The sequence below is a fragment of the Streptomyces sp. NPDC055955 genome, from assembly GCF_042270245.1.
GTDB lineage: Bacteria > Actinomycetota > Actinomycetes > Streptomycetales > Streptomycetaceae > Streptomyces.
The window spans coordinates 1-57,671 of sequence record NZ_JBHJYS010000022.1; the positions used below are offsets into that span (position 1 = coordinate 1).

General features: G+C 70.3%; 48 protein-coding genes (1 of these 48 running past the window's edge). 29 read left to right on the forward strand and 19 right to left on the reverse strand.

What is annotated here, in order from left to right; all coding sequences use genetic code 11:
• The first annotated feature begins 390 nt into the window (after positions 1–390).
• Both ACFC96_RS34235 and ACFC96_RS34240 read left to right on the forward strand, forming a co-directional pair.
• Complete coding sequence (locus ACFC96_RS34235; protein WP_340457905.1) at positions 391–681, forward strand: zf-HC2 domain-containing protein; 291 nt, start codon at positions 391–393, stop codon at positions 679–681.
• 243 nt (positions 682–924) lie between these two features.
• Complete coding sequence (locus ACFC96_RS34240) at positions 925–1,374, forward strand: spore-associated protein (RefSeq protein ID WP_376263699.1); 450 nt, start codon at positions 925–927, stop codon at positions 1,372–1,374.
• A 155-nt stretch (positions 1,375–1,529) separates the two neighbouring features.
• On the opposite strand, the gene ACFC96_RS34245 is transcribed toward ACFC96_RS34240, so the two are convergent.
• The 7 genes from ACFC96_RS34245 to ACFC96_RS34275 form a co-directional block, all read right to left on the reverse strand.
• On the reverse strand, positions 1,530–2,420 hold the full coding sequence (locus tag ACFC96_RS34245; RefSeq protein ID WP_376615834.1) for an MBL fold metallo-hydrolase: 891 nt from the start codon (positions 2,418–2,420) through the stop codon (positions 1,530–1,532).
• Positions 2,421–2,687: 267 nt separating this feature from the next.
• The gene (locus tag ACFC96_RS34250; RefSeq protein WP_376615835.1) at positions 2,688–4,319 is read right to left on the reverse strand and encodes a fucose isomerase; all 1,632 of its coding nucleotides are present in this window, start codon (positions 4,317–4,319) and stop codon (positions 2,688–2,690) included.
• Positions 4,320–4,395: 76 nt separating this feature from the next.
• Positions 4,396–5,874, reverse strand: coding sequence for an FGGY-family carbohydrate kinase (locus ACFC96_RS34255; protein WP_376615836.1), 1,479 nt, complete (start codon positions 5,872–5,874; stop codon positions 4,396–4,398).
• Positions 5,875–5,921: 47 nt separating this feature from the next.
• On the reverse strand, positions 5,922–6,815 hold the full coding sequence (locus ACFC96_RS34260) for a carbohydrate ABC transporter permease (RefSeq protein WP_376615838.1): 894 nt from the start codon (positions 6,813–6,815) through the stop codon (positions 5,922–5,924).
• On the reverse strand, positions 6,805–7,773 hold the full coding sequence (locus tag ACFC96_RS34265) for a sugar ABC transporter permease (protein WP_340458528.1): 969 nt from the start codon (positions 7,771–7,773) through the stop codon (positions 6,805–6,807). Before ACFC96_RS34265 ends, ACFC96_RS34260 begins: the two co-directional genes overlap by 11 nt.
• The gene (locus ACFC96_RS34270; protein ID WP_376615839.1) at positions 7,770–9,131 is read right to left on the reverse strand and encodes an ABC transporter substrate-binding protein; all 1,362 of its coding nucleotides are present in this window, start codon (positions 9,129–9,131) and stop codon (positions 7,770–7,772) included. Before ACFC96_RS34270 ends, ACFC96_RS34265 begins: the two co-directional genes overlap by 4 nt.
• A 77-nt stretch (positions 9,132–9,208) precedes the next feature.
• Complete coding sequence (locus ACFC96_RS34275; protein ID WP_376615841.1) at positions 9,209–10,312, reverse strand: glycoside hydrolase family 172 protein; 1,104 nt, start codon at positions 10,310–10,312, stop codon at positions 9,209–9,211.
• Between the two features lie 287 nt (positions 10,313–10,599).
• Here ACFC96_RS34275 and ACFC96_RS34280 point away from each other — a divergent pair, with 287 nt between their 5' ends.
• The gene (locus ACFC96_RS34280) at positions 10,600–11,616 is read left to right on the forward strand and encodes a LacI family DNA-binding transcriptional regulator (protein WP_376615843.1); all 1,017 of its coding nucleotides are present in this window, start codon (positions 10,600–10,602) and stop codon (positions 11,614–11,616) included.
• A gap of 78 nt (positions 11,617–11,694) precedes the next feature.
• On the opposite strand, the gene ACFC96_RS34285 is transcribed toward ACFC96_RS34280, so the two are convergent.
• Genes ACFC96_RS34285 through ACFC96_RS34295 form a run of 3 tightly spaced genes read right to left on the reverse strand, consistent with a single transcriptional unit; the run spans position 11,695 to position 14,303 of the window.
• The gene (locus tag ACFC96_RS34285; protein ID WP_376615845.1) at positions 11,695–12,084 is read right to left on the reverse strand and encodes a YybH family protein; all 390 of its coding nucleotides are present in this window, start codon (positions 12,082–12,084) and stop codon (positions 11,695–11,697) included.
• 33 nt (positions 12,085–12,117) lie between these two features.
• On the reverse strand, positions 12,118–12,762 hold the full coding sequence (locus ACFC96_RS34290) for a cyclase family protein (protein WP_376615847.1): 645 nt from the start codon (positions 12,760–12,762) through the stop codon (positions 12,118–12,120).
• 5 nt (positions 12,763–12,767) lie between these two features.
• Positions 12,768–14,303: a purine-cytosine permease family protein gene (locus ACFC96_RS34295; protein ID WP_376615849.1), complete on the reverse strand. Its 1,536-nt coding sequence runs from the start codon at positions 14,301–14,303 to the stop codon at positions 12,768–12,770.
• A 157-nt stretch (positions 14,304–14,460) separates the two neighbouring features.
• Here ACFC96_RS34295 and ACFC96_RS34300 point away from each other — a divergent pair, with 157 nt between their 5' ends.
• The 7 genes from ACFC96_RS34300 (at position 14,461) to ACFC96_RS34330 (ending at position 23,496) form a co-directional block, all read left to right on the forward strand.
• Entirely contained in the window at positions 14,461–15,945 is a 1,485-nt protein-coding gene (locus ACFC96_RS34300) for a PucR family transcriptional regulator (RefSeq protein WP_376615850.1), read from the forward strand.
• Positions 15,946–16,126: 181 nt separating this feature from the next.
• Positions 16,127–17,293, forward strand: coding sequence for a substrate-binding domain-containing protein (locus ACFC96_RS34305; RefSeq protein ID WP_376615852.1), 1,167 nt, complete (start codon positions 16,127–16,129; stop codon positions 17,291–17,293).
• A 103-nt stretch (positions 17,294–17,396) separates the two neighbouring features.
• Entirely contained in the window at positions 17,397–18,737 is a 1,341-nt protein-coding gene (locus tag ACFC96_RS34310) for an ABC transporter substrate-binding protein (protein ID WP_376263672.1), read from the forward strand.
• A gap of 31 nt (positions 18,738–18,768) precedes the next feature.
• Positions 18,769–19,752 (forward strand): carbohydrate ABC transporter permease, encoded by a 984-nt coding sequence (locus tag ACFC96_RS34315; protein ID WP_376615854.1) that lies wholly within the window; start codon positions 18,769–18,771, stop codon positions 19,750–19,752.
• Positions 19,749–20,621, forward strand: a complete 873-nt coding sequence (locus ACFC96_RS34320; RefSeq protein WP_340457006.1) for a carbohydrate ABC transporter permease — start codon at positions 19,749–19,751, stop codon at positions 20,619–20,621. The genes ACFC96_RS34315 and ACFC96_RS34320 overlap by 4 nt, the downstream gene beginning before the upstream one ends.
• A gap of 23 nt (positions 20,622–20,644) precedes the next feature.
• Complete coding sequence (locus tag ACFC96_RS34325; RefSeq protein ID WP_376616021.1) at positions 20,645–21,625, forward strand: hydroxyacid dehydrogenase; 981 nt, start codon at positions 20,645–20,647, stop codon at positions 21,623–21,625.
• Positions 21,622–23,496 carry a DUF2264 domain-containing protein gene (locus ACFC96_RS34330; protein ID WP_376615856.1) on the forward strand — a complete coding sequence of 625 codons (1,875 nt, stop codon included), beginning with the start codon at positions 21,622–21,624 and terminating at the stop codon, positions 23,494–23,496. The genes ACFC96_RS34325 and ACFC96_RS34330 overlap by 4 nt, the downstream gene beginning before the upstream one ends.
• 91 nt (positions 23,497–23,587) lie before the next feature.
• On the opposite strand, the gene ACFC96_RS34335 is transcribed toward ACFC96_RS34330, so the two are convergent.
• Positions 23,588–24,634, reverse strand: a complete 1,047-nt coding sequence (locus ACFC96_RS34335) for a LacI family DNA-binding transcriptional regulator (protein WP_376615858.1) — start codon at positions 24,632–24,634, stop codon at positions 23,588–23,590.
• A gap of 180 nt (positions 24,635–24,814) precedes the next feature.
• On the opposite strand from ACFC96_RS34335, the gene ACFC96_RS34340 reads away from it, so the two are divergent.
• The 8 genes from ACFC96_RS34340 (at position 24,815) to ACFC96_RS34375 (ending at position 33,280) form a co-directional block, all read left to right on the forward strand.
• Positions 24,815–25,963, forward strand: coding sequence for a Gfo/Idh/MocA family protein (locus tag ACFC96_RS34340; protein WP_376615860.1), 1,149 nt, complete (start codon positions 24,815–24,817; stop codon positions 25,961–25,963).
• Positions 25,960–26,883, forward strand: coding sequence for a PmoA family protein (locus tag ACFC96_RS34345; protein ID WP_376615862.1), 924 nt, complete (start codon positions 25,960–25,962; stop codon positions 26,881–26,883). The genes ACFC96_RS34340 and ACFC96_RS34345 overlap by 4 nt, the downstream gene beginning before the upstream one ends.
• Positions 26,880–27,605 (forward strand): cupin domain-containing protein, encoded by a 726-nt coding sequence (locus ACFC96_RS34350; RefSeq protein ID WP_376263655.1) that lies wholly within the window; start codon positions 26,880–26,882, stop codon positions 27,603–27,605. Before ACFC96_RS34345 ends, ACFC96_RS34350 begins: the two co-directional genes overlap by 4 nt.
• A 64-nt stretch (positions 27,606–27,669) precedes the next feature.
• On the forward strand, positions 27,670–29,004 hold the full coding sequence (locus ACFC96_RS34355) for an ABC transporter substrate-binding protein (RefSeq protein ID WP_376615864.1): 1,335 nt from the start codon (positions 27,670–27,672) through the stop codon (positions 29,002–29,004).
• On the forward strand, positions 29,001–29,969 hold the full coding sequence (locus ACFC96_RS34360; protein ID WP_340456997.1) for a sugar ABC transporter permease: 969 nt from the start codon (positions 29,001–29,003) through the stop codon (positions 29,967–29,969). Before ACFC96_RS34355 ends, ACFC96_RS34360 begins: the two co-directional genes overlap by 4 nt.
• Positions 29,966–30,802: a carbohydrate ABC transporter permease gene (locus ACFC96_RS34365; protein ID WP_376615866.1), complete on the forward strand. Its 837-nt coding sequence runs from the start codon at positions 29,966–29,968 to the stop codon at positions 30,800–30,802. Before ACFC96_RS34360 ends, ACFC96_RS34365 begins: the two co-directional genes overlap by 4 nt.
• A gap of 6 nt (positions 30,803–30,808) precedes the next feature.
• Entirely contained in the window at positions 30,809–31,411 is a 603-nt protein-coding gene (locus ACFC96_RS34370; RefSeq protein ID WP_376615868.1) for a hypothetical protein, read from the forward strand.
• A 54-nt stretch (positions 31,412–31,465) separates the two neighbouring features.
• Entirely contained in the window at positions 31,466–33,280 is a 1,815-nt protein-coding gene (locus ACFC96_RS34375) for a sugar-binding domain-containing protein (RefSeq protein WP_376615870.1), read from the forward strand.
• Positions 33,281–33,372: 92 nt separating this feature from the next.
• On the opposite strand, the gene ACFC96_RS34380 is transcribed toward ACFC96_RS34375, so the two are convergent.
• Positions 33,373–33,957, reverse strand: a complete 585-nt coding sequence (locus ACFC96_RS34380; protein ID WP_340456991.1) for an XRE family transcriptional regulator — start codon at positions 33,955–33,957, stop codon at positions 33,373–33,375.
• 119 nt (positions 33,958–34,076) lie between these two features.
• On the opposite strand from ACFC96_RS34380, the gene ACFC96_RS34385 reads away from it, so the two are divergent.
• From ACFC96_RS34385 to ACFC96_RS34395, 3 genes are all read left to right on the forward strand, one after another.
• On the forward strand, positions 34,077–34,913 hold the full coding sequence (locus ACFC96_RS34385) for an EamA family transporter (protein WP_376615872.1): 837 nt from the start codon (positions 34,077–34,079) through the stop codon (positions 34,911–34,913).
• A gap of 28 nt (positions 34,914–34,941) precedes the next feature.
• Positions 34,942–35,589 carry an FMN-binding negative transcriptional regulator gene (locus ACFC96_RS34390; RefSeq protein WP_376615874.1) on the forward strand — a complete coding sequence of 216 codons (648 nt, stop codon included), beginning with the start codon at positions 34,942–34,944 and terminating at the stop codon, positions 35,587–35,589.
• A gap of 216 nt (positions 35,590–35,805) precedes the next feature.
• On the forward strand, positions 35,806–37,059 hold the full coding sequence (locus ACFC96_RS34395; protein ID WP_376261180.1) for an amidohydrolase: 1,254 nt from the start codon (positions 35,806–35,808) through the stop codon (positions 37,057–37,059).
• A gap of 21 nt (positions 37,060–37,080) precedes the next feature.
• Here ACFC96_RS34395 and ACFC96_RS34400 read toward each other — a convergent pair whose 3' ends face one another.
• The 3 genes from ACFC96_RS34400 to ACFC96_RS34410 all read right to left on the reverse strand — a co-directional run bounded on the left by ACFC96_RS34400 (position 37,081) and on the right by ACFC96_RS34410 (position 40,245).
• Positions 37,081–37,656 (reverse strand): TetR family transcriptional regulator, encoded by a 576-nt coding sequence (locus tag ACFC96_RS34400; protein ID WP_340456986.1) that lies wholly within the window; start codon positions 37,654–37,656, stop codon positions 37,081–37,083.
• A complete protein-coding gene (locus ACFC96_RS34405) occupies positions 37,653–39,083 on the reverse strand; it encodes an MFS transporter (RefSeq protein ID WP_376615876.1) in 1,431 nt (476 codons plus the stop codon). The genes ACFC96_RS34400 and ACFC96_RS34405 overlap by 4 nt, the downstream gene beginning before the upstream one ends.
• A 175-nt stretch (positions 39,084–39,258) precedes the next feature.
• The gene (locus ACFC96_RS34410; RefSeq protein WP_376615878.1) at positions 39,259–40,245 is read right to left on the reverse strand and encodes an alpha/beta hydrolase; all 987 of its coding nucleotides are present in this window, start codon (positions 40,243–40,245) and stop codon (positions 39,259–39,261) included.
• A 667-nt stretch (positions 40,246–40,912) separates the two neighbouring features.
• Between ACFC96_RS34410 and ACFC96_RS34415 the strand changes: the two genes are divergently transcribed.
• The 8 genes from ACFC96_RS34415 (at position 40,913) to ACFC96_RS34450 (ending at position 51,612) form a co-directional block, all read left to right on the forward strand.
• Positions 40,913–41,761 carry an ABC transporter substrate-binding protein gene (locus ACFC96_RS34415; RefSeq protein WP_376615880.1) on the forward strand — a complete coding sequence of 283 codons (849 nt, stop codon included), beginning with the start codon at positions 40,913–40,915 and terminating at the stop codon, positions 41,759–41,761.
• Positions 41,762–41,844: 83 nt separating this feature from the next.
• A complete protein-coding gene (locus tag ACFC96_RS34420; RefSeq protein WP_340457015.1) occupies positions 41,845–42,609 on the forward strand; it encodes an amino acid ABC transporter permease in 765 nt (254 codons plus the stop codon).
• A gap of 57 nt (positions 42,610–42,666) precedes the next feature.
• The gene (locus ACFC96_RS34425; protein WP_376261174.1) at positions 42,667–43,458 is read left to right on the forward strand and encodes an amino acid ABC transporter ATP-binding protein; all 792 of its coding nucleotides are present in this window, start codon (positions 42,667–42,669) and stop codon (positions 43,456–43,458) included.
• A 1,074-nt stretch (positions 43,459–44,532) separates the two neighbouring features.
• Positions 44,533–45,396, forward strand: a complete 864-nt coding sequence (locus ACFC96_RS34430; protein WP_376615882.1) for an LLM class flavin-dependent oxidoreductase — start codon at positions 44,533–44,535, stop codon at positions 45,394–45,396.
• 215 nt (positions 45,397–45,611) lie between these two features.
• Positions 45,612–48,764 (forward strand): discoidin domain-containing protein, encoded by a 3,153-nt coding sequence (locus ACFC96_RS34435; RefSeq protein ID WP_376615884.1) that lies wholly within the window; start codon positions 45,612–45,614, stop codon positions 48,762–48,764.
• A 611-nt stretch (positions 48,765–49,375) separates the two neighbouring features.
• Entirely contained in the window at positions 49,376–49,957 is a 582-nt protein-coding gene (locus ACFC96_RS34440; RefSeq protein WP_340456976.1) for a TMEM165/GDT1 family protein, read from the forward strand.
• Positions 49,958–50,090: 133 nt separating this feature from the next.
• Positions 50,091–50,549 carry a MerR family transcriptional regulator gene (locus tag ACFC96_RS34445; RefSeq protein ID WP_376615886.1) on the forward strand — a complete coding sequence of 153 codons (459 nt, stop codon included), beginning with the start codon at positions 50,091–50,093 and terminating at the stop codon, positions 50,547–50,549.
• A 25-nt stretch (positions 50,550–50,574) separates the two neighbouring features.
• Positions 50,575–51,612 carry an SDR family oxidoreductase gene (locus ACFC96_RS34450; protein WP_376615888.1) on the forward strand — a complete coding sequence of 346 codons (1,038 nt, stop codon included), beginning with the start codon at positions 50,575–50,577 and terminating at the stop codon, positions 51,610–51,612.
• Between the two features lie 86 nt (positions 51,613–51,698).
• On the opposite strand, the gene ACFC96_RS34455 is transcribed toward ACFC96_RS34450, so the two are convergent.
• The 4 genes in view from ACFC96_RS34455 to ACFC96_RS34470 are tightly spaced (at most 51 nt apart) and all read right to left on the reverse strand, a layout consistent with a single transcriptional unit that may run on beyond the window.
• Positions 51,699–52,904 (reverse strand): alkyl sulfatase dimerization domain-containing protein, encoded by a 1,206-nt coding sequence (locus tag ACFC96_RS34455; protein ID WP_376615890.1) that lies wholly within the window; start codon positions 52,902–52,904, stop codon positions 51,699–51,701.
• A 51-nt stretch (positions 52,905–52,955) separates the two neighbouring features.
• Positions 52,956–54,308 carry a DUF1254 domain-containing protein gene (locus ACFC96_RS34460; protein ID WP_376615892.1) on the reverse strand — a complete coding sequence of 451 codons (1,353 nt, stop codon included), beginning with the start codon at positions 54,306–54,308 and terminating at the stop codon, positions 52,956–52,958.
• Between the two features lie 47 nt (positions 54,309–54,355).
• The gene (locus ACFC96_RS34465) at positions 54,356–56,446 is read right to left on the reverse strand and encodes an acetate--CoA ligase family protein (protein WP_376615894.1); all 2,091 of its coding nucleotides are present in this window, start codon (positions 56,444–56,446) and stop codon (positions 54,356–54,358) included.
• A gap of 29 nt (positions 56,447–56,475) precedes the next feature.
• Positions 56,476–57,671, reverse strand: the 3' portion of a protein-coding gene (locus tag ACFC96_RS34470) for an MFS transporter (protein ID WP_376615896.1). 91 nt of this gene lie beyond the right edge of the window; only the last 1,196 of its 1,287 coding nucleotides appear in the window; the start codon falls outside the window, past its right edge; its stop codon occupies positions 56,476–56,478.

Below are 57,671 nucleotides of genomic sequence, written 5' to 3' on the forward strand. Positions count from 1 at the left end.
CCCGAGGGGCGGGCCCGGCGGCGTCTGGTGCGTGCGATCGCAAGGCGCCGGAGAGTCCTTGTAGCGGAGCTACCAGGGCTCTTCGGCAACGCCGCGAGCGTGCGTGCCAGACGCCGCCGGGCAGACGGGAATTTGACGACAGGCCCTAGGGGGCAGGCGGGACGCCGTCGGCCGTAGGCGTCGCGACCGGGTACCACGGATGCAGTAGACGCGATTCGCTCCAGGGGGACGACGCGCAACCACCCCCGCGTCGGCCACATTGAATGCATGAACGGAAGCAGGTCCTTGAGCCCCAGTGCCCGGTGGCACGACCGGCCCTGCGCGCCTGCCCGCCTCATAGTGCCGTAGCTGCGTTTCTGCGCTTGTGCGGTGGCAAGGAGAGGAGTCGACATGTTCAGCACCCTGGAATGCCACACCATCCGTGAACGACTGGCCGACTACACGCTCGACGCACTCGCCGAGGAAGAGGCGCGCGCCGTCAGCATCCACCTGGAGACCTGTTCCACCTGCCGGGACGAGCACTACTGCCTGGCGGCGGTGGCGGCTCACCTGATTCCCCTGCGGAAGGCGCTGGCCGACGAGCCCCGTCGCCGCGAGCTCGGTCGGCGCCGCCCGGCCCGGACGCGACACCTCACGCTCGCGCACTGGGCGAACTGCAAGGTGCTGGCGGCAACGGGCTGACGCAGCGGTCCACGGATGACGTCACCTCCCCTCCGGTAGACGCTCCCCTCGCACGCCGTCGCCGCGTCCCCCTCCAGGGGACGCGGCGACACCAACAGGTCGGCCGTACAAGGGCGTTGATCCCCCGACGCCAGGCCCACCATCCGGATCCGACTTCTCCCGAGGAGAGGCACAACCATCCGGATGTGCCGCGAGTCACATGATGTAAGAGCAACAAACTCGCAAAGATCACAAGGGGGAAATATGCGATTCAGCCGACCCGTCCTGACTGGTGCCGCCCTGGCAGCCCTCGCGATCGGGGGCACGACCGCGCTGGCGGGACCCGCCTCCGCCGCACCCAACACCACACCGCAGAAGGTGTGCGGGAGCAGCTACAAGACCGTCAACTCGGCGCCCGTGGGCTCCCTGGGCACGGTCTACCTCACGTACAACTCCTCGAACGGCAAGAACTGCGTCGCGACCATCCGCAACAACCCCGGCACCCGGCTCGACATGTCCGCCTGGATCTACGTCTCCGACACCGACCAGGGTGACCAGGACTACGGGCAGTACACCTCGTACGCGGGACCGACCTACGTCTACGGCAAGGCGCACTGCGTCGACTGGGGTGGCAACATCGCCAACGTGTACGTCCAGGTGACCGGGTCCAACTGTGCCGCGCTCCGGGAGCACCGGGTCACCACGACCCGCTGATCCGCCCGACACCGCACAGCTGACCGGCGACGTGCGGCTGACCGGCGAAGCAGAGGCCGGCCAACGGGAGGCACCACAGCCACCGTTGGCCGGTCTCTGCTCGAAGTACCGGTGAAATCAACGCCGTTGCGGCGACCCGCATCTGCTTCACGGGTCTACGTCGCGCGGAACCGGCCGCGATCCACCTCGGCGACCAGCCCTCCACCCATCAGCACGTCCAGGTGCTGCACCGCCGTCCTCCGCTCCACCGGCCTCACATGCGGCCCTTCGACGTGGGGCCGGTAGACGAGCCTGTGCTCGACGATCTCCTCGACAGTCCGCGGCTCGCCGAGAAACGCGAGCAGCGCCGCTTCGCGCCTGGCCACCACGCCGGCGAACTCGTCGAGCCGGCGCCGGAACTCCTCGGCGCCCTCGATCACACCCTTCTGGTGCGACGTGCCGTACCAGCGCGCGTCGATCTCCCGGCACCGGCGCATCGACGCCTCGAAGTCCACGAGACTGCTGCCGACGTCCCCGTAGTACGGACCGAACGACGTCAGGTCGATGTCCCCCACGAACAGGAAGCCGTCCGGTTCGATCAGAAAACCGCTGTGGCCCGCCGTGTGCCCGGGCAGGTGCACGACGGTCACGGTGCGGCCGCCGAGATCGAAGACGGCGCCGTCCTCGAAGCCCTTCGCGTCCGGTCGGCCCTGCACATGGAACTCGTCCCGCATCCTCTTGTCGACGGCGTCGACCTCGTCGGGCGGCAGGCCGATCCCGGCGACCAGAGCCTCACGGGATCGCAGCGCGCCGAGGTCACCTTCGTGGGTGTGGACCGGGACCTCATAGCTTCCGAGACCGGCGATGTGGTCCTCGTGCGCATGGCTCACGAGGACCAGGTCCGCGGGCGGCGCGCCCTCGACGAGCGACAACGACGGGTCGACGACCAGCGAATCGGCCGTGCCCCGCACCAGCAGGGTGTTGCCGTACGGATAGGCACCCCGTTGGGCGCCGACGAGCACGCTGACGTCGCCGTATTCTGCCGCTGTGTATCCCGTGGTACGCATTTTCCAGACTCTCTCACGAGTGGTCACGGTGTCCGCCGACGAACTCCACCTGGCGGCAGAACGGGACCTTATCGAGCGCCAGACTTTAACGCAACGATCGTTACGTTAAATTGGGTGCGGGTGTTCGTCACTCAACTGCCGTGGCACCGAGGGCTCGTGATCGCACGGTCCACCGTCTGCCCGGCCGAGCCGGCCGGGCCCTCGCGGAGACGCCGCTCATGGCGGGAGGCCGAACGAATCAGAGTCCGCGGACCGGAGAGTCGAAGATCAGAGGCTCACGTCGCCGCACAGATGAACCCGCAGTCCCAGCTCCGCGAACAGCGCCGCCTTCGCGCGCAGGGCCTTGTCGGCCGTGTCGGCGTCGGGCGCGTAGGCCACGTTGAGGTGATTCGCCTTGTGGCGGGCCATGAACTGGTCACGCGTCACCCCGTGCAGGACCGCGTGCATGATCGGCCACTCCGGGGTGGTGGCGTCCAGGCGCCGCCGGGTCTCCTCCTCGGGCAGCTCGACCACGCTCGCCCGCCCGAGGTCCACATGCAGGGCGCCGTCCATGACGAACACGCGCGACCAGACGATCTCGCCCGGCTTGGACACCCCGCTGAGGGTGCCGCCGCCGAGCGGGAAGAACATCCGCGGCTGGCGCATCGACCAGGACTTGTCGTAGCCGCCGTGGTGGGAGGCGGGCACCGAGCCGGATATCTCGAAGACCCAGACGAACCGGCCGTCGTAGTCCTGCCCCCAGCGGATGTCGTGCAGGGTCGTCGCCGGGTCGAGCCCCATGGCGGTCCAGATCCGGTTGGTGACGAGCGAGTCCACGGCCACGCCCTCGTCGACCTCGTTGAAGTGAGGCAGCGGGGCGCCCGGGTAGAGCTCGCGTGAGCCGTCGCGGGACAGCACGGCCGGGCGCTCCACGTTGTTGAGCAGGCCCTCCGCCAGGTCGCTGGCGGGGACGGTGTCCTTCAGGCCCTGCTGGTACTGGATCCCGACGGCGTCGAGCCCGAAGTCGTCGGCGATGCGCAGTGCGGCGATGTACATCCGGAACTGGCTGAGCAGTTGTGCGTCGGTCAGTTCGGTCGCCTCGTCGGTGCCGGTGTGGAAGGTCATGCCGGCCGCGTCGAGCCAGTCGCGCACGGCCTGCGCCTCGCCGTCGGTCACCTTGTTCATCTCGACGACGAGGGCGCTCTGCGACAGGCGCTCCTTGTAGATGCCGAGGGGGTTGAGGAGTTCGTCGTCGATGATGGCGTTGTACATCCCCATGCAGCCCTCGTCGAAGACACCGATGACGGCCTTCTCCGCACGGAGCTGCCGGGCCAGGGCGACACCCAGCTCGGTCTCCGCGTCGACGGGCAGCGCGGGCAGATCCCGTACATGCGTGGTGTCGTGCGTGAGGGTTCCGGTCTCCAGCCAGGTCCGCAGTCCGTCGCGGGCCCACTCGTCGGTGAAGTCCTCGCTCCACAGTGCCGCGTAGGGCACACCCGCCTTGGTGAGGCTGCCGGTGAGGTTCAGCAGGCCCACCAGGCCCGGGAATTCGCCACTCCAGTTGGCGACGACGAGTATCGGTCCCTGGTGGCTGCGCAGTCCCGCGAGCACGTGGTGGCTGTACTGCCAGACCCCTTCGACGACGATCAGCGGGGCGTCCTGCGGCAGTTGCTTGAAGATCTCGATGCCGGCGCGCTGACTGTCGATGAAGCCGTGCCCCTTCTGCTCGTCGACGGCATGAGTTCGGCGCACCGTCCAGCCGAGGTCCGTGAGCGCGGCGGCCAGGTCCGCCTCCAGTTTCTGCTGCGAGGGCCATCCGGTGATGTTGGCGGCCGGGCGCAGGTCGCCACTGGCGACGGTGTACACGGTGCCGGGCTCGGCGGCGGACGGCGTGAGGGGCTGCGGGACGGCGTAAGGCATGCGGAAGCTCCGTGGGTGTGCGGAAGAAAGGACGAGTGGGTGCACCCAGCCGCACAGCGGGGGTGCTCCCTGGTGTTCAGCGGGACTGGAACTCGGACAGTGCGTGGACGACGTGGGAAGACGCCGGATAGAGCTCGCGGTACAGGGCGTACAGCTCGTCGTAACGGGACGTCATCTCCGGACTCGGGGTGACCACTTCCCGGACCGGGTTCCAGATGTCGATGCGGGCGTCGCTCACGAGTCGGGCGGCGAGAAACGCCCCTCCGTACGAGGCCCCGATGGACGTCGTGCGCACCTCTTGGGCCCGCCCTGTAACGTCCGAGACGATCTGGGTCCACAGACGTCCCTGGGTGCCGCCGCCGACGGCGACGACGCGGCGGATGTCACCGCCGGCCGCTTCGATGGCCTCGATGTTGTGCCGTACTCCGTACGCCGTGCCTTCGAGGGCCGCTCGGTACAGGTCTCCGCGGGTGTGGGAGAGCGTGAGGCCGGCGATGACGCCGCGCGCCCGTGGGTCGGTGATGGGGGTGCGTTCCCCGGCGAAGTACGGCAGCATCAGCAGGCCGCCCGCGCCAGGGCCCGACTCCTCCGCCAGGCCCAGCAGTTGCCGGTAGTCGTCGCTCCCGAACAGGTCACGGAGCCAGCTGGTGACGGCGCCGGACGTCGCCATTCCACCGGCGAGGTTGCGGGTGTCGGGGAGAGCGCCGACGGTGCTCCACAGCGAGGGGTCGCGCAGCAGTCCCGGCACGGTGTGGACGAGGAACATCGTCGTGCCGTACATGAGCATGAGGTCGCCGATCCCGTGCGCGCCGACGCTCAGCGCCTCGGCCCAGGCGTCGATGGTCCCGGTGGTGACCGGGATGCCTGTCGGCAGACCGGTCAGGCGGGAAGCCTCGGCGGTCACCGTGCCCGCCGTGTCGCCGGACCAGCGCAGTTCGGGAGGTGCGATGCCGGGGGCGATGCGGTCGGTCCAGGGGGTGTGCCAGTCGCGGGCCAGAGTGTCGTAGAGCGGGGTGCTCTGGCTGGCCGAGTGGTGGTCGAGGACGTAGGCGCCGGTGAGTTTGCGTACGAGCCAGGAGCTCGGCATGTAGAGCCGGCGGGCGCGGCGGAAGAGTTCCGGTTCCTGTTCGGCGATCCACGCCACCTTGGGGCCCGCTGCCTGGGTGGTGAGCCGCGAGCCGCAGCGGTGGGCGATCTCGTCCGCCCCCAGCTCCCTTTCGAGCCGCTCGACCTGAGAGACGGAGCGGGTGTCCACGCCGTACAGGATCGCGGGGCGCAGGGGCGTGTCGTTCTCGTCGGTGAGCAGCACGCAGGGGCCCATGCCGCTGACCCCGACCGCGACCACGTCCGCATCGCGTGAGGAGGTCAACTCGCGGGTGAGGGAGACGAATTCGTCCCACCAGATGTCCGCGTCCATCTCGACGTGTCCGGGAGCCGGGCGGTCGACGGCGTGTTCACGGACCGCCGTGTGCAGCACGGCGCCGTCGAGGCCGACCAGGACGCCCTTGCTGCTGGACGTTCCGATGTCCACACCGATGACTGCTGACTGAGACATGCGAGCACCGTTTTCTCGGTTCGTTCGGGATCATCGCTTCGGTCGGGTCATTTCAGGCCGGAGGTCTTGATGGACTCGACCATCTGGCGCTGGAAGACGAGGAAGAGGGCGAGCATGGGTATCACCGCGACCACGGCGGCGGCGAGGACGTAGTTCCAGTTCGCGCCGTACTGGGTGCTGAAGGACGCGATGCCCACCTGGATGACCGTCAGGTCCGCGCCGTTGGTGGCGACCAGGGGCCAGGCGAAGGCGTTCCAGTTCGCGAGGAAGAAGAACACCGACAGCGCCGACAGGACGGGCCGGGACAACGGCAGGATGATGTTCCAGTAGACCCGCCAGTACCCGCAGCCGTCCACGATCGCCGCCTCCTCCAGCTCCTTCGGTATACCGAGGTAGAACTGGCGGAGCAGGAAGATCCCGAAGGCGTTGAAGAGCGGCGGGACGATCAGGGCCGCATAGCTGTCGAGCATCCCCAGCGTTCGGACGACGACGAACAGCGGGATCAGGATGACGGGTGCGGTGATCAGCAGTGTCGAGAAGATGACCACGAAGATACCGTCCCGCCCGGGAAACTTGAGCCTGGCGAGCGCATAGGCGGCCATCGAGTGGAAGAGCAGCGCCACGGCCGTGACCACCGCGGCGGTGATGAAGCTGTTGAACAGCCAACGGACGAACGGCACTTCGGTGAAGACGTAGGCGAAGTTGGACCAGGTGAGGTCCGTGGGGAGGAGCTTGCCGTCGGTGACCGTGGCGCGGGTCTTGAAGGATGAGGTGATCATCCACAGCACGGGGAAGATACTGACGGCGGACACGACGACCGCCAGGGCGACGAGCCCGGCCCGGGGGCCGAACGGCCGCCGGCGCGGACCGGTCGTACCCGGGACCGTGGTGGCGTCCGCGGCAGGAGCCGCCTTCGTGATGGTCGCGGTGTCACTGCTCATCGTCGAACCTCCCGCCCTTGGTGACCTTGAAGATCAGTCCGGAGAGGGCGACCATGATCAGCACCAGGAAGGATCCCAGGGCCGCCGCATAGCCGTACTCGCCGAAGACGAAGGCCTGTTGGTAGATGTAGAACATCGCCACCGCGGTGCCGTTGGCCGGACCGCCGGAGGTCAGTACGAAGACCAGGTCGAAGGTGCCGGTGATGGCCGCGACCGTGGTCATGATCAGGACGAAGAAGCTCGTCGGCCGCAGCAGCGGCCAGGTGATGCGACAGAAGACCGTCCAGGTCCCGGCTCCGTCGAGCTTCGCGGCCTCGTACAGCTCCTGGGGGATCTCATTGAGCCCCGCCAGGAAAATGATCATGTAGTAGCCCATCATGTACCAGACGGTCACGGCGATGACGGCGTACAGCGCGAGGTCCGGGTCGCCCAGCCACGACAGCGGGTTCATTCCCAGTGCGCCGCCGGCCTTGTTCACCACGCCGGTCTGCTCGTCGAGCATGAACTTCCACAGCAGTCCGACGACGACCAGGCTGAGCATGTGCGGCAGGAAGAACGCCGTGCGGTAGGCGGCCATGCCGGGCAGCTTCTGCTTCATCAGCACGCCGAGGGCGAGACTGACACAGAACAGCGTGGGCACCAGGACCACGACGTACTTCGCGGTCACCCAGATCGAGGACCAGAAGTACGGGTCGTTGAGCATCCGCTGGTAGTTGCCGAGTCCGATCCACTCGTAGCTGCCGAAGCCCGAGACCTGGAAGAAGCTCAGCGCGATCGACAGGAACATCGGCAGGACGACGAAGACGCTGAGGCCGATGCCGTCGGGGAGCAGGAACAGCGCGGCGGCCAGCCACTCGCGGTGTTTGCGGCTGAGCCTGCGGCCGCCCGCGGGCGGTGCGGCGTCGGCGGTGGCGCTTGCCTGCGGCTGGTGCGCCGCGTGCGGAGCGATGCTGGTCATATCAGGCTCGCCCCCTCGTAACTCTGCATGAAGGCCTCGATGCTCCGGGCGGCCCGGTCCGTCTCGCCGGCGACGCCCTTGCCGGCCAGCATGGTGGCCTGGATGGCGTCGGAGACCGCCTTGTAGACGACAGGGGGGTAGCGGGGCTCGGCGCGGCCCCCGGGGAAGATCTCCTCCTTGAACTTCTTCATCGCCCAGAAGTCGTAGCCGCCCTTCTTGGCAGCGCGTTCGAGGGCGGACGTGCGGGGCGCGATGTCGGACTTGGAGCTGGTGCACCAGTCGACGGTCCGGTTGACCGACTCGTCGTTCATCCCGCCGAGGGCCCAGGCGCAGAACTCCGCCGCGACCTCGGGGTTGCGGCCCTGGGTGCTGGCGCAGAACGACCAGCCGCCGAGGACGGTGGTGTACTTCCCGCCCGACGGCACGGGCAGTTTGAAGACCCCGTACTTGTGCTTCGGGGCGGACGTCCGGAACCCGGAGATCTCCCAGATCCCGCTCTGCCACATCCCGGCGAGACCGGAGGTGAAGGAGCTGAGCAGGTCGTCGGCCGCGGGCATGGTGCGGGGCGCGATGCCGGCCTGAACGGCGTCCTGCCACAGGGAGAGAGCCTGCCGGGCCGCCCTGGAGTCGAACCCGACCTTGCCGTTCTCGTCGACGACGTCGCCGCCGCCCTGCCACATCCATGGGTACCAGGTGAAGTTCTGGTAGTACCCCGGGTCGGTCTGGAAGACCAGACCGGCGCCGGCCTTGGCGCGCAGCTTGTCGCCGACGTCGAGCATCTGGTCCCAGGTGACCGGGATGTCGGCCTCCGACAGGCCGGCCTTCTCCCAGACGGGGACGTTGTAGTACATGGCCAGCGGCTCGACCTCCATCGGCAGGGCGTACACCTTGCCGTCGACCATCCGGCTGTCGAGGCTGCTGCCGTAGTCCTCGATGACGCCCTTCTCCATGTGCGGCGTGAGGTCGGCCAGGATGCCGCCGTTCTGGTAGCGCAGGAAGTCGCCGGGGCTGAGCAGGAAGATGTCGGGGCCGGCCTCGGAGGCGAAGGCGGTGACCATCTTCGAGCCCTGGTAGCTGTCGCCCGGTACGTAGTACAGCTCGACCTTCACCTCATGGTCGGTGTTCCAGTCCTTGACGACGTCCTCGAACCACTTCGCCCGGGCCCGGTCCGCCGGGTCGGGCGACTTGGCGTCGTAGAAGTACCAGAACTTGAGCGTGCCGCCGTCGGCCTTCGCCGGGCCGCCGCAGCCGGTCAGCAGCGGTGCGGCCGCCGCCGCTGCGCCTGCTGCCGCCGCGCCGAGGAATCGGCGGCGCGTCGGCGCCGCCGGGACGACGGCGTCGTTGCCGTGCTGGAGCATGGCGTGCTCCCGTCCTCTCTGTGTGTACGTGCCTGCCTGGAGTGGTGTGCGGGTGCCGGGGATCCGGCTGTGCGCGGCTACATGTGTGTGTCGACCTCGAGGTCCAGCAGTCCGGGCGTGGACGGCAAGGCCGCGCCGGCGGGCCGGTCCAGGTAGAAGAGGGAGGTGGACGCGATGTCGTCGTGGTTGGGCCGGTAGCGGTGGCGGAGACCGTTCCCGTGGCCCCGGGCGATCCCGAGGCACTGGACGGTCACCCGCAGGTCCTCCTGGAAGCGGATCGGGTCGAGGACGTGCCAGCGGTACATCCCGAAACGCTGCTGGCTGTCGTAGAGCCCGTCCGGCTCGAGGATCTGGTGGAGCCCGAGGTAGGGCGTGGTGAAGGCGGTGTAGCCCTGGCCGGGCACATCGAAGTTCCAGGCGCCGCCGAAGTAGTCCTCGGTGCCGGTGCCGCAGATCGTCGGGAACTCGTCGTCGCCGTCCAGGAAGAACTTCAGCTCGCCCTCGCCCCACCAGCCGGGGCTGTTGACGGCCCATGCCAGATAGGTGCCGATGTACTGGCCCTTGCCCTCGACGCCCTCGAGGAGGGTGTGGTCCGTGCCGGCTGTGACCGGGTTGCTGCGCCGCCACTGGGCGTGGAAGTACGCCGCGTCGTCCGCGACCTCGCCCAGCTCGTAGTCGATCTGGTAGTAGAGCGTCATCTGCTCCGCGGCCAGGTTCTCCAGCGTGATCCGGGCCTTGCGGCGGAAGGGCATCGGCCAGTACGCGTTGAATCCCCCGTTGGGGTTGGCCGCCACGGGGACGGAGCTGACCTGGCTGAAGACGTTCCAGCCGTTGCAGAAGAAGTCGCCGAGGGGTACCTCGACGGCCGGGGTCTCCTCGCCCTCCCAGTAGAAGCGCAGCAGTGTCTGGCGCCAGGCCGCGTGCGGGGCCGTGGTGCACCAGATGTGGGTGAGGGTGCCGGGGCCGTCGATGTCGGCGAGCACGACGGTCTCCCCCGCAGCGATGTCGATGCTCGGGGAGATCTTCCAGCCGCGGCCGAGCCGGTCGGCGGCGAGGGCGCCGGTGCCCTCGGTCGCCATGCCGCCCGCCCCCTTGGCTCCGGTGAAGTTCTCCGCGCTGATGGAACGCGTGACCGCGCTGGTGGTGCGGGCGAGGCCGGTCAGTCCAGCGGCGATGCTCATCAAAGCTCCGTTTTTGAAATCGATTTCTTCGTGAGGGCGCAGGTGAGTCGCCCCTCTATAGCCCTAATTACGGCCGAGCCCGGTCGCCCTTGGTCAGGGCTGACGCGGAACTCCTTGAAATCCGTTTCACGGGAACGTAGGTTTCACACCAGACGCTGTCAAGAGGTTGGCCCGGAACCTGAAGGAGCCGCCGACCCGACTGCCCCACGGCAGGGCGGACAATGACGCACACAACAGCGCACGGCGGCCAACGCCCGTGCCCGGACGAGGGGTTGAGTGAGAGGGCAGTGGCGACGATCTACGACGTGGCACGCGCGGCGGGGGTCTCCCCGGCCACGGTGTCGCGGGTCTTCAACGGCGGCCGGGTCACGGCGGAGCGGGCCGCGAACGTACGCAGGACGGCGGCCGAGCTGGGCTTCGCCCCCAACCGCGTCGCCCGCTCCCTGCGGATGCAGCGGGCCTCCGTGATCGGCCTGATCATCCCGGACATCGCCAACCCCTTCTTCACGGCCCTGGCCCGCGGCGTCGAGGACGCCGCCCAGCAGACGAACCTCTCGGTGGTCCTGTGCAACACCGACGAGGACGTCGACAAGGAGCACCGCTACCTGGAGGTCGCCGCGGGCGAGCAGATGGCCGGCGTCATCATCGCCGCCGCGTCCCGCCACCGCACGGACCTGTCCGCGCTCGTCGACCGCGGCACACCGGTCGTCGCGGTCGACCGGCGGCCTCGGGGTGCGTCGGTCGACGCCGTCATGCTGGACAACCAGCACGGTGGCGAGGAGGCCACCGAGCACCTGCTCGCCCGGGGCTACCGCCGGATCGCGTGCATCGCCGGACCCGAGGGCACCTCGACGTCGGACGAGCGCCTCGCCGGGTACCGCGCGGTCCTGCGGGACCGTCTACGGGAGTCCGGGCAGGCCGAGCCGCCCGCCGAGTACGTCTGTCACGGCGACTTCCGCGTCGAGGGCGGGCGGGCCGCGATGGAGCGCCTCCTCGCACTGCCGGAACCCCCGGACGCCGTGTTCGTGGCGAACAACCTCATGACGGTGGGCGCCCTGGCCGCCCTGCGCGACGCGGGCCGCGAGCCCCCGCGGACCGGCCTGCTCTCCTTCGGCGACGTCCCGTGGCCCGAGCTGGTCACCCCGTCGCTCACCTCGGTCCAACTCCCGTCGTACGAGCTGGGGTTCGCCGCAGCGGGACTCCTCCAGGAACGCATCGCGGGCACGGACAAGCCACTGCAGACGGTGGTCCTGCGTACGTCCCTCCAGGCCAGGGAGTCGACGAGCGGCCCGGTGCGGGGGTGACCCCGTCGACCACATGCCGCGACGACAAAGTCGCCCGGGACACCTGAGGCGTTCCGGGCGACGTCGTGGAGCGGCAGGTCAGGCTTCGGGCGCCGGCGAGAGATGCTCGTGGACGGCGAGCCAGCGGCCGGAGTCCTGGCGGGCGAACACGATCGTCTCGCGTTCGCGGAGCGTCTCCTCGCCGGCCGACGTGGCCACCGTGGTCTCGACCCGGTGGCTGAAGACGGCCGTGTCGCCGAAGGGCTGCACCAGCTGGTCGGCCGATGTGCAGCGCACGATCCGGAATCCGTCCTGCGCGACCCAGCGGTTCCACAGGGCGCGGTACTCGGCGGTGGACGCGACGCGTTCCGCCGTGGTGTGGAAGACGAACGTCGCGTCCGGCGTGAACGCGTCGAAGTAGTCGTCGAGACGGCCTTCTGCGAACGCGGACACCAGGGCGTCGGCGGCCTTCAGTACCTCATCGGTCATGGGTGGTCTCCCTCTCGCAGGAATGCGGGCGGTTCAGCCGACGCGGGCGACGGCGCGTACGGGCGCGCCGTCGGCGGCGGGCAGTTTCAGCGGCAGCAGCGAGACCTCGATGGGCTCGCCCGCCGCCTGCGCGTCGACCAGGGGGCCGAGTCCGGTCAGGTTCTCGGCGATCACGGCGTGCGCCCCGCACAGGATCTGGTGGGCGGGGAACGCGTCGGCGGGGGTGGGGTCCACGCTCAGCGCGTCGATGCCGACCGTACGCACTCCCCCGGCGACCAGGAGTTCGGCCGCCTCTTCGGTCAGGTAGGGGTGGGTGAGGTAGTCGTCGGTGCCCCAGTGCGCCGACCAGCCAGTGGCGACGAGGACGATCGCCCCGGCCCGGATCCGGCCCTCGAAGAGATCCGGCCCGAGCGGTGAACGCGGCTGAGCGCCGCGGGCGTCGACGACGACGGCCTCTCCCACGAAACGGTCCAGGGGGAGCTGGTCGAGGGTGGGCAGCGAGTCGTCGATGTGAAACGGCGCGTCGACGTGCGTACCGGACTGGGACCCCATGTCCAGGTGCAGGACGTTCACGCCGTCCGCCGTCACGCTCAGGGCGGGGGCGACGGTGACGCGTGGGTCGCCGGGGTAGACCGGCATGCCGGTCGCGAGCTCTACGGAGAGGTCCACCAGACGCATGGCCGTCACGCCCTTCCCGCGGCGACGGGCGCGGGGACGTCGTCGGTGATCGGCGGGACGGGCGCGTTCGAGGCGCGGACCAGGCGTGGCCCCTGGGGCCCGTAGACCTCGCGCGGCTCGGGGAAGAGCCACAGCAGGGCCAGGTAGAGGAGGGCGGCGACGCCGAGGCCCACCAGGAGCGAGAGGTCCACGCCGCCGGCCAGGTCGCCGAGCGGGCCGACGAACTGGCCGGGCAGGTTCACGAACATCAGGGCGAGGACCGCGGAGGTCAGCCACGCACCCATGCCGCGCCAGTTCCAGCCGTGGGTGAACCAGTAACGGCCGCCCTTCTGGCGCCGGTTGAAGACCTGGAGCGAATCGGGGTCGTACCAGCCCCGGCGGGTCAGCCAGCCGAGCATCATGATCACCATCCACGGGGCGGTGCACGTGATGATCAGCGTCGCGAACGTCGAGATGGACTGGGACAGGTTGGCCGCGAAGCGCCCGACGAAGATGAATCCGATCGACAGCACACCGACGAACAGGGTCGCCTGCACGCGGCTGAACCGTGTGAACACACTGGAGAAGTCGAGACCGGTGCCGTAGAGCGAGGTGGTGCCGGTGGACATGCCGCCGATCAGCGCGAGCAGACACACGGGCAGGAAGTACCAGCCGGGGGCGATCGCGAGGAGCCCTCCGACGTAGTTCGACGCGCTCGGGTCCATGTACTTGGCCGCCTTCTCCGCGATGATCGAGGCGGTGGCGAGCCCGAAGAAGAAGGGCAGGACAGTCGCGATCTGCGACGCGAACGCGGCCGCGACCACCCGGCGGTTCGAGGCCTGGGCCGGGATGTAGCGGGCCCAGTCGCCGAGGAAGGCGCCGAACGACACCGGGTTGGACAGCACGATCAGGGCGGAGCCGATGAAGGCGGGCCAGAACCCGGCGGACGAGACGGACGAGAACGCCCCCTGGTAGCCCGGGTCGAAGTCCCCGGCGAAGGCGAAGAAGCCGAGGACGAACAGCGTCGACGCCGCCACGACGGCGATCTTGTTCACGAACAGCATGAACCGGAAGCCGTACACGCACACCGTCAGCACGAGCAGCGCGAACACCCCGTACGCCAGTGCGAACACACCGTCGTTCTGCGGCACGCCCATCAGCCGGTGCGCGCCGCCGACCAGGGCGTCGCCGGAGGACCACACGGAGATCGAGAAGAACGCGACGGCGGTGAGCAGCGAGAGGAACGAGCCGACGATCCGGCCGTGCACACCCAGGTGGGCCGAGGACGACACGGCGTTGTTGGTGCCGTTGCGCGGGCCGAACACCGCGAGCGGCGCCAGAATCAGCGCACCGGCCACCAGGCCGAGCACCGTCGCCGCGAGGCCCTGCCAGAACGAGAGACCGAACAGGATGGGGAAGGCGCCCAGCACACAGGTGGCGAAGGTGTTGGCACCACCGAACGCGACCCGGAACAGGTCCAGGGGCTTGGCGGAGCGGTCCGAGTCAGGGATGCGCTCGACGCCGTACTGCTCCACCTCCGTCAGAGCCGGGGAATCACTCATTCGTCCTCCTTGAGAGCGAGCAGATGGATCAGGTCGTCGGCGAACGCGGCGGGCGGTCTCTTCGCGCGACAGCGAAACATGCAGGTGGTCGGGTGAGTGTGCACGGCAACCGATCGTCACGGCAATCGGTGCAGACACGAAGAGGTAGCCTCGTATTGTGGCTGAGCACAAGGAACACCGCACCGGCGGGGCGGACCGCCAGCGGGTGACCGTCGCGGACCTGCTGTCCTACCCCGCGTTGCAGTTGCGCCTGGTCGCGGGCGCGGCGGGCCTGACCCGCTCGGTGTCGTGGGCGCATGTCAGCGAGCTGGACGACCCCACGCCCTGGCTCCTGGGCGCCGAAATGATCATGACGACGGGGCTCGCGATGCCGCGCTCGGCCGCCGGGCAGCGGGCCTACCTGGAACGGCTCGACGACGCCGGGGTGGCCGCCCTGGCCGTCTCCGCCCAGCTGCACATGCCTCCACTGCGCCAGGCGTTCCACGCCGCGGCCGAGGAGCGCGGCATGCCGGTCCTGGAAGTACCGCTCGCCGTCCCCTTCATCGCGGTCGCGCAGGAAGTCGCCGCCGCGGTGCAGGACGACGCCCGCCACCGGCTCGGTGCCCAGCTCCAGGTCTTCGGCGCCCTGCGCTGGCTCACCTCGGAGAACCTGGACACGGCCGAACTCTTCAGCCGTCTGGAGAACCTCTCCGGATACGCGATCTACCTGTGCACCCGGCAGGGCCGGCCCCTGCTGCCCGGCGTGCCCGCACCGGACCCGTCCCTGCTGCCCCGCTCGGCGGACGCCCCGCCGACGATCCCCGGCGGATTCGCGCTCCCCGTCCCCTCACCCGGCGGCCCCGCCGGGTTCCTCATCGCCATGGCCCACGACGGCGCGCGCCCGGCGGGCCTCGCCGTCGTGCAGCACATCGCCACCGTGGCCGCCCTCCAACTGGCCATGGTCCGCACCGAACGCGAGACGTTGCGCCGCGAAGGGACCGAGATCCTGGCCGAGCTGCTGCAGGACGCACTCGATCCGGCCGTCGCGAAGCGCCATCTGCTGCGTCACTCGATCAAGGGCGAGGCCGCCCTGGCGGTGGTCAGGGGCGTGTCGCAGCAGGCTGTGCTGGAAGCCCTCCACGACGAGCCCTGCCTGCTCCTCAACCGGGGCGACGACCGCTACCTGTTCGGCTCGCCCCGCCTCGGCGACACGATCGCCACCCTCGCGGGAGTGACGGCCGGCATGAGCCGCCCCGTCCGGCCGGGGGCCTCGCTGCGGGTCGCCCAGCGCGAAGCCCTGTGGGCCGCCTCGCACGCAGCGGCGTCCGGCCGTCCCCTCGTCCGCTACGCCGACGACGCCACCGGCCGCTGGCTGCCCGACGACCCCGCCGCGCTCAGCGCGCTCGTCGACCAGGTGCTGGGAGACGCGCTGCGCTACGACAGCAGCCACGGCTCCCGGCTGCTCCCGTCGGTGCGTACCTGGATGGAGCGCGACCGGCGCACGGACGAGGCCGCGACCGCGCTCCACATCCACCCCAACACGCTCTCCTACCGCTTGCGCCGCTTCAGCGAGCTGACGGGCCGCGATCTGTCCGCCACGGCGTCCTTCGCCGAGGTGTGGCTCGCGATCCGGGCCGCCGGGCAGTTGGGCCTCCTCGACTGATCCACACGCCATGCGGTGCCGTGACGCCGGTTCCGGGCACGCCCCCCGTCCCGCAGTGATGCCTCACCTGACGGTCGCCCCGTCCAAGGGCTGACCTTTCGCGTCACCCGCTGGTTATGCTGCGGCCGAAGCGTTCACGGAAGCGCTCAAACGAACAGCGGGTGTCGAGGGGGCCATCAGCATGCGTGAGCCGGTCGATCTCAGGCGGCAGCGGATTCTCGCCGTGGTGCAGTCGCGCGGGGCGACACGGGTGAGCGATCTCGCCGCGGAGCTCGCCGTGTCGGTGGTGACCCTGCGCCGCGATGTCGAGGAACTCGCCAGGGAGGGCAAACTGCGCCGTGGGCACGGCGTCGCCCGCCCGGTGCTGCCCGAGCCGGGACGGGCCGCCGTCCCCGTCGAACCGACGGCCGACGGCGGTCCGGTCGCGGTCGTCGTTCCCGAGCGCCACTCGTACCTGTACGAGGCGCTGCACGGCGCCCGGACCGCCTTCGAAGAGGCGGGGATCCGCATCGCGCTGCACATCGCGCCGGCCGTCGCGGGAGCCGAGCAGCCCATTGTGGAACAGGCGTTGGCCGCCGGCGCCCGCGGACTGCTCATCGCTCCGCGCTGGCGCAGCAGGACCACGGAGGAGGCCGACTACGCCTGGCTCGCGCGCCTGCCGGTGCCCGCGGTCGTGATGGAGCGCAGGCCCCGGCGCGGCAGCGCGCTGCACGCCGTGGACACGGTCTGTACGGATCACTGGTACGGCATCCATCTCGCCGTCGCGCATCTCACCGGGCTCGGCCACCGGCGCATCGTGCTCGCCGCGAGGGACGACAGCCCCACCGCCCGTGCCCTGCGCGCGGCGTTCGTCGAGATCGCCGCGGACCATCCGGACGTGGACAAGTGGGCGGTGGCGCTCAGCTCGCCCGGGGCGGCGCCCGACCCGGCTGCGGAGACGGCCGAGAAACCGATCGACCTCCCTTCGCTGTTGGCCGAGTTGGGGGCCACGGCGGCCGTGCTGCACGGTGATGTGGACGCGCTCATGCTGGTGCAGTCGCTGCGTGACGGTGGAGTGCGGGTCCCGGAGGACTGTTCCGTGATCGCGTATGACGACGTGGTGGCGGGTCTCGGCAGCACCCCGCTCTCGGCCGTCTCGCCGCCGAAGGCCGAGGTGGGCCGGGCGGCGGCCCAGATGCTCCTGCGTCGGCTCGACGGACGGTCGCCGGTCCTCGGGGGTGGGCCGGCGCGGCGCCTGGAGCTGTTGCCCACGTTGCAGGTGCGCGGTTCGACCCAGGCCCCGGGCGCCGCGGATGCGCAGGCGTCCGATGCCACAGGAACCTCCGGCGCAACCTCCGCTTCACAATGAGCGTTTGACCGTTTAATTTTCTTCTGATCGATCTATTGACCAGGTCCAGTCAGCCGATCAGGATTCCCGTGACTCGAACACGCAGGAGCCGCGGGAGGCGCCCATGCCTGGTCGACAGAGCCGTCGATCGGTGCTCGCCGCGATCACCGCGCTGCCCCTGACGGGCGCCCTGAGCGCTTGCAGCGGGAACGACAGCGCGTCGCAGAGCACCAGTAAGTCCGGAACCAAAGGCAAGACCACCATCACGTTCTGGTCCGCCCTGCGCGGCAGCCAGGAAGTGGTGGACGAGTTCAACAAGACGCACGACCACATCCAGGTCGCATTCGAGCAGATACCCTCCGGCACCTCCGGCGGATATCTCAAGCTCAGCAACGCGGCTCGCGCGGGCAACGCGCCCGACGTCGCCACCATCGAGTACCCGCAGGTCCCTGGCTACGCGATCGACGGTGTGGCCCGGGACATCACGGACGTGATCAGCGACAAGCTCAAGGCCAAGCTGCTGCCGCAGGCGCTCGGCCTGACGACATTCGAGGGGCGTACGTACAGCGTGCCCCTGGACGTCGAGCCGATGGTGCTGCACTACCGCAAGGACCTGTTCGACAAGTACGGCCTCGAGATCCCCACCACGTGGGACGAGTACACCGACCTGGCCCGCGCCGTCCGCCGCACCGGCGACAAGCGCAGGGTGACCTTCTTCTCCACGGACATGGGCCAGTTCTCGGCCTGGTGCTGGGGAGCCGGCGCGCACTGGTTCGACACCTCGAAGGGCGCCTGGAACGTGTCCCTCGCCGACGCCCCCACGCGCCGCGTCTCCAAGTACTGGCAGCGGCTCATCGACGAGGACCTCGTCTACGTCAATCCCCCCAACAGCCGCGAGGCCGACGCCCAGGTCGGCAACAGCCTCGTCCTGACCCGGCACAGTGGCGCCTGGGACGCGGGAGCGCAGATGAACGCCCGCCCCCAGCAGAAGGGACTGTGGCGGATCGCCCCCCAGCCCCAGTGGGACCCCTCGAAGCCGGCGCTCGGCACCCAGGGCGGCTCGACGTTCGCGATCACCAAGGACAGCAGGCACCCCGAGGCCGCGATGGAGTTCATCGAGTGGCAGGTCTCGCACCCCGACGCCCTCAAGGCCCGGCTGTCCAGCGGCGCGAGCAGCCAGTACCCGGCCGCGACCGAGCTGATCAAGGTGGGACGCGCGGCCTTCGACCGCTCGTACTACGGCGGGCAGGACATCTACGAGCTGTTCGAGCAGGAGGCCCAGAAGGTCAGCGACGGCTGGGTCTGGGGCCCCCGGATGACCGCGACCGGGCAGGTCATGTCGGACGCCTTCGCACGGGCGGCGGCGGGCTCCGGGACGATCGAGTCCTCCATGCGCGCGGCCCAGGACGGCACGATGCCCGACCTCAAGGCGCTCGGCCTCAAGACCACCCAGCACTCCACATGAACGCCCGCATCCCGAAAGGCAGGTGAGTCCCATGACCGCGACAACCCAGGTCCCCGCCACGGCGGCGGCTCCCCCACGGGAGGCGGACAACTCCCGGCGCAAGGCGCAGCGTGCGGCGGGGCGCCGCCGGGGCGGCGCCGCGGGCGTCCTGATGGCCCCGTTCTTCGTACTGCTCACGCTCGTCTTCCTGATCCCGGTCGGCACGGCCGTCTGGCTGAGCTTCTTCAGCGACGACCAGCCGGGCCTCGGCTTCGGCCCGGAGCGCACGGTCTTCGTCGGCCTGCGCTCGTACGCCGCAGTCCTCACGGACCCGTCGTTCCTGTCCGGCCTCGGCACCGTCGCGCTGTACTGCCTGATCTACATCCCGGTGATGACCATCGGCTCGCTGGCGCTGGCGCTGCTGCTCGACTCGGGTGTCGTACGGCTGCGTTCCTGGGCCCAGCTCGGCCTGTTCCTGCCGCACGCGGTGCCCGGCATCATCGCCGCGCTGATCTGGCTGTACCTCTACACCCCCGGCATCAGCCCGATCATCGACGTGCTCGGCAAGGCCGACATCACCGTCAACTTCCTGGGCCTGCACACCGCGATCCCGTCGATCGTGAACATCGCGCTGTGGAGCAACCTCGGCTACAACATGGTCGTCTTCTACGCGGCCCTGCAAGCGGTCCCCCGGGAGGTCCTGGAGGCGTCGGTGGTCGACGGGGCGGGTCCGGTGCGCACCGCGCTCCAGGTGAAGGCACCCCTCGTGCGCTCCTCGATCGTCATGGTCGCGATGTTCACCCTGATCTGGGCGCTGCAGCTGTTCACGGAACCGATGCTGCTGCGCGCGGGCTCGCAGGTCGTCGATGCGCGGTTCTCGCCGAGCATGTACATCTACGACGCGGCGTTCAGCCGCAACAACTATTCGCTCGCGGCCGCCGCGTCGGTGATCCTCCTCATCATCACCATCGCCGTCTCCTACGGCGTCACCCGCTGGACCAACCGCGTCAACTCGGCCGAGGAGAGCGCCCGATGACCACTGCCGAGCTGAGCAGGTCCGCCCTGCTGCGTCCCCGTCTGCTGGGCCGGACGACCGTCAACGTCGTCGTCGCGATCTCCGTCCTCTACACCATGCTGCCGGCGCTGTGGCTGGTGCTCGCCGCGGGCAAGTCCCGCGACGCGCTGTTCAGCAGCAACATCCTTTCCTTCAAGGACTTCTCGTTCGTCCAGAACGTCAAGGACCTGTTCGCGATGGACGGCGGCCTCTACAGCCGCTGGTACGGCAACAGCCTGCTGTACGCGGTGCTCGGCGCCGCGCTGGGCGCGATGATCAGCGTCGCCTGCGGCTACGCCTTCGACAAGTACCACTTCCGGCACAAGGAGAAGCTGTTCGGGCTCGTCCTGGCCGCGGTGATGGTGCCGCAGACGGTGCTCGCGCTGCCGCTGTACCTGATCGCCTCGGCGACGGGCGTCGTGAACACGTTCTGGTCGGTGTTCATCCCGGTCCTGTTCAACCCGTTCGGCGTGTACCTCGGCCGGATCTTCGCGCAGGGCTACGTACCCGACGAGGTCCTGGAGGCGGCCCGCGTCGACGGCGCCGGTGAGCTGACGACATACGTCCGCGTCTCGCTGCGGATGCTCGGTCCCGGCCTGATCACGGTCTTCCTGTTCCAGCTCACCGCGATATGGAACAACTTCTTCCTGCCGATGGTGATGCTGTCCAACCAGCGGCTCTATCCCGTCAGCCTGGGCCTGTTCCAGTGGAACAGCCAGGCGACCGTCTCGCCCGAGTACTATCCGGTGGTGATCATGGGTTCGCTCCTGGCGGTCCTTCCTCTCGTCCTCGCGTTCGTCTTCCTCCAGCGCTTCTGGCGGTCCGGCCTGACGGCGGGGGCGGTCAAGTGAGCAAGCCCCGCGTGGCGTTGGCCATGTCCCCCCAGGCCGCGGCGGCCGTCTTCACGCCGCGGTCCGTGGCCGCGCTCGCGGAGGTGTGCGACCTGGCGCCACTGCCCGTCCTGGACGACCTGACGACCGCACGCGCCAAGCAGGTCCTCGCCGACACCGAGGTGCTGGTCACCGGCTGGGGCTGTCCGCGGCTCGACACGGACGTCCTGGCAGCGGCTCCGCGTCTCAAGGCCGTGGTGCACGCGGCCGGCTCGGTGCGGGGGCATGTCTCCGACGCCTGCTGGGAGCGGGGCGTCGAGGTGTCGTCGGCGGCCGCGGCCAACGCGCTGCCGGTCGCGGAGTACACCCTCGCGATGATCCTGCTGCACGGAAAGAACGTCCTGGAACGGGCCGGCGACTTCCGGCGGACCCGAGAGCGCGACAACTGGCTGCTGACCACGCGAGAAGTGGGCAACTACCGTCGAACGGTGGGCCTGCTGTCCGCGTCGCTGATCGGCCGCCGGGTGATCGAGCTGCTGCGTCCCTTCGACTTCGAGGTGCTGCTGCACGACCCGTACGTCACCGGGGCGGAGGCCGCCGAACTGGGCGTCGAGTGGGTGGAGCTCTCGGAACTCTTCGCGCGCAGCGACCTGTTGAGCGTCCACACTCCGCTGCTGCCGGCCACGCGCGGTCTCGTGAGCCGGGAGCTGCTCGGCGCCATGCGTCCAGGGGCCACCCTCATCAACACCTCGCGCGGCGCCGTGGTCGATCAGGACGCGCTCACCGACGTGGTGCGCGCGGGCCGCATCGGCGCTGTCCTCGACGTGACGGACCCCGAGGTCCTGCCCGCGACCCACCCGTTGTGGGACTGCCCGAACGCACTCATCACCCCCCACCTCGCGGGTTCCCAGGGCAACGAGTGGGAACGCCTCGCCGACACGGCCGTCGGCGAGGTGGCCCGGTGGGCCGCGGGCGAGGGCTTCGCCCATCCCGTACGACGCGAAAGGCTGGCGTTCCTCGCATGACCATCCCGTTCGAACTGCCTGAAGAAAATTGCGAGTTGAGCCCGGTCACCGGGTTCACGCGCACGCACTGGGAGGCCGTCGCCGACGGGCTGCTCGGTGCCGCGTGGCGCTGGGCGACACCCGGGGGCGCCCTGCTCGACCTGCCGGGCCGCCCCTCGGGCTCCGGGGTCCGCTCGGACGGCCTCGAAGGCTTCGCCCGTACGTTCCTGGCGGCGGGCTTCCGGGTCGCGGGCGCCGGCGGAAAGGACCCGCACGGCTGGCTGGAGCGGTACGCGCAGGGCCTGACGGCGGGCACGCGGACGCCCGGCCGGGACGACGCCGAGTCCTGGCCGCTGATCCTCGACCACCATGTGCAGGGCCAGCCGATGGTCGAATCGGCGTCCGTCGCGCTCGGTCTGTCGCTGACCCGGCCGTGGCTGTGGGACCAGCTCGACGGCGACGTGCAGGACCGGGCGGAGACCTGGCTGCGCGGGGCCATCGACCACACGCCGGCGCCCAACAACTGGTATCTGTTCCCCTTCACGGTGGCGTCGTTCCTGGAGTCGGTCGGCCGCGGCGACGAGGCCACGACGCGCGCCATGGAGCGGGCGCTCGGGCTGATGGAGACGTGGTACCGGGGCGACGGCTGGTACGCGGACGGCGACGGGCGGGCCTTCGACCACTACAACGGGTGGGCGCTGCACCTCTATCCCCTGCTGCACGCGCACCTGTCCGGGGACACCGCGCTGGCCGCGCGGTTCGGGCCGCGGCTGCGCGAGCACCTCGAGGGGTTCTCGCTGCTCTTCGGCGCCGACGGGGCGCCTATCCACTTCGGGCGTTCGCTGACCTACCGCTTCGCGGCGTCGGCGGCGGTCGGCATCGGCGCCGTCACCGGCCACACCCCGCTGACACCCGGCACGTCACGCCGCCTCATCAGCGCGAATCTGCGCTACTTCCTCGACCGGGGCGGAGTGACGGACGACGGGTTGCTGAGCCTTGGCTGGCACGGCCCGCACGACGCGACGCTGCAGACCTATTCGGGGCCGGCGTCCCCGTACTGGGCGTCGAAGGGGTTCGTGTCGCTGCTCGCGCCGGAGGACGACCCGCTGTGGACGGCGACGGAGGAGCCGGCTCCGAGCGAGGGCCCGGACCGGGTACTCGCGCTGCCCGCGCCGGGTCTGCTCGTCCAGTCGACGCAGGCCGACGGGATCGTACGGCTCCACAACCACGGCAGCGACCATGTCCGGCCGCACGAAGCGGAGTCGGCCGCGCAGGAGGACCCGCTCTACGGCCGTCACGCGTACTCGACCCACACAGGCCCGACGTCCCGGACGAACGTCGCCGACAACCATCTGTCGGTCGTGGTAGCCGGCGTCGCGAGCGCGCGGCGCCGCATCCGCCCGCTGGGCGCGGGGCAGGGCGAGGGGTGGGGCTGGGCCGCTTCCTCGCACCTTCCGGTGTTCGCCTCGGGCGCGCCGATGGTGCCGGGGCTGCGGGTGGAGAGCGTGACCGTGGCCCGGGGCCGGTACGAGTTGCGGGTGAACCGGGTCGTGGGGGCGCCGCACGGAGCGGGGGTCACGCTCACCGGATGGGCCTCGGACGCCTTGAGCTCGCAACTGCACGGCCTGTACGGATGGGGCGAGCGTGACGAGGTGCGTGCGCCTCAGGGGACGGCCTACGAGCCGTGGGTGCGGGTGCCGCGGCTCTCGGGCACGGCCGAGGGAACGGCGGTGTTCGTGGCGCTGGCGTCGTTGAGCGCCGACGAGCCGGGCGCGCCGCTCGCCGACGCGGTGTCCGAGGTGGCCTTCCACGACGGGGAGCTGCGGGTGCGGTGGGCCGACGGGCCGCAGACCGCCGTGTCCTTCGGGCCGGTGCGGGTGACTCATGGGTGAGGCCCGCTCCTAGAACGGCCCGTTCGCGCACCGGCTCCCACCCTGTGCTCGGCGCCTGCGGCCCGCACCTGCGGGCCGCAGGCAGGGCCCTTCAGGGGGTGGTCAGCTGCTGTCGCTCACCGCTCGTGGACTCCCGCACGTCCAGCCAGTAGGGGGCCACGTGCACCTCGAAAGGCGAGGCCTCGTCCGCGCGGATGCGGGTCGCAAGGCATTTCACGGCCAGGGAGGCGATCGCGGCCTTGTCGGGAACCACCGACGTGAGGGAGGGCGTGCCGTAGCGGCCCTCCTCGGATCCGTCGACGCCCGCCAGGGCGATGTCTTCGGGGATGCGCAGGCCCGCTTCGAACGCGGCTCGTCGGGCTCCGATCGCCAGCAGGTCGCTGAAGCAGAAGACCGCGTCGGGCCGCGCATCCGCCGGCAGGCCGATCAGGGTGCGCATCGCCAGGAGTCCGCTGCGACGGTCGAACTCCGCCACGTGCGGCGTAAGCCTCGGGTCGTAGGTCAACCCGGCCTCGTGCAGGGCGATGTGGAATCCTTCCAGGCGCTGGCGGCTGGTCGCGGACGCCGGCCGGTCGACGCCGATGGCGGCGATCCTCGTGCGGCCGAGACCGGCCAGATGCGCGGTGGCCTCGCGCGCCGCGGCGACGTTGTCGATCAGGACGTGGTCGGCCACGACGCGATCGCGTTCGTAACTGCGCTCACCGAGCAGCACCAGCGGGAACTCGTCCGCGACGGAGGCGAGTTCGTCGGGTGAGACGTGCAGCGGCGACAGGATCACGCCGTCCAGCAACGACGCGCCGACGCCGGTCGCCAGGCGCAGCTCCTCCTCGGCGTCCCCCAGCGTCTCCTCGATCAGGACGGTGAATCCCAGCGCCGCGGCCTCTGTTCTCACGTGGTGCGCGAGCTCCGCGAAGTAGGGCGTCGCGAGGTCCGGGACGGCCAGCGCGATCAGACCGCTGCGCCCGGTCCTGAGTCTTCGCGCCGACGGATTGGGCCGGTATCCGAGTTCCGCCACGGCGCGCATCACCCGCGTCCGCGTCGTCTCCGACACCTTCGGCGCGTCGCGTACAACGTTGGACACGGTTTTGATCGATACGCCCGCGCGCTCCGCCACATCCTTGAGTGTCACTGCAGCCACTGGTCAACCCCCGTACTCGAAGTCCCCACAGATTATGCACTTGTGAGCACGCGTCACCAGTGTTCCGACCGCCTGGAACTCTTTCCCGACGAGGGGGTTGACCCTGCGGACACGCGGCGGTTACAACGTTGGAACCACTTCATGGCAAGCGCTTGCCATCCGCCTCTCGAGAGGGTCCCCATGTCTCCAGATCGTCCCCACCGTCCGCTGCGCGCGGCCGTCGTCGGCGCAGGGGGTATCGCACGGTCCAGCCATCTGCCCGCCCTGCGGACGCTGGCCGCGGAAGGGGAGACGGACGTCGTGGCCGTGGTCGACGTGGACGACACCGCGGTCCGCGCGTTCGCCGACGCCTTCCGGATCCCCCACGCGTCCACGGATCTCGACGCGATGCTCGCCGAAGTCCGTCCGGACCTCGTGGTGTTGTGCACCCCGCCCGCCGTGCACCGCGAACAGTCCGTCGCGGCCCTGCGAGCCGGTGCCTGGGTGTGGTGCGAGAAGCCGCCGTGTCCGTCGCTGGCCGACTACGACGCCGTGGAGGCGGAGGAGAAGGGCGGTGACGGGGACCCGTACGCGTCGATCGTCTTCCAGCACCGATTCGGCTCCGGCGCCCGTCACGTGCGCCGCCTGCTGCGCGAGGGCGCGTTCGGCCGCCCGCTGGTCGCGCACTGCCAGACCACGTGGTACCGGGACACCGCCTACTACTCCGTTCCGTGGCGCGGCCGTTGGGCGACCGAGGGCGGCGGCCCGGCCATGGGGCACGGCATCCATCAGACGGATCTGCTGCTCGACCTGATGGGACCGTGGACCGAGGTGCGCGGCATGGCGGCCCGCCTCGTGCACGACGTGGAGACCGAGGACGTGTCCACCGCCCAGATCCGGTTCGCCGACGGCGCGGTCGGCACGGTCGTCAACAGCGTGCTCAGCCCCGACGAGGTCAGCCGCATCCGTATCGACTGCGAGCTCGCGACCATCGAGCTGACGCACCTGTACGGCTACCGCAACGCCGACTGGCGCATCACGCCCGCTCCCGGCGTCCCCGAGGAGACCGTGACCGGCTGGCACGACTTCGGCGAGGACGAGCCCAGTTCACACCTCGCCCAACTGCGGGCGCTCGTCGCCGACATCAGGGCCGGACGGCGCCACGCCACCAGCGGCGCCGGCGGACGCCGCACGCTCGAGTTCATCTCCGCTCTGTACAAGTCCGCGTTCACCGACGCGCCCGTCCGCGCCGGTGACATAGGCCCCGGCGACCCCTACTACACCGCCCTGCACGGCGACGCCCCGGGCTGGGCGCCGGCCGGACCCGACCAGGAAGAGGACCCCGCATGACGCTCGCACTCACCCATGCCCACGGCGACCGCATCACCGTCGCCCACACGGACACCGGCACCGAGCTCCTCGCCTACGTGTACCGGCCCGAAGCGGCCTGGGAGGCCCCCAAGCCGTATCTGCACCCGATCCGCACCCTGTCCGGCGCGGTCGTCACCGACTACCGCCCCAACGACCACCGGTGGCACAAGGGACTGCAGCTGACGGCCTCCCACCTGTCGGGCCAGAACCTCTGGGGCGGCAACACCTACGTGCACGGCGACGGCTACCTCGCCCTGCCCGAGAAGGTCGGCTCGATGGCCCACGTCGCCTTCGAGGAGGTCTGTGCCGCGGACGGCCGCGCCGTCATCGCCGAGCGACTGACCTGGCACCCGCACGACAAGGAGCTGTGGGCGGACGAGGAACGGCGCATCGAGGTGCGCGACGTGGACGCGGACACCGGCAGCTGGTCGCTGACCTGGACGTCGGCCGTCACCAACCGGCGCGACGAGCCGCTGCGCTTCGGCAGCCCCACCACCCATGGCCGCCCGGCCGCCGGATACACCGGCCTGTTCTGGCGCGGACCGCGGGCCTTCCGCGACGGCCGGGTCTTCACCGCCGAAGCGGACGGCGGCGACCTGATGGGCAGTCAAGCTCCCTGGCTGGCGTACGTGGGCGAGCACGACGGGCGCGACGGCCACGCCACGGTCGTCTTCGAGCACGCCCCCGCCAACGACCACGCGGGCGACAAGGGCACCCATCCGGCGCACTGGTTCGTGCGCAGCGACCCGTTCGCCGCGGTCGCGCCGTCCTGGGCCTTCCACGAGGAACTCGTCCTCGCCCCCGGCGACACACTCACCCGCAGCTACCGCGTGACCGTCGCCGACGGCGCCTGGGACCGCGAGCAGGTCGCCGCGCACCTCGGGGGACACGCGTGGTGAGCCCGGCCTACGACGGTTTCCCGGCGGCGGTGGGCGTGTCCCGGCTGACCGTCTACGACTGGCCCACGGTCGACGGCCGGCCCGGCGGCGGCACCCCTCATCTGCACCTCACGTGCAGTGAGGGCTACGTGGTGACGGCCGGCCGGGGCTCGGTGCAGACCCTGACCACTTCCGGCTACGAGGAGACACCTCTGGAGCCGGGCACCGTGGCCTGGTTCACGCCCGGCACGATCCATCGCCTCACCAACGACGGCGGCCTCCAGATCACCGTCGTGATGCAGAACAGCGGCCTGCCCGAAGCGGGCGACGCGGTGCTCACCCTCCCCCAGGACCTCCTCACCGACGCCGAGACCTACGCGAGCGCGGTCCGTATCCCCGCCGACGTCCCCGAGGCCGAACAGGTGGAGGCCGCACGCACGCGGCGCGATCTGGCCACCCGTCGGTTCCTGGAACTGCGCGAAGCCACCGAGAACGGCGATCCGGAACCGCTGGCGGCGTTCCAGCGGGCCGCCGCCGAGCTGATCCACCCGCGCCTCGACGCGTGGGAGCAGCGGTGGAAGGACGGCGCCCACGCCGCGGCGGCGGCGACCGGGGCCCAACTCGCCTCCCTGCGCACGAAGGACGCCGGACACCTCGACCGGGCCAGGGTGACAGCGACCGGGCCCACCGCTCGCGGACGCTTCGGCATGTGCGGCCGGCTGGACGTCTACCTCGGCATCTGACCTCCAGCCCTCCGGGCCCGCCCCCTCCCCCCTCCGTCCACGCACCGTCCCCTGGAAGGCCCCCATGCCCGAGCCCCGAAGCGGCCGGCGCCCACTCCCCCGCCGGGCCGTCCTGGCCGCGGCCGCCGTCGGCCTCAGTACCGCGCTGACCTCCACTCTCTCCGCCTGCTCCACCGCGAGCGGCAGTACATCGAGCGGCGTCACCCTCACCTTCTCCTGGTGGGGCAACGACGACCGTGCGGCGCGCACCGAGCAGGCGGTGCGGCTCTTCGAGAAGGAACACCCCGGCGTCACCGTCCGCACGTCGAGCGGGGACTTCGGCGCCTACCTGCAGAAGCTGGCCACCCAGGCCGCCGGCGGCGGCATGCCCGACGTGGCCCAGCTCGACTACCGGCAGGTGTCGCAGTACGCGGGCGGGGGCGCGCTGATGTCACTGGACGACGCCATGAAGGACAAGACGATCCGGACGTCCGAGATGAGCAGGGACTTCCTGCGCACCGGCACGTACAAGGGAGGGCAGTACGCCCTCCCCATGGGCCGCGGCATCACCGGCTACGCCTACGACGCCGCCGTGTACAAGAAGGCCGGCATCCCCACACCGAAGCCCAGTTGGACCTGGCGGGACTGGGAGAAGGCCAACAAAAGGATCGCCGCGCTCGGAATGAAGTCCCCCGACGGCCGCCCCTACACAGGTGCCAACGACGGCGGGGGCAACGAGGACGTGTTCGAGACCTGGCTGCGCAGCCGCGGCGGGCAGCTCTACGCCAGCCAGACCGAACTCGGGTTCACCGAGGACGACCTCACCGAGTTCTGGACGTTCTGCGACCGGCTCCGCCGGGAAGGCGCCATCGCCCAGGCCAGGGACACCGTGCAGGCCAACAGCACCGAGACGAGCCCGATCGGCCGTGGCCTCGCCGCCGCCGACTTCACGTGGGACGCGCCGTTCCCCAGCTACCCGGTCCTGCTCGGGGACTCCGTCCACTTCGCACCGGTCCCCACGACGAACGGCCGCCAGGGCGCGTACTTCAAGCCGAGCATGCTCATCGGCATCGGAGCGCACAGCGAACACCCCGAGGAAGCGGCCCAGCTGGTCGACTTCCTCCTCAACGACCAAAGGGCCGGCGACATCCTCGCCTTCTCCCGCTCCACCCCGCCCAACCGGAAGATCGCCGCCCGCGTCGCCAAGACGCTCAAGGGCCCCGAACGGGAGATCTACGAGTACGCGCAGACCATGGAGAGGTACGGACTGGACGCCCCGCCCACCGCACCGCCACGGGGCGATGTCGCGGTCCAGACCGCGTTCATCCGCGCATACCAACGCGTGATGTACGGCCTGGCCACACCACGCCAGGCGGCGCGCGAACTCATCGACGAGGCCGACCGGGAGCTGAGGTCATGAGCACTGTGTCGACCAGGGCGCCCGCGCGCCCCACCCCCACCACGGACCAGAAGCCGTCGGCCCGGCGGCGCCGCCCGGTGCGTGAGCGGCAGTGGCCCGCCTACGTGTTCCTCACCCCGTGGATGATCGGCGCGCTCGTCCTGACCCTCGTGCCGATGGCCGTCTCCCTGTACCTGTCCTTCACGGACTACAACCTGTTCGACCCGCCGCACTGGGTGGGCCTGCGCAACTACACAGAGATGCTCACCGACGACCCCCGCTACTGGCGTTCGGTCGGCACCACGATGCTGTACGTCGTCGTCGCCGTTCCGCTGAAGCTGGGCCTCGCCCTCGCCGTGGCGACGCTGCTCAAGAACCTCAACCGCGGCCGGGCCTTCTACCGCTCCGCGTTCTACGCGCCCTCCCTGCTCGGGGCGAGCATGTCCATCGCCCTGGTGTGGCGCGCGCTGTTCAACGACGGCGGCACGGTGTCCGACGTTCTGGACTCGGTCGGACTTCACGCCGGCGGCTGGGTGGGCAGTCCCGACCTCGCGGTCTACGTGATCGTCCTGCTGACGGTGTGGCAGTTCGGGGCTCCCATGGTGATCTTCCTTGCAGGCCTTCAGCAGATCTCGCCCGATCTCTACGAGGCCGCGGCGCTCGACGGCGCGGGCCGCCGGCGGCAGTTCGTCTCCATCACCGTGCCGATGCTGTCCCCGGTCGTCTTCTTCAACCTGGTGCTGGAGATCATCAACTCCTTCCAGGTCTTCACGCCGGCCTTCGTCATCAGCGGCGGCAAGGGCGGCCCCGCCGACTCGACCATGTTCTACACGCTCTACCTGTACGAACGCGGCTTCACCGCCTCGCACATGGGCTACGCGGCGGCGATGGCCTGGATGCTGCTGATCGCCATCGCCGCGATCACCCTGATCCTTTTCCGGACCTCCCGGTCCTGGGTCTTCTACGCGGACGAGGAGGGGCGATGAACATCGCCACGAAGCGGTGGCTGCCGCACACGGTCGCGGCCGTCTGTCTGCTCGTACTGCTGTATCCGCTGGCCTGGCTCCTCGCCACGTCGCTCAAGCCGGCCGACGAGGTGGTGACGAGCCTCGACCTGTGGCCCAGCCACCTGGAGTGGTCGAACTACACGACCGCCCTGGACGGGGTCTCGGGCATCAGCGTCACACGGCTGCTCGGCAACACCCTGCTGATCGCGGTCGGCGCCGTCGTGGGCAATGTCCTGTCCTGTTCCCTGGCCGCCTACGCGTTCGCCCGGCTGCGCTTCCGCATGAGCAAGGTGATGTTCGCCTTCATGGTGGCGACGCTGATGCTGCCGCACCACGTCGTCCTGATCCCGCAGTACATCATCTTCAACCGGCTCGGCATGGTGGACACCTACTGGCCGCTCGTCCTGCCCAAGTTCCTCGCCACCGAGGCCTTCTTCGTCTTCCTCATCGTCCAGTTCATGCGCGGCTTCCCGCGCGAGTTGGAGGAGTCCGCGCGCATCGACGGCTGCGGAGCCTTCCGCACGTACTGGTCGATCACGCTCCCCCTGACCCGGCCCGCGCTGATCACCACCGCCATCTTCACGTTCATCTGGACGTGGAACGACTTCTTCACGCAGATGATCTATCTGTTCGCGCCGCAGAAGTTCACCATCACACTCGCCCTGCGCAGCTTCGTCGACCAGTCCAGCACCTCCGCGTACGGGCCCATGTTCGCCATGTCGGTGATCTCGGTCCTGCCGATCGTGCTGTTCTTCTTCGTCTTCCAGCGCTATCTCGTGCAGGGCATGGCCACCTCCGGGCTGAAGGGCTGATCCGCCATGACCCACGCGCCCACCGCTTCCCACCGCGATCGCCGGGAGCCCGGCGAGGTCTTCGGGCCGAGCTTCTCCCTCTTCGCCGACGTCCTCCTGGTCGGCCTGCTCTCCACCGCGGCCTGCCTCCCGGTCGTCACGGCACCCGCCGCGTTCGCCGCCGCCTCTGCCACCCTCCGCCAGTCCGCCTGTCATGGCCTCCCGGTCAGTGCCGGTACGTACGTCGGGCACCTGCGCGCACACCTGACCGCTCGGGTGCTGGCCGCCGGGTGCGTTCCTCCGCTGCTCGCGCCGGTCCTCCTGATCGACGCGGCGCTGCTGCGCAGTTCGCTGCCCGGAGCGGCCGTCCTGTTGCCCGTGCTGGCGCTGCTCACGCTGGGAGCCACGGTCGTGGGACTGCGCGCGACGGCGCTCGAGACCCCGCACCGGCTGTCCGCGCGGGAGGGATTCCTCCGGAGCGTCGCCGACCCGCGCGGCACTCTCCTGCTCGCCGGCGCCGTGCTCCTGAGCGTGCTCCTCGCCTGGTCGATTCCCCTGCTGACGCCGCTGCTGCCCGGGCCGTTGGCGTTCGCCGCCACGGCCGTGGAGCTCCGCTCCCCCGCGGGCTGACCCGCGGTGACGCCCCGCCTCCCGCACTCACGCACGAACCACCGGAGTTCTCGCATGCCGTACCCGCACCTGGACGCCGCCGGCCACCCCCGGCCGCAGCTCGTCCGTGACCCCGACTGGCGTGACCTCAGCGGTCCGTGGCAGTTCACCCACGACGACACGGACCGTGGCCGCTCCGGCCGCTGGATGGACCCGGACACCACCGAGCCGTTCACCGCCACCATCACCGTGCCGTACCCGCCCGAGTCCGAGGCATCGGGCATCGCAGACACCTCCTTCCACCCCGTGCTCTGGTACCGGCGCACGATCGAGGTCACCCGGCCGGCTCCGGGCCGACGCCTCCTGTTGCACTTCGGCGCGGTCGACCACCGGGCCGAGGTGTGGGTGAACGGACAGCTCGTAGGACGTCACGAAGGCGGCCACACGGGCTTCTCCTGCGATCTCACCGACGCCGTCCTCCAGGACGGGGAGCAGACCGTCGTCGTCCGGGCCGAGGACCAGCCGCTCGACGCCGCGCAACCTCGCGGCAAGCAGGACTGGCGACGCGATCCGCACGTCATCTGGTATCACCGCACCTCAGGCATCTGGCAGCCGGTGTGGCTGGAGGACGTCCCGGACGAGCACATCACGGTCCTGCACTGGACCCCCGACGTCGCCCACGCCCGCGTCCACTGCCGGATCCGGCTCAGCCAGTGGCCGAAGCGGCCGACAACCGTCACGGTGCGCCTCACCCAGGGCGAGCGGGTGCTCGCCGAACAGCGCACGCTGACCGACGGGCAGGAGACGGAGTTCGATGTCGCCGTAGCGGCCCTTCGGCACGCTCAGGACCTCGACGACCTGCTCTGGAGCCCCGACCGGCCGCATCTCGTGGACGCGACCGTGACGCTGAACGACGCTGCCGACGACACCCCCGTCGACCGCGTCACCTCCTACCTCGGGCTGCGCGACATCGGCTGGGACGACGGCGTCTTCCTGCTCAACCACAAGCCGTACTTCCTGCGATTCGCTCTCCAGCAGGGCTACTGGCCCGCTTCCCATCTTGCGGCCCCGTCCGACGCGTTGCGCCGCGACGCCGAACTGGCCAAGTCCATCGGCCTCAACGGGCTGCGCATCCACCAGAAGATCGAGGATCCGCGCTTCCTCTACTGGGCCGACCGGCTGGGGCTGCTGCTCTGGGAGGAGATGCCGTCGGCCTACGCGTTCGGCGCGCAGACCGTCGAGCGGGTCGTCGGCGAATGGACCGAGGCGATCGCCCGCGACCTCAGCCACCCGTCGATCGTCGCGTGGGTTCCGGTCAACGAGTCCTGGTCCGTCCCGAACCCGGCGCTCGTCCCCGCCCAGCGGCACTTCATGGACAGCCTCTACCACCTCACCAAAGCCCTCGACCCGTCACGCCCGGCCGTCTCCAACGACGGCTGGGAGATCTCCGCCGCCGACATCTGGGGAGTGCACGACTACACGCAGGACTCGCTGGTGCTGCGCGAGCGTTACGGGCACTCCTCGATGCGGCAGGGCAAGATCGTCGAGCAGTGGCCGGGTGCCAAGCGGCTCCTTCTGGACGGCGTACGCCACCACGGGCAGCCTGTCGTACTGAGTGAGTTCGGCGGGGCCACCTTCGAACCGGCCGAGGGCGCCGAGTGGTTCGGCTACGACACCGTGAGCACGAAGGAGGACTTCGCCGAGCGGCTGGCCGGGTTGGTGGAGGCCGCGGTGGACTCCGGGCTCGCCGGTTTCTGCTTCACACAGTTCACCGACACGGAGCAGGAGATCAACGGCCTGTTCTCGGCGGACCGTCAACCGAAGCTCCCTGTAGGGGAGTTGCGCGAGATCCTCACGCGGACCCGCACCCTGGGCCGAGGCGCGTCGTAGGCCGCCCCCGGCCCGCGCCCTCCGGAGCAGTCACCTGTCGTCGCGCCACCCGCATGGCGTTGCGCTTTCGGCACCCTCTGACTCAGCGGTCGTCAGAGGGTGCCCGCGGGGCCGGGCGGCAGGTGGACGGTCATGATGAGGTGGCACGTCTCGGTGCCCGAACCGCGGTAGGTGTGGCGGGCGTTGCCGTCGAAGGTGGCCGTCTGTCCCGCTTCCACAAGATGCTCGACGCCATCGACCTCGAGGATCATCTCTCCGACCGTGACGCTGACGGTTTCGACGACTCCGGCCTGGTGGGGGTGGCTCGGGTATGCGTCGCCGGGTGTCAGCTGCCAGCGCCAGACCTCGACCGGGGCGGGGCCCGAGGTCGTCAGCATGAGCCGGGCCTCGCTGCCCCGCTCCCCCGTCCACAGCGGCATCACGGCGCCGGCGGTCACGACGCGGACGCGCCCTTCGGCCGGTCCCTCCATCAGCGCGGACACCGAGACGCCGAGGGTGTCGGCGAGCCGGACCAGCGTGGCGAAGTTCGGGTTGCCCTGGGCCTTCTCCAGTCCGACCAGGGCTCCCTTGCTGACCTTGGCGCGTCGTCCGAGCTCGTCCAGGGACAGACCCGCTCGGGTACGGGCCGCCCTGACGTTGTGCGCGAGCGTGCGCAGGGCGTCCTCTGCCTCGGCCATCCGATCACCATCCTCGCCGGTGGACCACTGCAATGCACCATCCGGTCGGTTGGTTGACATAGCACGGTCGGTTCACTGTACAGTTTAGTCGTTCCACTGAAAGACTAAGGGATGTACCCGTGATCGCTCTGCTGCTGGCTCTGGGCAGCTCACTCGCCTACGGCTGCGCCGACTTCCTCGGCGGCCTCGGTGCCCGCAAGGCGCACGTGCTGCGCACCGTGATGGTCGCCGCACCGGCCAGCCTCGCGGTCGAACTGCTGCTGTGGCCCGTGCTCGGCGCGTCGTTCGACCCGGGCGCCATCGGCTGGGGCGCCGCCTCCGGCGTGGCCTCCGCGGTCGCGTTCGCGCTGCTCTACAAGACCCTGGCCCTCGGCCCGATGAACGTGCTGTCCCCGGTCACCGCGCTGGTGTCCGCCGCGCTGCCTGTCGGCGTGGGACTGATACAGGGCGAGCGGCTGGGCACGACGGGGCTGCTCGGCCTGCCGCTCGCGCTCATCGCCGTCGTACTGGTCAGCGCCGGGCACGGCGCGGGCTCGTCGCGTCCGTCGCGCACCGCGCTGCTGCTGGCGTTCGGCGCGGGCGCCGCGATCGCCCTCCAGCTGGTCTTCCTGCACCAGGCACCGGCGGACAGCGGCGTGGCCCCGCTCATCGTCGGCCGGGCGGTCTCGACAGCCGTCACCCTGACCGCCGCCGGGGTCCTGCGCCGCAGGCTCGGCCGCGAGAAACCCGCCTACGCCATGTCGGCCGCCGCGGGCGTGCTGGACTCGGTGGCGAACCTGCTGTTCCTCATCGCCGTCCGCAGCGGAGACCTCACCGTCGTCGCCGTGATCACGGCCCTCTACCCTGTCGGCACGGTGCTGCTCGCCCGGAGTGTGCTCGCCGAACGCATCCACCGCGGCCAGCTCGTCGGCCTGGGCACCGCGGCCGTCGCGGTCAGCCTCCTCGCCCTCACCTGAACCGGTTCACCACCCCAAGGAGAAGAGCATGTTCGTCCAACCCTGGGACGCCGCGCTGGACGAGGGCGAATGGCAGGCGTGGATCGCCGACGGCCACGACTTCGGCCAGCTCGGCGTCAACGGCCTTCCCGGCCGGGCCCCCGTGGTCGTCCCCACCCACTTCACCGGCGACGGCAATCAGCTCCTGATCCACTTCGCCCGCCCCAACCCGGTATGGGAGGCGATCGAGCACGACCCGAACGTCACGTTCACCGTCGTCGGTGACTACGCCTTCATCCCCGGCCCCTGGCGCGCCAAGCCGGACACGACACCCACCGACGGCGTCCCCACCAGCTACTACGCGGCCGTCCAGTTCACCTGCCAGGCTCACATCGTCGACGCCCCCGAGGCCAAGGCAGAACTCCTGCGCCGCCAGCTCGCCCACTTCCAGCCGGACGGCGACCACGCACCCGTACTGGTGGACCAGCCCCCGTACGGCCGCATGCTGCCCGGCATCCGCGGGCTGCGCCTGGACGTCATCGACGTGGTCGCCAAGTTCAAGTACGACGACCACAAGTCCGCCGGACACCGCACCGCGGTCGCGGACCGCCTCACCGCACGCGGCGAGGCCCTCGACGTACCCACCGCCCGCCAGCAGCTCCGCCGTCTGGACCGCGTGGGCGACTGGAAGCCCTGACACGGCGGACACGTTCCTCGGGTCAGGACGTGAGATGAGTCCGGTGAGCCGCCGGGCCCCCGCCCGGGCCCAGCGGCAGGGTCTGCCCGCCACCGGAAACCCGGCACAAACCCCATGGCACGTGCGGCGGTCGGCGCCACCTGCCAGGAGGGCGGCACGTGTCCTGGCGTGCGGAGTTACGGTACCCACAACGGTACTCAGAGAGGTCAGGTAGCCATGTCGAAGACGGTGACCGAGCAACTGCCGGCGATCCGCGATGAACTCGCCGCCTTCTACAAGGACCTGCACCGAAATCCCGAGCTCTCGCTCCAGGAGACACGCACCGCCGCACTGTTGGCGAAGCGCCTGCGCGAGGCTGGCTTCGACGAGGTGGCCGAAGGAATCGGCCTCACCGGCGTGGTCGGGGTCCTGCGCAACGGCGAGGGACCGGTGGTCATGCTCCGCGCGGACTTCGACGCGCTGCCGGTGGAGGAGAAGACCGGACTCCCCTACGCCAGCCAGGCGCGAGGCGTCGATCACGAGGGCCGCGACGTACCGGTGATGCACGCGTGCGGTCACGACATGCACGCCGCCTGCCTGACCGGTGCCGCCATGTTGCTCGCGCGCTCGCGTGACCAGTGGCGCGGCACACTGCTGGTGGTGTTCCAGCCGGCTGAGGAGCTCGCGGTCGGCGCACGCGGGATGGTCGACGACGGACTCTTCGAGCGGTTCCCCAAGCCCGAGATCGTGCTGGGCCAGCACGTCGGTCCGCTGCCCGCAGGGGTCATCGGCTACGGCACGGGCCCGGTGATGGCTGCCGCGGACTCCCTCGACCTCACCCTGCACGGTCGCGGCGCCCATGGATCCCGGCCCGAGGCGTCCGTCGACCCGGTGCTCATGGCGGCCAACGTGGTCACGCGGTTGCAGGGAATCGTCGCGCGGGAGGTGCCTCCGGCAGAGACCGCCGTGGTGACCGTGGGTCGCCTGCAGGCGGGTACGAAGGACAACATCATCCCCGACAAGGCGGAGTTGGGGATCAACGTCCGCACCTTCACCCCGGCGATCCGCGACAAGGTCCGCAACGCCATCGAGCGCATCGCCACCGCGGAGTCGCAGGCGAGTGGCGCCGCACAGCCGCCGGAGTTCGACTGGACCGGCGCCGCGCCGGCGCTGGTCAGCGATCCTGAGGCGACCCGGACCACGGTCGCCGCGTTCGCGGAGCACTTCGGGCAGCAGCGGATCATGACGATGCCTCAGGTGAACGCGAGCGAGGACGTGGGCGTGTTCGGTGAGGTGCTCGACGTGCCGACCGTCTTCTGGTTCTGGGGTGGCCTGGACACCGAAACGGTTCTCGTCGCACTCCAGGAAGACCGGCTGGACGAGCTGCCGAGCAACCACTCCCCCCACTTCGCCCCCGTGGTCGAGCCCACCCTGAGCACGGGCGTGGAAGCACTCGTCGTGGCCGCACTCACCTGGCTCGCGCAGTCGTGAACCCGGTGGGCCTGTCGGCGTTCACCGATCGTCGGCGGGTCCGTCGCCACCGAGGGTCTCCAGCAGCACGTCGACGACCTCGTCGACCTCCGCGTCGGCCAGGTCCTCGAAGGCTCCGGAATGGCGGGCGAGCAGCACCCCGGCGACCGCCGCCACCAGCACGTCGGCCCGCAGTCCCGGCCGGTCCCTGTTCTCCCGGGTGAAACGTGCGCGCAGCGGATCCACGAGGCGGGACCGCAGTGCCGCGCGGGTGGCGTCCTGCGCGGCAGCGTCGCTCAACGGCTGGACGGCGACCCGTAGCAGAGGGACAGGACCGCGCCGCTCCGCACGTTCGGCGACGTCACGCAGGCGGGACTCGGTGAGCAGGTCGTCCGGCGCCGCGTCACCGTGTTCGGCGCGCAGCACCTCCACGTACAGCAGCGGCTTGCTGCCGAAGTAGCGTGCGATGAGGGCCGGGTCCACCCCGGCCCTCTCACCGATCTCGCGGACGGTGGTGCGGTCGTAGCCGCGCTCGGAGAAGAGCTCGGTCGCCGCCCGCAACAGCGCCTCGCGGGTGCGGGCGGAGTTCCGGCGAGGGCCGGCGTCCGCGCCGCTCACCGGCGGCTCGGCTCGGGGCGCGCCCGCTCACCCGTGGCGACCGGAGCCACGTGCCCGGCCGCGACCACGGACGGCCGCGGCCGGGTGCCCGTTCGCGTGAGGACGACGGCGAGAATGCCGGTGATCACGAAGGCGGCGCAGCCGGCGAGGCCCGCGGTGCGATATCCGTCGTTGGTCGGCAGCGCCGCGCCCGGGTCGGTGGCGGCCTGGAGGATGACCGCGCTCAGCGCGCTGCCGGTCGAGTACCCGATGTACTTCATGACCTGATTGAAGCTCATCGCGCTGCCCGTCTCCTGTGCGGGCACCCCGCCGACGATCAGGCCGGGTGTGACCGCGAAGGTGACGCCCACGCCGAGTCCGGCGAGCGCCATCATCGTGCCGATGCCCCACAGGCTGGAGCGGGCGAGCAGGAAGCAGACGAGGCCCGCCAGCGAGAGCAGACAGCCCAGCGGCAGCATGCGGGCGGGGGTCGCCGCCGCGCCGAGCAGCCGCACCAGGCGGCCGGTGACGAGGCTGGCCGCGGAGAACGGCACGAGCAGCAGACCGGTGACGACGATGGACGAGCCGAAGCCGTATCCGGCGGACTCGGGCGTCTGGACGTAGCGGGTGACCAGGGCGATCAGCAGGTAGGTGCCCACACCGCCGACCATCGTGGTCAGGTTGGCGACGAGTACGCCGCGATCCTTGATGAGCCGTACCCGCACCAGCGGGTGCGTGGAGTGCATCGAGTGCAGGACCCACCCGGCGAGCAGGACGACGGCCGCGACGGCGAGCGCGAGCAGCGGGGCGGATCCCCAGCCCCACCGCTCCCCCTCGGCCAGTGTCACCAGCAGGGCCGCCATGCCGCCGGCGAGCAGCAGCGCACCGGGAAAGTCCATCGGAATGCTGGGGCGGCTCGGCGCCACGGGCACGACGATCACGGTGGCGGTGAGTGCGGCGGCTGCCGTGGCGGCCGCGAACCAGAATCCGGCGTACATGCCGAGGTACTGGGCGAACAGACCGGTGATCGGATAACCGAGGCCGATGCCCGCGGCGGTGGTCAGGGAGAGGGTCGCCACCGCCGACCGCGCCCGTTCCGGCGGCAGCGCGTCGCGGGCGGTGGCGATGGCGAGCGGGACGAGGCCCATCCCGACGCCCTGCAGTGCCCGGCCCACGAGGAGGCAGGTGAGCCCGAGGGGCAGGGCCGCCAGGAGGCTGCCCGCCAGGACCACGGCGAGGCCGGTGAGGATCACGTTTTTGCGGTACGGGCCGTCGCCGAGGCGCCCCATGACCGGTGTGGCGATGGCTCCCACGAGCATCGTCACCGTCAGCGCCCACTGTGCGGTGGAGACGGCGACGTGGTCCTCGGCCGCGATGGTCGGGATGAGCGGTGCGCCGAGGCTGCTGACCACGGCGACGAGCATGCCGAGCGAGACGAGGACGGGCACCAGAGCCCGTGGGTGGCGAAGTGCGGGTGCCGATACGGCGGAGGTACGCGCGGACGCCGGTATGGAGGGCTGCAAGGGAGGTATACCGTTCTTGTCATCAGTCGATGTCATTGAATGATGACATAGTGGGGAACCCGCTCCGGCCGCCCCCGCCGGGAGGCGGCCGCGCGTCACCTCAGTTCGTGACCCGCAACGCCCCCAGCAGCATCGGCAGCGAGGCGTGCAGTTCTCGTTGCCAGTAGGGCCAGCTGTGGGTCCCCGGCCCGTAGAAGTGGGTCGTCACGCGCCGCGCACCCGTCTTCTCGAGTGCGCCCGCCAGAGCGTGGTTCTGCCGGTCGAAGTCCGCTTCGAGGGCGTTGGTGGCACCCGGCGGGTCCAGGGGACCGGCGGTCCCGTCGCCGCACGACAGATACACGGGAATCGTCTTGAGGCGCTTGGCCAGGTAGTACGGGTCATGGGCCGCCCACACATCCCGCTGCGCCACGGGGTCGCCCCAGACCCGGCGCGGATCGTCGCCCTGCCCCGCGAAGAACCCCATGATGCGGTTCACCGACTCGTCGTTCAGCAATGGGTGCACGGATCCGGAGTACGCCGCTGCCGCCTTGAACATGCCCGGGTGCCGGGCCGCGTACATCAGCGCGCCCTGCCCTCCCATGGACAGTCCGGCGACCACGCGGCGCGGGCCCGCTCCCCAGTCGCGTTCGAGGAGCCGGCGCAGCTCTTGGGTGTGAAACGTCTCCCAGGCGGGGTCACCGCCGTTCCCGTTGTTCCACCAGTCGCTGTACCAGCCGTTCCAGCCGGCCTCCGGCATCACCACGAGGACGTCACGCAGGCTGTCGATGCGTGCGACGTCGGTCCGGCTCGTCCACGACGTGTAGTCGCCGCAGCAGCCGTGCAGCAGCCACAGGGTGGGCCAGTGCCGGCCGCGGTCGTCCGGGTTCCAGCCGTCGGGCGTGAGCAGTCGGACGTTGACGGTCCGGCCGCCCAGAGCCGGGGAGCGTACGGACAGATCCACCTGACGGTCGGCGACCTGGGTGACGGCGACGACCTCGGCTCCGCGGGCGTCGGCGGCCACGGACGGTGCGTTCGGTGTCAGGGTGATCAGCAGGACGGCCAGGACGAGCAGGACACATCTGGCGCGGCGGATCATGGCGGCGGTCATGGCGGCTCCTGTCGGTGGGGTCATTTCCGGCCGGGGAGGACCAGCAGGGCGCCTCCGACCGGGCGTTCGCGGGTCGCGTCGGACCGGGCGTTGAGCACGGCCCCACCGACGACCACGGTGGTGGACCCGCCGCCGGTGACGCCCTGCTGGAGCTGCTGCGTGGTCCGCGTCTCGGTCAGGTCGGCAGGGCCGAGAGGGCAACGCGCCGGCCGGCCTCGGGACCGGCGCCGACGAGGCCGGAACCGCCAGGCGCCCCACGACGGCGAGGACGGACAACACGGCGCCCACGCCGAAGAGTCTGCTGTTCACGTGCCCCCCACAGGACGAAGAACGGCTCTCCCGTAACGGTGCTTGTGGTCGAGACCACTCGTCAAGGCATGTGCACGTCATCTCTGCCCACGACGCGGCCGGCGACCGAGCGCCCGGTCCATGGCGGCCTCCCGCGCACGACCCGGGCCCCTCAAGATCGAAAATGTGAAGGCTTCAGGAGTGGCTGGTGACAGCCCTGGACTTTCGTGTTCGCGCTGATGCAGGGTGTGCCCACCGCAGTCGCAGTTCCGCCTGGACCTGCCCCCAACGGCCCATGGTCACGACTGCGCGGGCGCCCGTCGGCGCCCGTCCCATTCCAGGTCAACTTCCCTCTGCCCAGGGAAAGTTGCATCTCTCCATGCCCAAGGGAAGTCCAGTGAGCACTCACGGAAGACTCGTCCGCCGCTCCACCCCGCTCGTGCTCGCCGCCGCGCTCACCCTGTCGGCCACCGCCTGCAGCAAGGAACAGGCCACCACGACGGCCGGCGGCGTGAAGCTGGTCAAATCAGGCCAGTTGACCACGTGTACGCATCTCCCGTACGCCCCGTTCCAATCGGAGAAGGGCAAGAAGATCGTCGGCTTCGACGTCGACCTGATCGATCTGGTCGCCGACGACCTCGGTCTGAAGCAGCAGATCGTGGACAAGTCCTTCGAGACGATCAAGACGGGTGCGGACCTCAACGCGGGGGTCTGCGACGTGGCTGCCGCGGGCATGACGATCACTCCCGAGCGCAAGCAGCACCTCGCCTTCTCGATCCCCTACTTCGACGCCGACCAGGCCCTGCTGGCCCGTAAGGGCGTCAAGGCGAAGTCGCTGGGCGCCATCAAGAGTGGCCAGATCAAGCTGGGATCGCAGTCGGCCACCACCGGCGAGGACACCGCGCACACCGCCGGCATCGACTCCAAGTCGTTCGAGAGCTCGGACGCCGAGCTGAACGGGCTGCGCACCGGCCAGGTCGACGTCGTCATCCAGGACTACCCGGTGGTCCAGAACTGGCTCAAGGACCCGGCCAACGCGGCGAAGTTCACCGTCACCGGCACGGTCCAGACGGGCGAGAAGTACGGCTTCGCCGTACGCAAGGGGGGCAATCCCAAGCTCCTCGCCGCCATCGACAAGGCCATCAAGAAGGCCAAGCAGGACGGCACGTACAAGAAGCTGTACGAGAAGTGGATCGGCCCGATGCCCGCGGAGGCCGTGTCCCAGTGACCTCCTCGCCCACTCCCGTCGCCGCGAAGGCCCCGGCCCAGGCGGCCACGCGCCCCCGCCTGTCCCCGCGTCGGCGGCGCCGTATGCTCCGTGGTGCGCAGTACGTCGTCCTGGCCGCCGCGGTGATCGCCGTCGCCGCACTGGCCGACTGGCACCAGTTGCAGCAGCAGTTCCTCGAACTCTCCGTGGCCAAGCGGATGTTCCCGGACCTGCTGACGGTGGCGCTCACCAACACGGTGGCGTACACCCTGTCGGGATTCGGCGTGGGCCTCGTGCTCGGGCTGATCGTCGCCCTCATGCGGCTTTCCTCGGTGGCCCCCTACCGCTGGCTCGCCTCTCTCTACATCGAGGTGTTCCGCGGGCTGCCCGCCCTGCTGATCTTCATCTTCATCGGGGTCGGCGTCCCCCTGGCGTTCCCCGGTCTCGCGATCCCTGGTGGAGCGTACGGGCAGGTCGCCGTGGCCCTCGGTCTCGTTGCCGCCGCGTACATGGCGGAGACCATCAGGGCCGGCATCCAGGCCGTTCCCCGCGGCCAGATGGAGGCCGCGCGGACGCTGGGCATGTCCCACGCGCGGGCCATGTGGTCGATCGTCATTCCACAGGCCTTCCGGATCATCGTGCCGCCACTCACCAACGAACTGGTCCTCCTCTTCAAGGACTCCTCACTGGTGCTGTTCCTCGGCGTCTCCCTGCAGACGCGTGAACTCACCAAGTTCGGACGGGACTTGGCCAGCGAGACCGCCAACACCACGCCCATCTTCGTGGCCGGTCTCTGCTACCTCCTGATCACCGTCCCGCTGGGCTACGTGGTGCGCCGCCTGGAGGCGGGCCACGCGAAGGCACGGTGAACGATGAGCGCCGCCAGCGAGCCCTCCGGCAGCATGAGAGAACACAAGGGGACGGGCATGACGAATGCCACCACCGACGACACGCCCACGCCGACCCGGGCGATCGAGATCCGCGCGCTCCACAAGTCCTTCGGTGACCTTCAGGTCCTGCGCGGCATCGACTTCACCGTCGACACGGGCGAAGTGGTGTGCGTCATCGGCCCTTCCGGGTCGGGCAAGTCGACGTTGCTGCGCTGCACCAACCTCCTCGAACAGCCCACCCAAGGCCATGTACTCATCGCCGGGACCGACATCACCGACCCGGATGTGCACATCGACCGGCTGCGCCGGCGGATCGGCATGGTCTTCCAGCAGTTCAACCTCTTCGCGCACCTGAGCGTGCTGGACAACCTGACGATCGCTCAGCGCCGGGTGCTGGGCCGCGACAAGGCCGAGGCGGACCAGGTGGCACGGCAGAACCTTGCCCGCGTCGGACTCGCGGACAAGGAGGACAGCTACCCCGCGCAGCTGTCGGGCGGCCAGCAGCAACGGGTGGCCATCGCCCGCGCCCTGTCGATGGGCCCCGAGCTGATGCTGTTCGACGAACCCACCAGCGCGCTCGACCCCGAACTGGTCGGAGACGTCCTCGCCGTCATGCGCGGCCTCGCGGACGACGGGATGACGATGATGGTCGTGACCCACGAGATGGGCTTCGCGCGCGAAGTGGCCGACCGTGTCGTCTTCATGGACGACGGCGTCATCGTCGAACAGGGAAGCCCCGACGAGGTCCTCGGTAACCCGCAACACCCACGCACCCGCGAGTTCCTGGCCCGAGTCCTGCGACCGGCGGACGCCGTCACGGAGTCCTGACGGGAGGTGACACCTCCCGGCCCCGGACCGCCTTCCCGACCCGCGACGCCCGGGAAGGCGGTCGGCATCCACCTCTCGCCGCCGCCCGGCGACGCGGGCATGATCCTCCGTCGGCTCGGACGGGTGCACCACCCCGCAGCCCCGCGCCGGCGCGACCGGCACGGGGCGGGCCCAGTCCTCCGTCGGAGCGGGCGCGCTGCCGGTCGGGCTCGATGCGCGCCGCAGGCCGCTCTGCGCGCCGGCGGCGAGACGGTACTCGGGGCTGTGGCTCCTGGCCCCCGTGGGCATCGTCTGGGCCCGGGTCTCGGTCACGTACAGCACCGTAAGCGGGGCCCGCCCCGAAGGCGTCCCACGGGAGGAGGGTCCCGGGCCCTCCGTCGCAGGTACTACACGCCCCCGCCGCGGCCAGGCGCCGTCACCACGCCAACTGGGTGATCCCGTCACGCCGTTCGCCGACTTCCTGGCGCGGCGCGGCTTCGCGGTCCCGCGTACCCCGCAGCGGACCGATCGCCTGCACGACGGCCAAGGCCGCCGCGCTCACCGCCTTCGGCAAGGAACTCACGGAAGGCCTCGGCCCGCCGGGTGTCCGGAGGAACACGGTCGCCCGCGGGCCGGTCCGAACCGCCCCGCGGGAAGCTCCAAGGGCTACGGAGCAGAACCCGCGGCATCCGTGGGCCTGCCGCACGCCGACCTCCTGGCCGGACTCCCCTCAGTGACCGGCATGCTCATCGTCCGGCTCATCGAACCCGGACGAGGTCGCAGCCCTCGTCACCTGCCTCAGCTCACCACGCGCCGCCGCAACCGCAGGCACCGGCCGCCTCATCGACGGCGGATCCGTCAACACCGCCTGAGGAGCTCGCACATGCGCCGCGGCGGATCACAGAACGGACGGCGTTTCCATCGTCGGATCAGGACTCCGGCGAAAGGTGACGGCCTCACTCTGCGGCCACGACATCCGGCGACCGCAACACCGCACAGGTGCAGCCACGACGGCGGCACCGCAGGGTACGGGTACTGAGCTGCCGGGACCTGAATCCGATTGCGCCTTCCCCTCCCGCTGCGCATCCTGCTGGGATGCGCTTCTCCGTCAACATCCCCAATTTCGGCGACTTCGCCGACCCGCGCAACGTCGCCACCGCTGCGGCCGCCGCCGAACAGGCGGGCTGGGACGGGCTCTTCGTGTGGGATCACGTTCTGCACCGACGGCACCAGGGGCGCCCCTTCGGGGACCCCTGGATGCTGCTGACCGCCGCCGCACTGGCCACCTCTCGGATCCGATTGGGCACCCTGCTGACGCCGGTCCCCCGATATCGGCCGCAGCAACTCGCCCGGCAGGTGGCCACCTTGGACCAGCTGAGCGGTGGCAGGGTGATCTTCGCCGCGGGGCTGGGCGGTCCGGTCGAGGACGAGTACCGCAGCTTCGGCGACGCCGCCGAGCCGCGCGTCCTCGCCGAGCGGCTGGACGAGGGACTGGATCTGGTGGGGCGCATGTGGTCCGGCGGGCGAGTGAACCACCACGGCCGGCACTACGAGGTCAGGGACGTGGCGATGCTGCCCGCCACCGTGCAGCAGCCCCGTCCCCCGGTCTGGGTCGGGGGGTTCTGGCCACGCCGTGCACCCATGCGGCGGGCAGCGCGTTGGGACGGCGCGGTGCCGCTGTTCGAGACCGCCCGGCATGGGATCGTGCCGGAGGTGGAGGAGGTACGGGAACTCATCGCCTATGTGCGCCATCAGCGTGGAAACGGCGACGGCCGCCCCTTCGAGTTCGTACTCGGCGGCGCCACACCCCCGGACGCGGCCAGGGCCAAGGACGTGATTGGCCCCCTGCACGACGCCGGCGCCACTTGGTGGGACGAACGACAGGTCCAGTCAGGCCCGGATCTGGATCGCCTGACCCCTGTTCTACGTCGCATCGAGGCTGGGCCGCCGGTGCTCTAGAGAGGCGCTGTCGACGGCGGAGTCGAGGGCGCGCTGCGCACCACGCTCATCAGAATCCCCCTATAGGTGATGTGCGAGTCGCGTTCCCGCCCCGGGCGCACACCACGCCTCCCCTCGCCCACCAGTGGATCCCACCCATTGACGGTCCGTGCGACAGACCGAAGAATGAGCGCCATCCCCCACCTGACAACGTTGTCTTGTGAAAGGTCCCGCACATGCCGCACCACCTCAAGCACATCGACCGCCGGAGATTCCTGCAACTCCTCGGCCTGTCGGGCGCCCTGGCCGCCCTGCCCTCCGTCGTCGGCGTGAACCCCGCCCAGGCAAGCGGTAGTTCCACCGCATCCGCCGACTCCGCCTCTTCCTCGGACGCGACAGCCGACACCTACCACCGCGTCCTGCTCCAGCACACCCACTGGTCCGAGACACAATGGGACGAGGCACGGGGCTACTACACGGACAAGGACTTCGGATTCGCCGTCGTCCTCGGCCATGCGGTGCTGCTCACCCACGGCACGTACGACAGCGGGTCGGCCGGCATCGACAGGGACACCCTCAAGGCGCGCACGCTCGCCACCATCCGGCACTTCGCGGCGTCGAACCGACTGACGGGCGGGACCCAATGGGGCCGCAAGCTGTTCTTCGACACGACGTTCCAGTCGTACTTCGTCCTTGCCGCGCGCTTGCTCTGGGACGACCTCGACAGCGCGACGCGCGCGCACATCGACACCATCGTTCGTGAACAGGCCGCCTACACGACGAAGCTGGGGACCGGCGACGACCCGGACTCGGGCGACTGGACGCCGAACGGCCTGCAGGGCGGCTATGTGGGCGACACGAAGCTGGAGGAGATGGGCCTGTACGCGCAGACCCTCGCCCCCGCCCTCGCCTGGGCGCCCGACGATGCGCGCCGCCCGGACTGGGAGTCCGCCTACGGCACCTGGTCGCGCAACGAGGCAGGGCTTCCGCCTGCCGACCTGGCGAATCCGGCGCTCGTCGACGGCGTCGCTGTCTCCCGCAACACGGCACGGAATCTGTACGACACGTTCATCGTCGAGAACCACGGTTCCTTCGGACCGCATTACCAGGAGGAGTTGTGGCGTACGTCGGGCCGCAACGCGGCGCACTTCCTGGCCGCCGGGCAGCCGTTGCCCCAGGTGCTCACGGCACAGCCCAACGCGCTGCCGCTGTGGCGCACCTTGCTGGGAGTGATGAGTGACGCCGGCGAGCCGTTGATGCCGATGGTGAACGACCGCGAGCATCTGTACGGCAGGGACGTGATCCCCCTCGCCTTCCTGGCCCAGGTGGCCGGTGACCGGGCGGCGGCACGGGCCGAGCAGGCGCTGGCCGAGCGGTTGGAGGCGTACCAGAAGTACCCGCCTGAGTACCGTCTGGCGAAGTTCTCCGGTGAGCCGAAATATGAGCCGGAGGCCCGGGCCGAGGTGGCGATCAGCTATCTGCTGCATGTGTGGGCGGCCGCGAACGGCCACCGGGTGCGCCCACTGTCCCAGGACGAGCTCTTCACCCAGGCGTCGGGGGTCGCGGACTTCGGCACGGGACCCGGCCTTGTCTCGCACCAGACACGGGCCGCGTGGGCGGGCGCTGTCAGCAAGTCGGGTTTCGTGAAGTTCGCTTGGCAGCCGGGCCACGACGACTGGCTGTTCAAGCTCAGCGGCGGTACGCCGATGTTCCTGCCCGCCACGACGGGCAAGGTCGGGCAGCGCACGGTCCGGCTGTACACGTCGCTGCGCGACGGCTTCGACGGAAGTGCGACCGTGTTGCGCCTTGACGCCGGTTACGCGGGCTTCACGACGCTGCCGACGGGTGGGGTCGTCTATGCGACCTCCGGAACGGCCGCCGGGGAGGGGCACCTCGAGGTGCACAACCTGACCATGCCGGGGATGGCGGGCCTCGACGGCGCACGTACGTACCGCTTCGAGGAGGGCGAGGTCTCCGTCCGGGCGCAGGATGCAGGTACGTCGGCCACGGCAGCGGCGCGCGTCGACGAGGTGGGCTTCTCGCGCACCACTGTGCGCCACATCCGGATGCTCGGGGTGCGACCCGATCCGGCATACGGCTACTCGCTGTACGCGTTCGAGGTGCGCGACGGTGCGGGCGGCTCCGACCTCGCGCGCGGCGGGACGGCCGCCACGTCCTCGTACGATCCGGGCAAGGGCCCGGACCTGGCTTTCGACGGCGACCCGGCGACGCGGTGGGCGGTCGCGAAGGCCGACCGCCCACGCGCCGACAGCTGGTTGGCCGTGGACCTGGGCGCCACGCACGAGGTCGACCGCGTCACGCTGCGCTGGGAAGCGGCGGCCGGGCGCGCCTACCTCCTCCAGGGTTCGGCCGACGGCGAGCACTGGGAGGACCTGGCGGCCTGGCCGGTTCCCGAGGTGAGCAGCAAGGGCGGCTGGCTCGACGTCGACGGGCGGGCCGGCCTGGTCGTGCGCGGTTCGGACCACCCGATCGCGGTGTACGGCGACACGATCCTGGCGGCCGACGGCCCGGCGGCGCCCGTGGTGGTCGAGGGGTATCCAGGCGTGTCGGCCAAGACGCTGCGCGCGCTCGCGCAGAAGGGCTCACCCACGACGGGGAACAAGGCGATCCGGGCGGCGTTCACGCAGGAGCACCTGAGCCTGTTCAACCTGTCGGGTGACGCGGTCACCACGACGGTGGACGTGCCGCAGTCCGGTGCAGGTCGTGTGGTGTTCCAGGGGGACCAGACGCTGACCGACAGGGGGACGTCCTACCAGGCCGAACTCCTCGCGGCCGAAGCCCTGTTGCTCCCGCCCCGGTTCACTCTCACTCCTGTGTCGGGCATGGGCCGACTGCCCACCGGGCTGCGCGTGCAGGTCACCGACGGAGCCACGGTGCGGCTGTCCGGCGCCGCCTGCCGTGTCCGGGTGGAGGGTCAGCAGCGCGGTGAGGTCGCTGTCGTGTCGCGGGGCCGTGAGACGACCGTCCGTCTGCGTGGCGCGACCGCCTTCCCCCTCGACGACCTCGCGCTCGGCCGCACCGTGTTCCCCACCAGTCCGCTGCCCGCGGGCATGTCGGACCCGGCCGCCGCGGTGGACGGCGATCCGGTGACGGCGTGGCGGCCCGGCCCCGACGGGCGCATGGTCGTCGATCTGGGCGCGCGACTGCAGGTGGGCTCGGTCGAGGTGGACTGGACGGTCGCCAGTGCGCCCGCTCTCGCGGTGGAGGTCAGCGACGACGGTGTCGACTACCGAAGCGCGGGCCGGGTCGACGGGCGCGGCAGCCACCGGGAGCTCACCCTCGACACGTCTGCGCGATACATCGCGGTGCAGGTCGACGGACGAGTGCCCGCAGATGCCCGGGTCGCACGGCTCTCCGTGCGACGCTGAGCCCGTAGGGGTCGCTCTTCGTGAGGGGCCCCGGCCGCGCAGGTGGCCGGGGCCTTCATCGTGCCGTGCGGCGCGGGCTTCGTTCAGCGCGACGCGGACCACGTCCTGTGTGACGCGCGCTTCGTGCCGCGCGGGACCTGCGGCGCGTGCCTCGACTCGCTGTGGCACACGCGTCCCCGTTGTCACTGTGGAACCTCTCTCAGGTGACGTGCAGTTGACTTCATCGGCAGTCATCGGCCCCTCCCTCACGGGAGTGCCGATGACCACGACACTCCAACTGCCGCTCGCCGGTGCCGTGGTGAGTGGACGCGGTCTGCTCAGCCGTCGCCGGTCCCCCGCCCGGCCACCACGCGGTCAGGACATCACCCGCTACTGTGGACCGCAGCGAAGGGGAGTAGTCCCGAAAACCGTCGGTCGACACGCTGGGTGCTCCAGAGCACCCCGGCCACCGGGCTCCCGCACACTGTGCGGGGGCGGACGAGACCTTCGGCCAAGGCATGATCCGGTCCCGTTGACGCGTGGGCCGTTCCATCGTGCCGGGCCGAGTGGTTCTCCCGTCGCCCCATGGGTGCCGATGAGCCGACGGCCCGGCCCCGGCAGAAAGCAAGGCAATGACCTTCGACCCCCTGGCGTTCCTCACCGCCTTCGGGCTGATCTTCCTCGCGGAACTCCCCGACAAGACCATGTTCGCCTCGCTGGCCATGGGCACCCGGATGCGTCCGCTGTATGTGTGGTTCGGCACCTCCACCGCCTTCGTCGTGCACGTCGCGATCGCCGTCGGCGCGGGCAGCCTGCTCAGCCTTCTGCCGGGCACGGCCGTCAAGCTGGTCTCCGCGGCCCTGTTCGCGTTCGGCGCCGTCGTGCTGCTGCGCGGCGGGGACGAGGACGACGAGGAAGGCGCCGCCACGACCGTCACCGGCTTCTGGCCCGTCTACACCACGGCCTTCATGGCCATCTTCATCAGCGAATGGGGCGACCTCACTCAGATCACCACCGCCAACCTCGCGGCCACCAACCCGTGGCTGCCCACCGCCCTCGGCTCGACGCTCGCGCTGATGTCGGTCTCCGCCCTCGCCCTTCTGGTCGGTCGTTTCATCGCCAAGCGGGTCCCTCTCAAGACCGTGCAGCGCATCGGTGCCGCGTGCATGGCCGGACTCGCCGTCTGGACGCTGATCGAGGCCTTCACCACCTGAAGCCGCGGCGTGAGCGCCTGGCGGACTCGAAGCCGGGCACTCAGCCTGTCCGTCTACGCCCGATCGCCCCACCCGTCGACGGTCCAGGGGCGCGCCTTGACTTCAAGCGCTTCAAGTATTGGAGGGTTGAGGCATGGCGATGACGTACAGGTCCGGCGCGGTCGACGACGCCACACCGCTCACGATCCAGCAGGTGTCGAGGCGTACCGGGCTCTCGGAGCCGACTCTGCGCTACTACGAGAAGATCGGTCTGATCGGCGCCGTGGGCCGCGACGAGAGCAGCGGTCACCGGCGCTACGGGCCGGCCGCCGTGGAGACCATCGAGGCGCTGAGCTGCCTGCGGTCGACGGGGATGAGCGTGCGGGACATGCGCGCCTACCTCGCGCATCTGGGCACCGGTGACGCTTCGCGCCTGCGTGAGCTGTTCCAGGACAACGCCGAACGCGTTGCCCAGGAGATCGAGCGCATGCGGATCCGGCTGCGCTATCTGCAGCTCAAGGCCGAGCTGTGGGCCGCGCGCGATCTCGGTGACACCGCGGCTGAGCAGCGCGCCGTCACCGAGATCACTCCCGTCATCGCCGACCTGCGTTGATGAGAGGGAAAGGCGGGCGTACGGCATGAACGACGATCTCGTTCTGGTGACAGGCGGCAGTGGCCATGTGGGGTCGCATGTGATCAAACAGTTGCTCGACGAGGGCTTCCGGGTCCGCACGACCGTCCGTTCGCCGGGTCGGGCCGACGAGGTGCGGGCCATGGTGAGCGCGCGTTCCGGGGGGCTGGAGTTCGCACAGGCGGATCTGACCGACGACGCGGGCTGGGCCGACGCCGTCGACGGATGCACATATGTCGCGCACGTCGCGTCGCCGTTCCCGCCCGCGCAGCCGGACGATCCCGACGAGCTCATCGTCCCCGCTCGCGACGGTGCCCTCCGTGTCCTGCGGGCGGCGCGGGACGCGGGAGTGAAGCGCACGGTGCTGACGTCGTCGTTCGCCGCTGTGGGCTACAGCCGAGAGTCCGGCGACGACTACGACGAGACGGACTGGACCGACCCCGCGGACGACAACACCCCCTACGTCCGGTCCAAGGCTCTCGCGGAACGGGCGGCATGGGACTTCGTCGAGACCGAGGGCGGCGGACTCGAACTCTCGGTGATCAACCCGAGCGGAATCTTCGGGCCGCTTCTCGGCCCGAATCCGTCCGCGTCCGTCGGGCTGGTCAAGGCGATGCTGGACGGCTCGATGCCCGTCGTGCCGCCGGTGTACTTCGGTGTGGTCGACGTGCGTGACGTGGCGGACCTGCATGTCCGGGCGCTGACCCACCCGGCCGCCGCCGGCGAACGGTTCCTCGCCTCCGACGGCCCCGCCGTCAGCCTCCTCCAGCTGGCCCGGATCCTCCGCGAGCACCTCGGCGAGGCGGCGGCGCTCGCCCCGACCCGTGAACTGACCCCCGACGAAGTGCGCGAGGCCGCTGTCGGCAATCCCGCGCTGCAGGACAGTGTCCGGCAGTTGGGCCGCATTCCCGTGCTCCGCACCGAGAAGGCCCGCACGGTGCTCGGCTGGGCGCCCCGCGACACGGCGACCACCGTCATCGACACGGCCCAGAGCCTCATTCGGCTCAGGCTCTGCGAAGGTGGAACGACCCGGCCGGGTCAGTAGACGGTCGGCCGGGTCAGGGCGGCTCAGCTCCGGCTCGGGCAAGGCGGCTCCGGCTCGGGCCGGAGGCGGGGAGGCATCCGCTCCGCTCAGTCGGCGGACCCGTAGCAGCTCCGCGACACGTAACTGGTGGCTTCTTCCTTGCGCAGCGCGCACAGGTCGGACTTGAGCTTGCGTGCCAGGACGACGTGGGCCTCGTCGCCGGGAGCCGTCGCGAGCAGGTCGATGACGTGAAGAGCCTCTTGCACCCGGCCTTCGTCGCGGAGGCGGACCGCGTGGTCGAGCACCGCCTGCTTGTCGGTGATGGCCTCGGCCCGTACGCCCGCTGCGACCGCGGGCCGGCAGGGGTGCAGGTGGGTGGGGTTGCCGTCCCACCATCCGGATTCCGATCGTGCGATGTCGCGCACGACGAAGTCGCGATGACCGTAGTTCTCCGCCATCCAGGGCACGTCGAACAGGTCGGCCGGATAGTCGATGTCGTGCACCACGTCGTCGACGGTCATGCCCTGGTTGAGCCGCTCGACCACCGCGCCGCGCAGCCAGCGCAACGCGGCCGCGGTGGAGGTCAGTTGCTCGACGGCGCCGTCGCGGATGACCGGACCGAACTCCGGGATGACGATCGCCGGGTCGAGCGCGGCCAGCTTGTCGAGGGTGTCCGCCCAGCGCACGGTGTCGCGCAGCGTGCGCATCGGGGTCCCGATGTTGGGGATGCCGTTGATCACGGCCGCGCTCGCGTAGAGGATCCGTTCCCCGGGCAGCCACACCGCGGTGACGTCGTCGGTCTCCGACGGTGACCACAACAGCCTGACGGTGCGGCCCGTGCCGCCGAGGGTGAGCGACTCGGCGTAGGTCTGGTCGGGGAAGGTCAGCGGGGGCGCGGTCGGAAAGTCCTCGAGGGGCCTGCGGAACTGGCGCGCGTTCAAGTGGTTCTGCAGGCCCGCGGTCTCCAGGTAACGGCGGTATCGGCGTACGACGTTCTCGTGGGCGATCACTGTCGGGCGGGTCTCACCGCGTTCCTCGGCGGCCTCCAGGAAGCCGGGCACCCCGTAGTTGTAGCCCAGGTGTCCGTGGCTGTAGACGATCCACCGGACCGGCTTGACGGTGTGCTTGCGCAGCCGGTCGAGTGCGGGGCGGACGAGCTGCGGGGCGGGCCCGGCGTCGACGACGAGGAGACCGTGTTCCGTCTCCACGGCGAGACTGTTGCCCTGCAGTCCGATGGTGAACACCCCCGGCGCTACGGTCTGCACCTCCCGCTGCCCCAGCAGGGGGTTGGTCTCGGCATTCGTGGTCAGCATGAACGAAGCTCCTCAAGTGTGCGGCCGGTCGTGGGAGTTCAGGGCGTGTCTTCAGCAACGCCGGATGGGCGGCAGGGCGTATGTGCCCTCCAACATCTCCTGACGGGGCTCGTAGAAGCGGAGGGTGAGTTCGAACCTCCCGGCCGGTGCGGGCAGCCAGTTCGAGGGGCCGTCGGCGGGCTCTGTGTGCTGGACGAGAATGTCCAGCGATCCGTCGCTTCCGTACGCGAGGCCGGGCGTCCTGTCGCCGAGCGCGTACCTGTTGATGTCGTTCTCGACGAGGAAGTTCTCCTCGTCGTAGACCGTGAGCGACCAGAACGCGTCCACGGGCGGAAGCCGGTCGGCGTCGAAGTGAAGCCGGTAGGTGTTGTCGCCGGTGAGCCGGATTCCGTCCGCGTCCAGGCGGGTACTGGCGTAGACGGCTTCCTCCGCGGTGAGCGCGCCGAGTCCGTGGCGGGCGATGATCGCGCGGAGAAGGTAATTCTGGCCGTAGGTGCCGATATCGAGGTCGTAGGACCATCCGCTCCCCTTGTCCCCGTCCTCCCCGCCCCGCCTCGATTCCCTGCATTCCAGGAGACGGTCGCCGAAGTGGACCGCCTGCTCGAGAGCGAGCCTGGTCACGCCGGTGGAATTCTGGCCGGGCCGGTGGTGCGGGCCGATCCCGACCGAGGCAAATCGCTCCAGGAGACCGGATTCCGAAGTCGGCGGCGGGTTGAGTGCGAGCGCGGCACCCAGCTCGTCGAAGAACGCGATGCCCGCGGCACCGATGTCGTGGGGCGAGTGCGCCGGCCCCGTCGACCACCGCTGCGCTCGGTCGCTCTCGCCGACCGGCGTGAGCCCGTACTGCGCCATGACGTCCGACGCCGCCCCGAGATCGTCCTCACCGTCGACGATCGTGCGTCCGAGCAGCCACACCGTGTCGGTCGGAGCCGTCAGGACGGGGACGCCGGGACGGTCGGAAGCCTGCCCGCTCCAGCCGGGCCCGACGACGAGATGGCGGCCGGCTTTCGTGCCCGTCGTGCGACTGCCCACATAGGCCCAGGTGTTGGTGTAGGCGTCCAGGAACTGAAAACTGTAATACCGCCCGTCGACCTCTGGAACCTCCAGGATCACCGGCCCCTGGGACAGGTCCAGCCAGGCCGTGGAGTAGAGGGTGTCGTTGTTGGGCTTGACGATTTCGCGATCACGCGGGGTCGCCAGTTTGGCGCGGTGGCGGAACTGGTTGACGGGTGAGCCGACCCGGCTGCTCCGCTGAGTGAAGAGCTGCTTGGTCCGCTCCATCAGGACCAGTGGATACCCCCACACGAATGCCTCGACGGCAATCGTGAAGGCGTCGGTCGCGCGTTCGGCGAATTTGGCCGTGTCATTCGACATGTTTGCCTTCTGGATGGTGTTTGCGCTCATGGTCGTTCCCTTTCTGATCGCGGCAGGGAGCTGTGCGTCGCGCAGCGTCACGCGGGTTCTTGTGCGGAATCGGCCGTCAGCACGATGAGCGAGTCGACGGCGACCGGGGTGCCGTCCAGGCTGACGAGCAGCGGGTTGATGTCGAGTTCGGCCACGCGGGGCGCCTGGGTGACGAGCTCGCACACCAGCGACAACACCTGGGCGAACGAGGTGGGTTCGAGCCCTGGGTGGGCGGTGGCCAGCATCGCCGCCACCTGGTGCACGGCTCCCGGCCTCGCGGGGAGCCGGATGACGTGCCTCGTCGCGCTCGCGTCCTCCGCGCGATCACCGCCGGGTCCGACGATGACGGCCGGCCCGTAGTGCAGGTCGCGGACGGCTCCCACCGCCAGTTCGCCGCGGTGGGCGAGCTGGGGTTGCACCACTGCCTGGGCGTCGCGCAGGCCCAGCTCAGCGGCCCTCTTCAGCAGAGTGGCAGCCACGTCGGCCAGGTCTTCCACCGGGACTTCCAGGCGTACGAGTCCCAGCCGGGCGCGGTGCGGGGCGTCCGGGGAGTCGATCTTGACCACGTAGGGCCGACCCACGTGCGGCCGGGGACTCACGGCCGCCGGTGCCACGGTCGCGGCATCATCGACGCCCACCGACTCCACGTACGGCACTCCCAGCTCCCCGAGGATCCCGCTCGCGAGGACTTCCGTCACCACGCCGGGCCCGAGAGGCAGGCGGGACGCCACTCTCGCGGCAGCCGCCCTCGCGACCGCCGCGGCGCCCTGATCGACGGGTTCCGGTTCAGGGGCACGTATGACTGCGGGGAGTGCTCGCATCAGGCTTGCGATGCTTGCGTGGACCACTCCGGAGGGCGTTCCGGCCAACGCACCGTCGGGAGGACACGCCCAGACAAGCCACCCGGGTGTCTCCAAATCCGCAACCGTCACGGCGAGTTGCCGGAAGATCTCCGGGTACTGGTCGCCGAAGGTGAAGTAGCAGATGATGCCGTCGAGGGCGGGGTCCTGGTCGAGGATCTTGAGCAGTTCACCGAACGACTCCGTGTTCCGGTAGAACTGCCCGCCCAGGTCGATCGGGTTGTCGCTCGCGGCGATACCCGACAGTTCCAGTGCCTCCACGGCGGCCCGCGTGCTCGGTCCCAGTTCGGGGACCTCCGCGCCCAGGGCGGCGAGCCGGTCGGCGATCACGGCCCCTGCGCCACCGGACATGGACAGCACCGCGAACCGGGGGCGCGAGGGCAACGCGACCGGCCTTTGCATCGCCGTCATCAGGTCGGCGAACGTCTCGTCGTCCTCGGCCATGTCGATCCCGGAGTCCCGGCACAGCGCCCTGAAGTGCAGGGGGTCACCCGCGACCGCCGCCGTGTGCGAGAGCGTGGCGCGGCCGCCGGCCTCGCTGACACCGGACTTGAGGACGATGACGCGCTTGCCCAGTTCGGCTGCGCGACGGCCGAGCCCGGCCAGTGCGGCAGGGTCCCGCACCTGCTCGACGTACAGTCCGAGGACCCGCACATCGGGCCGCTCCAGGAGGTAGGAGCCGACGTCGGTGAGGCTCAGGCAGGCCTCGTTGCCGACGCTCGCGTAGTAGGAGTACGCGGCGCCGCGCTGGTTGAGGAGGGCCGCCAGCACGAATCCCATCGCGCCGCTCTGTGTGACGACGGCCAGCGGTCCGGGCGGCGGGGCCGGGCGTTCCACGTATGCGCTCGGGGTCACGTGGGCCGCGGCGGGCCTGCTCACCAGGCCGAGGCAGTTCGGTCCGAGCAGCGGCATGTCTCCTGCCGCGGCCCGCAGCCGCTCCTGCAGTTCACGCCCGCGGTCCCCGTTCTCGGCGAAGCCCGCCGTGAACAGGACCACCCCCCTCACACCGCCGCGCCTGGCCCGCTCCACCACGTCCACGGCGGAGTCGGCCGGTACGGCGACGACGAGCACGTCCAGGAGATGCCCCTCGCTCACCAGGTCGTCGATGGTGGGCAGGTCCTCATCGGGCTCGCGCGGCTCGACGGCATGGATCTCGCCCTCGTAACCGCCGGACTTCAGCACGTCCACGACGCGGCGGCCCCAGGTGCCCGGCCGCCTGGACAGGCCGATCACGCCGATCGTGCGGGGAAAGAAGAGTGCGTCGAGCGGGTGCGACATCGAGTGACTCCTTTGCTTGACCTGGGGATTCAGCCGGTCAGTCCGAAGCTGCGGGCCTCGCGTTCAGGGTTGACGGTCAGCAAGCCGACGAGCCCGCCGACGATCAGCAGCCCGGCACACAGGGTGAAGGCGACCTCGAAGCCGGCGGTCGCCGACGGCGCGGCATCGATGATCCGCCCGGTGACGGCCGGGGCCACGACGCCGGCGAGGGTGACGAGGGCAGTGCTGGTGGACAGTACGGAGCCCCGCCGTCGGACGGGTACGACCTGCGCCCCGATGAGGTAGTTCAGCGGGAAGACCGCGGTGGGCAGACCGAAGGAGAGGGTCATCAGGAGGACGGCGACGCTCCCACCCGCGAAGGGCAGGGCGAGCATGCACGCGCCGGCGGTGATCACCAGCAGCCCGCCGGTGACGCCGCGGGCGATGCGCCCGGTCGCTCCACGGCGCATCCAACGGCCCGTGATCCAGGGGGCGGCCAGCAACGCGGCCGCGCCGGCGATGTTCGGGACGACCACGAGCCTGCCGGCCTCTGCCGCGGTGTATCCGAGAGAGTCCTCCAGGTAGGTGGGCAGCCAGGCCACGGAGAGGGCCAGGGCCCAGTAGGCCCCGATCCCCGCGGTCAGCGTCCCGAACCAGGTGCCGTTGAGGAAGAGACGGCGGTACGAGACGTGTGGCTCGGCCCGTGCGTCAGGGCCGACCGCGCCGTGGAGTGCCGCGTCGTACGTGTCCAGCGGGCCCTCGCGTCCGACGAACGCCCACAGGACGACCCACACGAGCCCCGCCACCGCCAGGACGGCGAAGGCCGAGCGCCAGCCGTGGTTGCCGATGAAGTACACCAGCGTCGGCGCGGCGATCGCCAGACCGAGCGCTCCGCCCATGTTGATCAGCGCCGTCGGAACCGACCGGGAGCGCTCCGGGAACCACTTCTGCACCGCGTGCACCGCCATCGGCGCGGTCGGCCCCTCCGCGGCGCCGAGCGCGATGCGGCTGACGTAGAGAGCGGGAACACTGGCGGCCAGCAGCACCGGCAGCGCGGTCAGCGACCACAGCACCGCCAGGGCCGCCATGATCCATGTGGTTCTCACACGGTTGGAGACGAAGCCGACGATCACGGCCGACAGGCTGAACAACAGGTAGAAGGCGCTGGCGATCGCGCCGTACTCGCCCGCGGTGAGACCGAACTCCTTCCTGATCGGCGTCGCGGCCAGTCCGAGCACCGCCTTGT

Coding starts and splice junctions, on each gene's coding strand:
- ACFC96_RS34330 (WP_376615856.1), top strand. CDS start 21,622: ATGACCATCCCGTTCGAACTGCCTGAAGAAAATTGCGAGTTGAGCCCG.
- ACFC96_RS34270 (WP_376615839.1), bottom strand. CDS start 9,131: ATGCTCCAGCACGGCAACGACGCCGTCGTCCCGGCGGCGCCGACGCGC.
- ACFC96_RS34290 (WP_376615847.1), bottom strand. CDS start 12,762: ATGCGTCTGGTGGACCTCTCCGTAGAGCTCGCGACCGGCATGCCGGTC.
- ACFC96_RS34240 (WP_376263699.1), top strand. CDS start 925: ATGCGATTCAGCCGACCCGTCCTGACTGGTGCCGCCCTGGCAGCCCTC.
- ACFC96_RS34410 (WP_376615878.1), bottom strand. CDS start 40,245: ATGACCGCCGCCATGATCCGCCGCGCCAGATGTGTCCTGCTCGTCCTG.
- ACFC96_RS34295 (WP_376615849.1), bottom strand. CDS start 14,303: ATGAGTGATTCCCCGGCTCTGACGGAGGTGGAGCAGTACGGCGTCGAG.
- ACFC96_RS34370 (WP_376615868.1), top strand. CDS start 30,809: ATGACCCACGCGCCCACCGCTTCCCACCGCGATCGCCGGGAGCCCGGC.
- ACFC96_RS34465 (WP_376615894.1), bottom strand. CDS start 56,446: ATGTCGCACCCGCTCGACGCACTCTTCTTTCCCCGCACGATCGGCGTG.
- ACFC96_RS34440 (WP_340456976.1), top strand. CDS start 49,376: ATGACCTTCGACCCCCTGGCGTTCCTCACCGCCTTCGGGCTGATCTTC.
- ACFC96_RS34250 (WP_376615835.1), bottom strand. CDS start 4,319: ATGCCTTACGCCGTCCCGCAGCCCCTCACGCCGTCCGCCGCCGAGCCC.
- ACFC96_RS34355 (WP_376615864.1), top strand. CDS start 27,670: ATGCCCGAGCCCCGAAGCGGCCGGCGCCCACTCCCCCGCCGGGCCGTC.
- ACFC96_RS34265 (WP_340458528.1), bottom strand. CDS start 7,773: ATGACCAGCATCGCTCCGCACGCGGCGCACCAGCCGCAGGCAAGCGCC.
- ACFC96_RS34315 (WP_376615854.1), top strand. CDS start 18,769: ATGACCGCGACAACCCAGGTCCCCGCCACGGCGGCGGCTCCCCCACGG.
- ACFC96_RS34435 (WP_376615884.1), top strand. CDS start 45,612: ATGCCGCACCACCTCAAGCACATCGACCGCCGGAGATTCCTGCAACTC.
- ACFC96_RS34450 (WP_376615888.1), top strand. CDS start 50,575: ATGAACGACGATCTCGTTCTGGTGACAGGCGGCAGTGGCCATGTGGGG.
- ACFC96_RS34345 (WP_376615862.1), top strand. CDS start 25,960: ATGACGCTCGCACTCACCCATGCCCACGGCGACCGCATCACCGTCGCC.
- ACFC96_RS34235 (WP_340457905.1), top strand. CDS start 391: ATGTTCAGCACCCTGGAATGCCACACCATCCGTGAACGACTGGCCGAC.
- ACFC96_RS34395 (WP_376261180.1), top strand. CDS start 35,806: ATGTCGAAGACGGTGACCGAGCAACTGCCGGCGATCCGCGATGAACTC.
- ACFC96_RS34415 (WP_376615880.1), top strand. CDS start 40,913: ATGCCCAAGGGAAGTCCAGTGAGCACTCACGGAAGACTCGTCCGCCGC.
- ACFC96_RS34340 (WP_376615860.1), top strand. CDS start 24,815: ATGTCTCCAGATCGTCCCCACCGTCCGCTGCGCGCGGCCGTCGTCGGC.
- ACFC96_RS34320 (WP_340457006.1), top strand. CDS start 19,749: ATGACCACTGCCGAGCTGAGCAGGTCCGCCCTGCTGCGTCCCCGTCTG.
- ACFC96_RS34285 (WP_376615845.1), bottom strand. CDS start 12,084: ATGACCGATGAGGTACTGAAGGCCGCCGACGCCCTGGTGTCCGCGTTC.
- ACFC96_RS34325 (WP_376616021.1), top strand. CDS start 20,645: ATGTCCCCCCAGGCCGCGGCGGCCGTCTTCACGCCGCGGTCCGTGGCC.
- ACFC96_RS34375 (WP_376615870.1), top strand. CDS start 31,466: ATGCCGTACCCGCACCTGGACGCCGCCGGCCACCCCCGGCCGCAGCTC.
- ACFC96_RS34460 (WP_376615892.1), bottom strand. CDS start 54,308: ATGAGCGCAAACACCATCCAGAAGGCAAACATGTCGAATGACACGGCC.
- ACFC96_RS34260 (WP_376615838.1), bottom strand. CDS start 6,815: ATGAGCAGTGACACCGCGACCATCACGAAGGCGGCTCCTGCCGCGGAC.
- ACFC96_RS34390 (WP_376615874.1), top strand. CDS start 34,942: ATGTTCGTCCAACCCTGGGACGCCGCGCTGGACGAGGGCGAATGGCAG.
- ACFC96_RS34380 (WP_340456991.1), bottom strand. CDS start 33,957: ATGGCCGAGGCAGAGGACGCCCTGCGCACGCTCGCGCACAACGTCAGG.
- ACFC96_RS34445 (WP_376615886.1), top strand. CDS start 50,091: ATGGCGATGACGTACAGGTCCGGCGCGGTCGACGACGCCACACCGCTC.
- ACFC96_RS34430 (WP_376615882.1), top strand. CDS start 44,533: ATGCGCTTCTCCGTCAACATCCCCAATTTCGGCGACTTCGCCGACCCG.
- ACFC96_RS34275 (WP_376615841.1), bottom strand. CDS start 10,312: ATGAGCATCGCCGCTGGACTGACCGGCCTCGCCCGCACCACCAGCGCG.
- ACFC96_RS34255 (WP_376615836.1), bottom strand. CDS start 5,874: ATGTCTCAGTCAGCAGTCATCGGTGTGGACATCGGAACGTCCAGCAGC.
- ACFC96_RS34305 (WP_376615852.1), top strand. CDS start 16,127: ATGCGTGAGCCGGTCGATCTCAGGCGGCAGCGGATTCTCGCCGTGGTG.
- ACFC96_RS34365 (WP_376615866.1), top strand. CDS start 29,966: ATGAACATCGCCACGAAGCGGTGGCTGCCGCACACGGTCGCGGCCGTC.
- ACFC96_RS34420 (WP_340457015.1), top strand. CDS start 41,845: ATGCTCCGTGGTGCGCAGTACGTCGTCCTGGCCGCCGCGGTGATCGCC.
- ACFC96_RS34245 (WP_376615834.1), bottom strand. CDS start 2,420: ATGCGTACCACGGGATACACAGCGGCAGAATACGGCGACGTCAGCGTG.
- ACFC96_RS34310 (WP_376263672.1), top strand. CDS start 17,397: ATGCCTGGTCGACAGAGCCGTCGATCGGTGCTCGCCGCGATCACCGCG.
- ACFC96_RS34455 (WP_376615890.1), bottom strand. CDS start 52,904: ATGCTGACCACGAATGCCGAGACCAACCCCCTGCTGGGGCAGCGGGAG.
- ACFC96_RS34360 (WP_340456997.1), top strand. CDS start 29,001: ATGAGCACTGTGTCGACCAGGGCGCCCGCGCGCCCCACCCCCACCACG.
- ACFC96_RS34425 (WP_376261174.1), top strand. CDS start 42,667: ATGACGAATGCCACCACCGACGACACGCCCACGCCGACCCGGGCGATC.